This is a genomic window from Microvirga sp. HBU67558 (assembly GCF_018069605.1).
Classification (GTDB): Bacteria; Pseudomonadota; Alphaproteobacteria; order Rhizobiales; family Beijerinckiaceae; genus Microvirga; species Microvirga terrae.
In genome coordinates this window covers 56,341-107,388 of the sequence record NZ_JAGPUP010000556.1, presented here as the reverse complement: position 1 = coordinate 107,388, position 51,048 = coordinate 56,341, and the positions used below count along the sequence as shown (strand labels likewise).

Here is a 51,048-nt window from a genome sequence, read left to right as displayed (position 1 = left end):
GCGACGCTCCTGCGTCCCGCCACCCTCCGCCCGTCATGGCCGGCCCTGTGCCGGCCATCCCGATCAGAAAAGCGCCGCACCTCAAGCAAGCGGGATCACCGGGACAAGCCCGGTGATGACGTCGAGGGTAGACCTCACACCGTCACGCCTACCGTCTTGTGGGGCACCACGACCTGGATGCCCTTGCCGTCCAGGGCCACCACGAAGCGGTCCGCGTCGGGGACGAGCGGCGGGAAGGAGGCGTAATGGCAGGGGATGGCCGCCTTGGCGCCGCTGAAATAGCGCTCGACCGCGAGCGCCGCGACCTCCGGCCCCATGGTGAAGCGGTCGCCGATGGGCACGATCACAACGTCCGGCCTATGAATCTCGGCGATCAGGGCCATGTCGCCGAAGATGTCGGTATCACCCATGTGATAGACGGTCGGCTCACCGGGCGCCTTCACGATGATCCCGTTGGCGCTGCCGAGCGGGAAATTCACGTCCATTTCCACCAAGCCCGAGGAGTGGTCCGCCCGCACGAGGGTGACGGTAAAGCCGCCCTGGTCAGTCGTACCGCCCGTGTTCATGGGATCGAAGCTCTCGACGCCCTGCTTGGCGAGATACATGCAGAGCTCGAAATTGGTCACCACTTTAGCGCCGGTCGCCTTCGCGATATCGGCCGTATCTCCCACATGGTCTCCATGGCCGTGGGTGAGCAGGATGTGAGAGACGCCGTCGGTGATCTTCGCCCTGTCGCCTTCGAATGCCGGATTGCCGGTGAAGAACGGATCGATGAGCAGGGCCTTGCCGGCAAAGTCGAGACGGAAGGCGGAATGACCGAACCATGTGATTTTCATGAGAACACCCTCGTTTTCGGCAACATCAGATGGAGCGGAAGCGCTCCCTTGACCACGTTCGATAGGAACAAATCGGCCAGTGGGGCTTTAAGAAGCTAAGCAATAAACCTCAAGCCTGCAGGAGGATAGCCATGTCGCGCCTCATCGCCAGCCTCGCAGCCGCCGCAGGGCTTCTCGCCACTACCAGCGCCTGGGGGGTCGAGATCTCGATCTCATGCAGCGCGCTGGGCAAGGAATACGAGATCTGCAAGCAGGGCGTCGATGCCTGGGCGGCCAAGACCGGTAACACGGTCAAGATCGTCTCGACGCCCAACTCCGCGACGGAGCGTCTGGCACTCTTCCAGCAGCTCCTTGCGGCCGGCGCCGGCGACATCGACGTGTTCCAGATCGACGTGGTCTGGACGGGCACCCTGGGCAACCACCTGCTCGACCTGACCTCCAAGGGACAAGCCATCATCGGCGACCATCTTCCCGCCATGGTCGAGACGAGCCGCGTCGAGGGCAAGCTCATGGCCATACCCTGGTTTGCCGATGCCGGCCTGCTCTACTACCGCAAGGACCTTCTGGACAAATACAAGCGGCCCGTGCCGGAGACCTGGGCCGATCTCGGCGAGACGGCGCGCCTCATCCAGGAAGGCGAGCGCAAGGAGGGAAAAGCCGACTTCTGGGGCTACACCTGGCAGGGCCGCGCCTACGAGGGGCTGACGACCAATGCGCTGGAATGGGTCGCCTCCCATAACGGCGGAACCATCGTGGACGAGAAGGGCGAGGTCACCATTGAGAACCCGAAGGCCGCCGAGGCGCTGAAGGCGGCGGCGGGCTGGGTCGGAACGATTACGCCCGAAGGCGTTCTCAACTACACGGAGGAGGAAGCCCGCGGCATCTTCCAGGCCGGCAATGCAGCGTTCATGCGCAACTGGCCCTATGCTTGGGCACTGGCGCAGGGCGGCGACAGCACCATCAAGGACAAGGTCGGAATCGCACCCCTGCCGAAAGGGGGAGCCGACGGGCGCCACGCGGGTACTCTTGGCGGCCAACTTCTCGCCGTCTCGAAATACTCCAAGAACACGGATGCCGCGACGGATCTCGTGATGTATCTGACGAGCGAGGCTGAGCAGAAGCGCCGGGCGGTTGCAGGCTCCTTCAACCCGACCATCGTGTCGCTCTACAGTGACACGGACATCTCTAGGGCCAATCCGTTCATCGGCGACCTCGTGGACGTGTTCAGCAATGCGGTCGCGCGCCCCGCGACCGTGACGGGACAGAACTACAACAAGGTTTCAACCGAGTTCTTCAACGCCGTCCACCAGGTGCTGTCCAAGAAATCTGACCCCTCGCAGGCGCTCAACCGCCTCGACCGGGACCTCAAGCGGATCAAGCGCAACGGCTGGCAATGATCATGAGCGGTGCCGTCGCCGAGGCCAGCGCTCCCGGGCAGGTGATTGTCAAGGGACGCCGCTCCTCCCTCACGCGCTCGCGCATCAGGGCGGCCTGGCTCTTCGTCGCGCCGAGCCTGGTCGTGGTTGCGCTCATCGCGGGTTGGCCCCTGGCGCGGACGATCTGGTTCAGCTTCACAGATGCCAGCCTCAATTCGCTGAGCGAGTACGAGTTCATCGGCCTTGAGAACTACCTCGCCAACTACGACGGCGAGTGGTTCGGGATCCTGACCGAGCCTGACTGGTGGCATTCCGTCTGGAATACCCTCTGGTTCACACTGGTGTCCGTCTCCCTCGAAACAGTGCTCGGAATGGTGCTCGCGCTGATCCTGAACGCGGCCTTTCCGGGCCGCGGCCTCATGCGGGCCGTCATCCTCATTCCTTGGGCAATCCCGACCATCGTGTCGGCCAAGATGTGGAACTGGATGCTGCACGACCAGTTCGGCGTCATCAACGACCTCCTCCTGCGTATCGGCCTGATCGCCGCCCCGGTGCCATGGACGGCGAATGCCGACACGGCCTTGTGGGCCGCCGTCATGGTGGATGTCTGGAAGCACACCTCATTCATGGCCCTGCTCATTCTGGCCGCTCTTCAGATGTTGCCGCAGGACATCTACGAGGCCGCGAAAGTCGACGGCGTATCCCCCATCCGGGTCTTCTTCCGCGTGACCCTGCCGCTCATCAAGTCGGCGCTGCTCGTCGCGGTGATCTTCCGCTCTCTCGATGCCATGCGGGTGTTCGACCTGATCTACGTCCTGACGTCGAACGCCAAGGAAACGGCCTCCATGTCGGTCTATGCGCGCCAGCAGCTCGTGGACTTTCAGGAGGTGGGACTCGGCTCCGCCGCCGCGACCCTGATTTTCCTCATCATCGCCCTCGTCGTCGTGATCACGCTCGCGGCCGGGCGCGTGCGTCTCGGAGAGGATCCGCGATGAAGCTTCTCGCCCGGGCGGGCTTTTGGCTGCTCGTGATCGTCATCGCGCTTTTCGCGCTGTTCCCCTTCTATTACGCGATCATCTCGTCGTTTCGCTCTGGAAGCCAATTGTTCTCGGTGGCCTACTGGCCCGAGCGCCTCGACCTGACGAACTATGCGGCGGTGTTCGAGCGCCAGCCCTTCGGCCGCAACATCCTGAACTCCGTCATCGTGTCGGGCGCCGTTGTCGCCTTGTCGCTGGGTCTGGGGATCACGGCCGCCTATGCGTTCGGACGTATTGCGTTTCGCGGCCGCTCACTGCTGCTCATGACGATCCTCGCCGTCTCGATGTTCCCACAGGTGGCGGTGCTCGCCGGCATGTTCGAGCTGATCCGGGCTTTTGGCCTCTACAACACCTTGCCCGGCCTGATTCTGGCCAATCTCATGCTCACCCTGCCCTTCACGATCTGGGTGCTCACAACTTTCATGCGCGACCTGCCGAAGGAGATCGAGGAGGCGGCCTTCGTCGACGGCGCAACTCCGTGGATCGTCGTGCGGCGGGTGTTTCTGCCGCTCATGGCGCCGGCCGCCGTGACCACGGGTCTCCTCGCCTTCATCGTCTCGTGGAACGAGTTTCTCTTCGCCCTCACCTTCACGCTCACCAACGAGCGGCGCACGGTGCCGCCCGCCATCGCCCTCATGAGCGGATCGACGGCTTACGAGCTGCCCTGGGGCACCATCATGGCCGGGTCCGTGATCGTGACCATCCCGATCATCGCGCTCGTGCTCGTCTTCCAGCGCAAGATCGTGGCGGGACTGACGGCCGGTGCCGTGAAGGGTTAGTCCAAGGAAATACATGCAATGGCTGATGTCGTCCTCAAGAACGTGCAGAAATCCTTCGCCCGGGTGAAGGTCATCCACGGCATCGATCTCGACATCCGCGACGGCGAGTTCGTGGTCTTCGTCGGCCCGTCCGGCTGCGGGAAGTCGACCCTGCTCCGCCTCATCGCCGGTCTCGAGGACATCACGGCGGGCGAGCTCTTCATCGGAGGCGACCGCGTGAACGACCTCGTTCCGGCCAAGCGCGGGATCGCCATGGTGTTCCAATCCTACGCGCTCTATCCTCACATGACCGTCTACGACAACATGGCCTTCGGCCTGGAGCTGGCGAAATCCTCGAAAGCCGAGATCGACGCCAAGGTGCGCGAGGCCGCGCGCCTGCTCCAGATCGACTCGCTCCTCGACCGCAAACCGAGGCAGCTCTCCGGCGGTCAGCGCCAGCGTGTCGCCATCGGTCGCGCCATCGTGCGCGATCCGAAAGTGTTCCTCTTCGACGAGCCGCTCTCGAACCTCGACGCGGCGCTGCGCGTCCAGACCCGAATCGAGATCGCCAAGCTTCACACGGACACCCGTGCCACGATGATCTACGTGACGCACGACCAGGTGGAGGCCATGACTCTCGCCGATCGGATCGTGGTGCTCAATGCAGGCCGAATCGAGCAGGTGGGCACGCCGCTCGAGCTCTATCACCGCCCGGCCAACCTCTTCGTCGCCGGCTTCATCGGCTCGCCGCAGATGAACTTCATTCCCTGTCCGATCGCGGGCGTCGGACCGAACGAGGTGCTGGTCGCCCTGCCGAGCGGCGGCACTCTTGCGGTTCCGGCCGCACCGGAACGCGTCCAGCCGGGCGATAACGTCACGCTCGGGGTAAGGCCCGACCATGTGCGCGTGAGTGCTCAGGGTTCGTTCACGGGGCGGGTCGAGCTGGTGGAGCAACTGGGCGAGAACCATCTTCTCTATGTGGATGTCGGCCAGGGCCGCCGCCTGACATTGCGCGAGCCGGGCGACGCGCGTCACTCGGTCGGCGCGATGGTAGGTCTCGAACTTGACCGGGAATCCTGCCATCTGTTCACGAAATCGGGAGACGCCTTGCGGTCCGGCGCCGATACCGCAAGTCCTGCCCCATCATCTCCCGGTCCCGCAAGCCGCGCAGCCTGATCTCGACGCGGAGCGACTTCCCCTGTACTGGCTGGATCCGGCAGGTTCGACGAGGAGGCAACCCATGATCTCACGCGACGACGAACTGGTCGCCTTCATTGACGGACTGGCGCCACGGGCCCGCCTCATGGGCCTTGATCTGGGCACCAAGACTATCGGTCTCGCCCTCTCCGACGTGGAGCGGCGGATCGCGACGCCTCTCGAGACGATCAAGCGGGTGAAGTTCACCCCAGATGTGGGGCGCATCAAGGATCTCGCCGCGCGCTATGAGGTTGGTGGCCTCGTCTTCGGCCTGCCGCTCAACATGGACGGCACGGAGGGCCCCCGCTCCCAGGCCACCCGCGCCTTCGTTCGCAACCTGAAGCCCCTCCTGCCCCTGCCGGTCCTGTTCTGGGACGAGCGGATGTCCACCATGGTGGTGACCCGCACCCTCCTGGACGCAGACGCCTCCCGGGCCAAGCGGGCCGACGCGGTCGACAAGATGGCCGCCGCCTACATCCTTCAAGGGGCCCTGGACCGGTACGAGCGCATCGCCGCCGACGCCGAGGCGGCGGAGGACGAGGCCCGGCTCAGATCGGAGCTCGACCTGAACGCTCCGCCGGAAGGCGGGTCGCTGGACACATAGGGGGTTCGCGAGCGGGGCCCGATTTGAAGGCTTGACGACGCGTCAAAAGCCCCCTATCTCAGCGCCAACCGCGACGCCGGTTCCGGATCCCGCCTGACATGCTGAGACACGCTCCAGACAGGTCAAAGGATCCCCGTGGCTTCGATGGGGGATAGTTTAATGGTAGAACAGCGGACTCTGACTCCGTTAGTCTTGGTTCGAATCCAGGTCCCCCAGCCAGCTCTTCTTTCAAGCAATTAGCGGCTTTTGCTCCCATCCAGGTTTGAAGCTTGTGTCTCCGGCTCTCCGGCTGCTTTTCCACTAGGGTTCCAGGTTCGAACCCTCGCGGCGGGACGACGCGGGCCGGCGTATCCTCGACTAGATCGACCCGGCCACGGCCGTTCAGGACGCTGCCGAGAACGTCTCGTCCGAACGGAGCAAACGGCGATAGTGGCCTGCGAGAGCTTGGCGGGAAAGCTCCGCATCCGGCGAGCGGTGCTCCCTGCTGACAGTGGCCCCGGCTTCCAGGCGGCAACCTGCCACGTCAGAACCGATCCTTCGCCGACTCAACCGACGGTCCTGCGGATACGGTCGATCGGCTCGTGGACCTCGGTAGTTCCTGATCCCGCCTCAGGTTTTCCTAAAACCGCGCAGTTCCAGGATTATCCTCTACCGCTGGCTCGGCGAGGAACCATCCGCCCAAGTCATCGGCGTCGCCTCCGCCGCACCGGCGGAATGATACCAGCACGATCATGAAGAGCGACGGCCTTCGGGGGTAAGATCAACCTCGAGATCCTCGCTCGGTTTCAGCCGCACGAGAACCACGCTCCCGCAGTGGTTCATGGCCCCTCGCCCGACGGTCAACAGCAACGCGCAATACGTCGGGAACCCGCATCCCGGGATACAGGGTGGCCACCGCATATGATGGCGCGATCATCCTTCAACCTGTGTCGTGTCGCAACCGAGGAGCAACCTGACGCGCCCGGGAATGATCCCTGAATTTGCTTCGGGCATGTCGCCTACGGTTCGACGAGCTTGTTGCGGATCGCGTAGCGCACCAGGGTGGCGGTGGATTTGACATTGACTTTGCGCATGGCCGCAGCACGGTGGCTTTCCACCGTCTTGAGGTTGACCCCCAGAATCTGCGCCACCTCCTTGTTGCTGTGGCCCTCGGCGATCAGCTGGACCACGCTTCGTTCCCGCGTGGTCAGGGTGCTGTCGACCGCGTGGCCGTGCGCCAGATAGGCGTTCAGGAGCGTCTCTGAGATCTTTCCCGTAAAGAATGGTTTGTGATGGGAGAGCGACTCCACCGCTGCGATCAGGAACTTGCGGGCGTCGGACTTGAGCAGGTATCCCCGCGCGCCGGCCTGGAGCAGCTCCCTCAGCAGGGGCTCGCTCTCATGCATGGTGAAGATCAGCACCTCGGTCTGGCGCTGGAAAGCGCGGATCTCGCGCGTGGCGTCGACGCCGTTGAGAAGCGGGAGCTGATAATCGAGGATGGCCACGTCCGGCTGCGTCTCGGCAGCAAGCTGTACGGCCTGCCGCCCGTTCTCGGCCTCGGCCACCACCTCCCAGCCCGGTTGAGCGCTCAGGATCGTGTGGAGCCCGGAACGGACCACGTCATGGTCGTCGGCGATCAGGATACGCACCATGGCTCCGCTCTCCTCCGCACATTCCCCCATAGCGCGAAACCACGACTGCGGCACTCGGGAAAAACCCCGAACGGCGTGCGGGAAAGTACCCTATTCTCCCGCCTGTCGTGCCGGGTGGGCCGGACCTGCCTCCTGCGAGGCGTTGCAGCCGATGTTCCAGCCCTCATGTGGGATGAAGGCCCGTACGATCGTACCCTGTCGGCTGCTCCGGATGCGCAGACTGCCGCCGAACTGGTGCAGCCGGATCCGCATGCCGGGAATGCCGACCCCGAGGGTCTGATGGCCGGAGGGCGACGGTCGGCGCATGCCACGCCCGTCGTCGCCGATGCACAGGATCACGCCACCGGACGTCAGGCGCAGCGCGACGACGACCCGGCTGGCCCCGGCATGGCGATGCACATTGGTCAGAGCCTCCTGGGCGATGCGCAGCAGGGTCCGTTGGAGGTCGAGCGGAAGGCCGTCGATCCGCTCGGCAATCCGCACCGAGACGGGAAGCGCCGTTCGGTCGGAGAAGCCGTCCGTGAACGAGCGCACGGCGCCCGCCAATCCCTCGGTCTCCAGCTCGCGGGGATGCAGCAGGTACGTGAAGACCCGGAGCTCCTTCAGAGCGGATTCGAGGGAGCGGTCGATCTCGTCGATGATCCGCTTGCCGGCCGAGCGCTCGATGAAGGGGTCGACCCGCATGAGGTGCAGGCCCGCGGCCACCAGGTGTTGCGCCGTGGAATCGTGCAGCTCGGCCGCGATGCGCTGGCGCTCCTCCTCCTGGAGCGTGAGCAGCCGCTCCGACATCTCACCCATGGCCACCCGCGCATCGATCACGTCGGTGATGTCTTCGTGAGCCACGATGATCCGGACCTTCCCACCTGCCAAGAAGCGGTTCGCCCAGAGTTGAAACCAGCGTTGGCCATCGGGAGAATTGCAGCGGTAAACGGTGTGGAACCGGCTTTCGGCGCCCGCGACCAGAGCTTCCATGCCCCTGAGGATCGGCTCCTCGGCTGCACAGGCGGCGAGATAGCTCGCTCCGATCCCGTGCGCCGGGTCGCCGAACCCGTTGTCGCGGGCGAACCGCCGCCAAGCTGCGTTGACCGCGATGATCGTGCCCCCCTCGTCAAGGAAGGCGACGTGCGCCGAGAGCGCATCGAGCGACGATTGCAGGAGTTCGCGCTCCTCTCGGATGGTCAGAAGGGCCGCGTTGCGCTCCGTCACGTCGCTGAAGAAGACGCTGGCACCCTCGGGCGAAGGATAGACTCTGTAATCGATGGTGCGGCCCGGATGATAGACGGACGGCAGCTCGCCTCGGAATTCCCGTCGGTGCTCAATGGCCTGCTCCAAGGCGGCATCGATCGCCGGATCGTGCCCCACGAGTGCGAAGTAGGACCATCCCGCTGCCGTACTCCGCGGGAGCCCCCACCAACGCATGGCTGCCGCGTTCACTTTGGTGATCCGATAGCTGCGGTCGAGGGTGAAATGGCAGTCGCTCACGCTTTCAAGGATCGCATTGAGGCGAGCGTTCGCCGCAGCAAGCTCGCCTCGCGTCGCCGCAGCATCAGCCCAGAGAGCATCGACCGGGCCGACACGGCGCATCAGCATGGTAGCCGAAGCGATTCCGAACAGGAGCAGCACGGACCCGGCCAGTGCGATTCGGTGAAGGGCCTGCCGAACCGGACCCTCTGCAAGGCCGGCCGGGGCGAGCGCCAGAGCGGTATAGCCGGACACGCCCGACCGGGAAAAGGCCCCGATCATCCGATGGTCGCCGGTGCCGGCCGTGAAATGTCCGTCATGCTCCTGGTCCGACAGCCGGTCGATGAAGTCCGGCGGCAGCGCCGGCCCCGCCAGTGGCTGGAGCCTGCGGTCCAGAATGAGCGTTCGCCAGCCGTCGGCAACGACTGCATCCTGCGCAGCCGCGGCGAGATGCTCTTCGGGCACCACCAGCGTGAGCGCGCGTTCGGGGCGACCTTGGGGATGGTCGAGCCACAGGCTCACGGCGACCATCCACCGCCCGTCGAGTGGGCTCCGGAGCCGCTCTGACAGGACGAGCCCGGCCTGCCTCAGCCGAGCCATTCGCTCCTCAGCCCTCGGCATGTCGGGTAGGGAGGGCAGCGCCCCGCCGATGGGAACCACCGTATTGATCAGTTGGCCCCGTGCCGTCCAGAGGACGAAGCGGGAGCCCTCCGGGCGCGGCGTCGCGACCAGTTGGCGTCGGAAGGACGCGAGATCGTCCGCCTCGAGCAGCGGTGATCGCGACAGCCCCCTGAGCGTATTGCCGAGGGCTTGGGTCTCGCGGTCCACCATGACGGCGGCTGCGGCTGCGGCCGTGAGCCCCCGGTGGATCAGGTCATGCCGCTCATGCTGGGCCTGCCAGAGCAGGACGGCGGCGGCGATCAGGAATGACAGCAGCGCCGTCCCAGTGACGGCTCCGTTCACCCAATGCGCGATCCGCTGCGACCGCGGCACGAGCTGCGCATGCAGTCCGATGGGGCTCACGTCATGCATGACACGCCTCCCGGCCGAATCGACGACGAGGCCCTCAGCCCGATCCGCCGCCGCATTCGGCCGGAACGTTAACATGGGTTAAACCCGGAATGAACTCCCAGCTAGTTTGATACGGAACCCGGGACATACCCTGAGCCTCGGAACAGCAAGCGCCGCACTCGGACTGATCGTCCGAGGGTTGCATCGGGCGGCACTGTGGCAGCACCGGTCACGATCGGCCAGACCGGAGTGGCATCGTCCGTCCCTCCACGCCGCCGGAAACCGAACGGCGTTGGCATGCGCGAAATAACGTAACCGTCATCCTGTGAGGCATGAGCGGCGGTGCACATCGGCCTCATGAGGAGGAACTCCACGAGCTTGGCACTCGGAACTGTCGCCGTGATCGCACATTGAGAAGCTACGCGCTTACAACACTGGAGAAGAACCTTGATCCGTCTCGGCTTCGCAACACTCGCCGTCCTGTCGGCCCTGGCCACGGGTGCCGTTGCCCAATCCACGAACTCTCAAAGCTCTGGATCCTCGGCCGCGCAGCCGATGAACAGCAACGACTCCTCCAATCCCGCCGTAACCCACAAGCCCGCCGACAGCCCGCAGACCACCGGCGCCGTCGAGCCGGGTGCCAACAGCTTCACGGAAGCACAGGCGCGCTCCCGTCTTGAGGCGCAAGGCTTCAGCAACGTCACCGAGCTGCGCAAGGACGATCAGGGCATCTGGCGCGGCAAGGCGCAACGTGACGGCAAGTCCGCGAGTGTCGCCATCGACTACAAGGGCACCGTGCAGGCGCAGTAAGCGCGTGCCCATCCGACTTTTGTGACGCCACCCGGCCGGCTGCTGGCTGACGGGATCCTTTCTGAAGAAGTGGAACAGACATGACCAATAAGACCATCACGGCGTTTTTTGACAGCTACGAGGATGCCTCCGAGGCCGTCCGCCGCCTGGAAGCGGCAGGCGTTTCGCACCGCGATATCAGCCTCGTCGCCAGCAACGACGGTGATCGTTATTCATCGCACGCCAGCCGGACCTTCGACGGCACGAACCATCATGACGACGACGTCAGCGACGGTGCTGGTACGGGCGCTACCGTGGGTACGCTCGCGGGCGGCGGCGCAGGGCTTCTCGCCGGCCTCGGCATGCTGGCCATTCCGGGGCTCGGCCCCGTGGTGGCCGCCGGATGGCTGGTCTCCACGCTGGTGGGCGCCGGAGCCGGGGCAGCCGTGGGCGGCATCGCGGGTGCGCTGGTCGATGCCGGTGTCGACGAGAACGACGCTCATGCCTATGCCGAGGGCATCCGGCGCGGCGGCGCCCTGGTGACGGTGCGCGCCTCTGAGGCCGAGGTGGAGCGGATCGTCGACATTCTCGACGATGAGGGCACGGTGGATTTCGACGAGCGCGAGACCACTTGGCGCTCTGAAGGCTGGACCGGAGCCGGCGCCTCGACGACGGGCACGACCTCTGCGGTATCCACCACCGGGCTGACGGACCGCGCCGCGTCCGCCGGGCGGGAGATGGACGAGGTGATCCCGGTTGCCGAGGAGGAGTTGCACGTCGGCAAGCGTGAGGTGAACCGCGGCCGCGTCCGCCTGCACTCGCGCGTGATCGAGCGGCCCGTGCAGGAGCAGGTCACCCTGCGCGAGGAGCGCGTCGACGTGGAGCGCCGCCCGGTCTCGGGCACGACTCAGGCCGGAGCCAGCGGTGGCGACCTGTTCCAGGAGCGCACGATCGAGGTCGAGGAACGCGGGGAAGAGGCCGTCGTCTCGAAGGAGGCGCGCGTGGTCGAGGAGGTCGTCGTGCGCAAGGAGGCAGAGCAGCGCACCGAGACGGTTTCCGACACCGTGCGCAAGACCGAGGTCGACGTAGAGGACGACCGCAACATCCGTGGCACCGGCACCACCGGCCTGCCCGGCGACCGCAAGCTCTGACGAGACATGCAGAAGCCCGGCCTTCAGGCCGGGCTTCTCCTGCCGATCCTCTCAACCGGCGCTGATCCGCAGTCGGGATGAGAAGGGACCACCACCATGGCCGGTGCCCTCTCCGTCCCGCTGGTTAGAACGTGGCCGCGTCACGTCACCGGTGGCTGGGGGTCGTTGATAGCCTTTTCCGCTTGGACCAGCACATCAAGGCCACGCCACGGCTTGGGCATGAAGGTCACACAATCCGGCAGATCATTCTCCTGTGCATCCGGATCACCGGAGGTGAGCACGATCCGGATCGTCGGCCAGAGCTTGCATGTGGCCCTGGCGAGTTGAACGCCGTCCATCTCTCCCGGCAGGCGCACATCGGCGAACATCATCGCCACCTCGCCGCCACGCTCCTGGAGGCATTGCAGGGCTGCCTCTGCGCTTTCGACCTCTACAACATCAAGGGGTGTCTCATCCAGCAGCACGGCCGCGAGAGCCCGGACGTCAGGATCATCCTCGACAATCAATGCGAGATGAGGTTCAGGCTGTAGAGCGGTCATGATCAGCCTCGCTGGTTTCCATCTGGCGCAGGATTGAGACGAGCGCGTCCGGGATCGGGGCATCGAGCACATCCCGGTAGGTCTCGGTGTAGCCCCGCCCGATGATCAAGGCGGCGACGTGTGGATGAAGGTCGTTGACATGGGGCAGACGCGCGTCGCCTTCAGCGTCGTGGGACATCGGCTCACTCCTCGGGTTCTGATATCTTGGTGTCGTTTCCGGGCACGAATTGCTCCCGAGTAACATGTGTTAATGAGGTGAACCGCTGATCCAGCGATGGGTTTCAGCGTGGCTGCAAGAGCTACGTTAAATAGTCCCCTCCCCGGCTCTCCCGACTGTAAGGCGTTGGTTCTCCGCTGTGCGACGGAAACCATGTGCAGACGAAGATCGTCGACTTTAAACAAGATGAAGAAATCATGCTGCGCTCTGCATTGTTGACCAGTCGGGCATCGTAGAGCGCGAACGGATTTCTGCGATGTTGCTCCGCAACATTGATCGCTACACGGGAATTCCAGAAAAGTTCCATGTTAAGCCATGTCATTATTCTATGGCTGGGTTACCAACAGCAGTGACGCTGAGACGCTCCCGATCTGATCGGATGATCCCCGCGGGGCCTGATTTGCCTGCCCCATCCGAAGACTCGGGAGGATTTCATGAAGCATCGTTTGCTACCCAGTGTCTTGCTCACGGCCCTTCTCACGACAGCAGCGCCCGTCATGGCCCAAACGGCGGGGCCGAGCGCCGCTGTCGTCGAACGTATCGCAGAGTTGAAGAAGCAGGCGATCCAAGGCGTCGAGTCACGAGCCAAGCTCGCTCAGGAGATGAACGATTCCATCTTCAGCTTCGGTGAACTCGCGTTCCAAGAGTTCGAAACCTCTAAGTACATCACGGAGATACTCGAGAAGAACGGCTTCACCATCAAACGAGATGTGGCGGGCCTTCCCACCGGCTGGGTCGCGACATGGGGCTCGGGAGGTCCCGTGATCGCGCTCGGCAGCGATATCGACTGTATTCCGAAGGCGTCTCAGAAACCGGGCGTCGCATACCGCGAGCCCATGATCGAAGGAGCGCCGGGGCACGGCGAGGGTCACAATTCCGGCCAGGCGCTCAACGTGGTCGCGGCGCTCGCGCTGAAGGACATCATGGAGCGGGAGAAGATCCCTGGAACGATCATGCTCTGGCCGGGCGTCGCCGAGGAGCTTCTCGGCGGCAAGGCCTACATGGTTCGCGACGGCGTGTTCAACGGGGTCGATGCGGTGCTCTTCACCCATGTCGGCAACAACCTTCAGACCGCCTGGGGACAGGCGAACGGCACCGGAATGGTGTCGGTCGAGTACAAGTTCAGCGGCGAGTCGGCCCACTCGGCACAGGCGCCATGGCGCGGTCGCAGCGCTCTCGACGGGGTCGAGCTCATGAATGTCGCGTGGAACATGCGCCGGGAGCATTTGCGGCCAGAGCAGAGGTCCCACTACGTGATTCCCGACGGTGGCGATCAGCCGAATGTCGTCCCGTCGGTGGCCAGCGTCTGGTACTTCATCCGCGAGCAGGACTTCGAGAACATCCGCAAGAACTTCGAGATCGCCAACACCATTTCGGAAGCCGCGGCGAAAATGACGGACACCACCGTGACGCGGCAGGTCATCGGCACGGCCGCGCCCCGCCACTTCAACAAGCCGATCGCGGAGGCCGCCTACGCCAACATCCAGCAGGTCGGCATGCCCCAATGGACGGAGGACGAGCAGGCCTTCGCCAGGGCGGTGCAGCGCACGGTCAAGGGCAAGGAGGAAGGGCTCGCCACCACGGTGAAGAAGTTCGAGCCCCCGGCCGACAAGCCGGAGAGCGGCGGTTCGGACGATATCGGCGACATCTCCTGGACCGTGCCGACGATCACGCTGAATTATCCGGCGAACATCCCGAACCTGCCGGGACATCACTGGTCGAACGCCATGTCCATGGCAACCCCGATCGCCCATAAGGGGGTCGTCGCCGGTGCGAAGGTGATTGCCATGACGGGCATCGACCTGCTGTCGCGGCCGGAGCTTCTGGTGCAGGCCAAGGACTACTTCACCAGCGAGCAGCAGAAGAACCAGAAATACGTCTCGATGATCTCAGCGGAGGACAAGCCTCAGGTGCAGATCAACGCGGACGTCATGGCGCGCTACCGGCCCGAGATGAAGAAGTACTACTACGACCCGTCCAAGCACGCGACGTATCTCGATCAGCTGGGGATCAAGTTCCCGGTGCTGGAGAAGCCGAAGAACTGAGGCACCTCCTGGCTCCGCAAGTCTCTTACGCGAGTTCATGATGCAGCGGGCGGCGGCTCCTGGACGCCGCCCTCCCTGTTGACCCACGCTGATCATGATGGAGGCGTCTGCGTAAATCGCGGCTCATACGAAAGAGGAACGTTTCACGTATGCCATGTCGAGAGCAACCTATCCAACCTTACGGTCGGAACGCTGACCGGAGTTCCTGTCCTGGCGCAGGACGTTGCTCCCGCCAACGCCGAAACCGTCAAGTGCGTCATGCGGCTGATCACGGCATCGTTCGCGGCGGAAGGCAGCAAGCGGACCTACGAACGCGGATCGACGGATTCCAACATGCCGATGAGCCTCGGCATCCCGTCCCTGACGATCCCTCGGGTCGGCGCGTCAGCGCGCGCGCACTCACTCGACGAACGGATCGACACGGAGCCGGAAAGCAATCACGGCGTGAAGAAGACGGTTCTGGCTGTTGCAGGAGCGCAGTGACGGCGATCGGGCCGGTCGCATGCCGTCCGGTCATCGATCCCGGGCTTGCGGGTCGGCCGAGGGTGGGGCAAGGGTTCCGGCCTCCAGGCCGATCCGCGTGCAGTTCCGTCCTTCCGCCTTTGCGGCATAAACGGCCCGGTCAGCCCGATAGAGGATCGTGCTTCTATCGTCGTGCGGCAGGGCCTCGGTTAGGCCGGCGCTGAAGGCGACGGGCCGGCGTGTCGCCTGATCGGGCAGCATGGCCGGCGCGAAGCCCGACCTGATCCCGTCGAGAAGCCGGGCGGCATCGTTGAGGCGGGCGTCCGACACCAGCAGCAGGAATTCCTCGCCGCCGATCCGTCCGAGATAATCTCCGGGCCGAAGCTTCTCGCGGAAGACCTGCGCGAAGTGGCGGAGAACGGCGTCGCCGGCTTCGTGGCCATAGGTGTCGTTGACTTGCTTGAACTGATCGATGTCGATGATCGCGGCGCACAGGCCGGCGCCGGAGAGCCTGCCGGCCGAAAGCGCCTCGTCAAGAAGTTCGAGAATGTAGCGCCGGTTCGGCAGGCCGGTGAGCAGATCCGTCCTGGAGGCCAGGAGAGCCGCCTCGTGGGCTTGGCGCAGGGACTTCTCGCTATGTTTCAGGGCGGACACATCGGTCCCCACCGTCATGACCCACCCGTTCGGAAGCACCGTGTGCTCGATCCAGAACCAGCGGCCGTCGAGGAGATCCGTCTCGAACGACTTCCGGCGCGAGGACCTGCGTCGGGGCAACGTCCTGGCGATCAGAGCCTCCACGTCGCCATCGTCGATCCTGACGCCAAGTCCGTTCACGGCACCGTACCGGAGGATGTCGGTGAAGGTGAAAGGACCCTCGTAGCCCTTCAGGAACATGCCCCGGTAAGTCGCGTTGGCATAGCGGAGGTTGTCCTCGTCATCGTAGATGGACACGGCCTGGCCGGCGTCCGCAAGCGCCTCCATAATACTCCGCAGCGTTTCGTCGTCGGGATCTGAAGGGAACGAGGGCATCCGAAGAGCGGGAGTTCCGGGCTGATTTTCGGTCTTCTACTTGGATTTTCCGGTCCAAGTCACTCCGCGACCATAAGGGAGCCCTACGTGCCTGGCAAGTTGGGCCCGAATGGGCGTGATTTCTCTGGGAGCCCGCCTGATCCTGTCTCACGGTCGGAATTCGCCGCGCCTGCTGCGTGGGACGGCGTTCGAATGGAGGCTGCCGCAGTCCATTCAACAGGCGCGCCCCTGCCCCCCGTCCCGAACCAGCCCAAGTCGTTCAGGTAATCGCAGGACACGATCAGCAGGATGAACGTTCCTCCGAGCTTGATCAGGTTGAGGGAACGCTCAAGACCATTGAGCTTGTCCTCCAGCATGTTCATTCTGATCTGAAGCTGAAGGAGCTGGACGAAGGGCGTCGTGTCCAATCGTCCCACGCCAAGCCCGACGTCCCCAGTGCCGCCCTCGTCCATCGTGTGTCTCCCGATGTTGTTGTGGGAGGCGGTCTCGCCCGCCCCTGATCAAGCGGCATCGTCATCGATGCCGCCCGACCGTCTCGGCAGATCCCGGCGGCCTTGAGCGCGAGGCGTCGGGTTGCCCCGACGCCGGAACGGAGTCTTCCGAGCCGTGCCTTCGAGGATCACTCCTCCCGGAAGGCTCGTTGGAGATTATCGGCCAGGGGTTTGGTGAGATAGGAGAAGACCGTGCGGTAGCCCGTCTGGATGAATCCTTCGACAGGCATGCCCGGCAGGAGCTTCGCCGTTCCGAGGCGCTCGTACTCGGTGTCCGGGATCGCGATCCTGACCGGGTAGTGGGAGATCCCACTGCGCTCGTCCGTCACCAGGTCGGCGGCAATCCTCGTGACATGCCCCTTGATCTCCGGCGTCGTGCGCTGGTTGAAGGCCGACAGCCGGAGCACCGTGTCGAGCCCCTGCCGGAGCTGATCGATGTCCTGCGGGGCGACCTTGACCTCGATCGACAGTTCGTCGCCCTCCGGCATCACGAGCATCAGGGTGTCGCCAGGGCCGATCACGCCGCCCACCGTGTGCACGGCCAGTTGGTGCACGATGCCGTTCTGAGGTGCGCGGATGTCGATGCGCTTCAGCTGATCCTCGGCCGCAACCTTGCGCTCCACGAACTCGGCGATCTTGGCCTGCACCTCCCGCAGTTCCGTGGAGACCTCGCTGCGCAGGTCCTGGTCGATCTGCAGGATCTGGAGCTCGGTCTCGCTGATCTTTCCCTTGGCCTGCGCCACCGTCGAGATCAACTGCCCGCGCTCGCCACGCAGCCGCGTCTCCTCACGCTTGAGTGAGGTCACGCGGGTGATCGGCACCAAGTTCTTCTTCCACAATTCCTGGACGCCGGTCAGCTCGGATGCGATCAGGTCGATCTCGTCCGCCTTGGCCGAAGCCTGCAGCTTGGTGCCGTCGATCTGTTCGGCCAGCTGCGCGACCCGCTCCCGCAGCTGCGACCTCTGGCCTGCGCGCGCCTCGCGCCGGCTGTCGAACAGCCGTCGTTCACCGCTCATCAGGTCGGCCACGTCTGGCTGATGGGCGCGCGAGACGAGATCCTCCGAGAAGCGGACCGCCTCGGCCCCGTCCCGCTCGGCCTCGAGCCGGGCCTTGCGGGCGACCATCTCGTCGATGCTCTTGGCGACCATCGCGAGGTTCGCGCGCGCCACCGTTTCGTCGAGACGGATGACCACGTCCCCGGCCCGGACCCGGTCTCCATCGCGAGCCAGAATCTCGCCGACCACACCGCCGGTCGGGTGCTGGACCTTCTTCACATGGCTGTCCACGACCACGGTGCCGGGGGCCACGACGGCTCCGGACAGTTCGGTCGTCCAGGCCCAGCCGCCCAGACCGCCGACCAGGAGGGCGACACCTCCCAGTGCGAGCCTGGTATGATGACGGATGGACCGGCGGGCCGTCGAATTCATGGTGCTGCTCATGACGCTGCTCCCAGGGTTCACGCGGACCTGGCCGCGTTGGGTTGGTGGACGGCGCCGGTCGGAACCGGACGCAGGACGCTGCTGAGAACCTCCTCCTTGGGGCCGAACTTTCGCACCATGCCCTCATCGAGCACGAGGATGTGGTCGACGCCAGCAAGGGCGCTGGGGCGGTGCGCGATGACCACGACGATCCCGCCCCGTTCGCGCACCCCCTGGATCGCCCGGGTCAGAGCGTGCTCGCCGTCATTGTCGAGATTGGAGTTCGGCTCGTCGAGGACCACGAGGAACGGGTCGCCGTAGAGCGCCCGGGCCAGGCCGATGCGCTGGCGCTGCCCGCCGGAGAGCGCGGCTCCGCCCTCCCCGACCTGTGTCTCATATCCTTGCGGCAGGCGCAGGATCATCTCGTGCACATTGGCATCCTGGGCCGCGCGCACCACGTCCTCCGGCTTCGGGTCGGCCTGGAAGCGCGCGATGTTCTGGGCTACCGTTCCGGCGAACAGCTCGACGTCCTGCGGCAGGTAGCCGATGTGCTGGCCGAGGTCCTCCGCCAGCCACTGCTCGAGCGCGGCCCCGTCGAGGCGCACCTTCCCGCGCCAGGCCGGCCACACGCCAACCAGCATGCGGGCGAGCGAGGACTTGCCGGAGGCGCTCGGACCGATGATCCCAAGGCCCATGCCGGCCTTCAATTCGAACGAAACATCCTGCACGGCGAAGCGCTGCCCCTTGGGCGCACCCGATCCCGCGTTCTCCACTGACAGCGAGGCGCGGGGCGCCGGGAGCGCGAGCGGCCGCGTCTGCGTGCGGTCGTCCGCAAGGGCGACGCGCAGCCGCGACCAGCCCTGGCGGGCCGACACGAAGCCCTTCCAGTTCGCGATCGCGAGTTCGACCGGTGCCAGCGCACGCGAGACCAGGATCGACGAGGCGATCATGATGCCGCCCGTCGCTTGGTTGTTGATGACGAGATAGGCGCCGACACCGAGCACGCCCGATTGCAGGGCCATGCGCATCACCTTCGAGAAGGCCCCGAACCCGCCGGAGACGTCCGAGGCGGTCTGCTGGTGGGCCAGATACTGGGCGTTCGCCTGCCCCCACATCAGTCCGAGCCGACCGGCCATGCCCATCGCCTGCACCACCTCGGCGTTGCGGCGCGCACCGTCCCCGATGCCGTTGCGCAAGGAGGCCGCGCCGACAGCTGCCTTCGTGGCCTTGCGGGTCAGCACATCCGTCATGACCGTGATCGCCACCAGAACAGACGCACCTCCCACCGTGACCCAGCCGAGCAGCGGATGGAACGCGAAGCAGATGAAGAGGTAGAGCGGGATCCACGGCAGGTCGAACAGGGCCGAGGGACCGCCTCCAGCAAGGAAAGCGCGAATCTGATCGAGGTCACGCAGCGGCTGCTGGACATCCCCTTCACCCTTGTCCCGCAGGGGGGCCAAGACCTGACCGCGAAAGACGCGCTGGCTTAGATCCTCGTCAACGGCTGCGCCGAGGCGGGCGAAGATGCGGCCGCGGAGCATGTCGAACAGTCCCTGGAACAGGAACAGGGCCAGGATGATGGCCGACAGCCCGAGCAGCGTCGGGATGCTTCGGCTCGGCAGGACCCGGTCGTAGACCTCCATCATGTAGAGGGACCCGGAGAGATAGAGAATGTTGATCAGGCCGCTGAGAAGGGCGATCCCCAGCAGGGCGCCACGGCAGGAAGCCATCAGGTTGATGCGGCTTTTGGCGGATGAAAGGGACATGGCCGTTTCCTCAGAAGAGAAGAAGGATGAAACCGGATGCCGCCAGGGGGTCGGCGACATCCGGGTTCAGGTTCCCGCCGGGAGGATTGGGGGAAATTCTCCCGGCGGGGCCATCGCGATCTCAGGTCAACCTCATCAGAAGATGAAGTCGCTGTTGTCGAGATCGGATGCGGTGACGCCTTTCAGGACCAGGATGTCGGAGCCGTGGTCGATCACGGTGTCATGGCCGACCTGGGTCAGGTGCAGGTCCGACAGTTTGTCCACCCCGGAGAGCCGGCTCGCGTCGATCCTGTCGTGGTCAGCGCGGAAGTCGGTGACCACGTCGCGGCCGCCGCCCCGCTCGAACACGAAGGTGTCCTGGCCCGAGCCGCCGGTCAGCCTGTCGTCGCCCGACCCGCCCCGGAGCACGTCGTTTCCGGCGCCTCCGGAGAGCTTGTCGCGGCCCGAGCCGCCGAGGAGCATGTCGTCGCCCGTCATGCCCCTGAGCACGTCGTGGCCTGCTCCGCCCTTCAGGACGTTGTCGCCGGCATTGCCCGTCAGGGTGTTGTCGAGACGATTGCCCGTGCCGTTGACGTCGGCCGTTCCGGTCAGGACCAGCTTCTCCACGTGGGTGCCGTTGAGCGAGTAGGACACGCTGCTCCTGACGGTATCGACACCCTGACCGCTGCGCTCGATCACCCGGTCGCCGCCATGGTCGACGACGTAGACGTCGTTGCCTCTGCCGCCTTCCATCCGGTCGATGCCGGCGCCGCCGTCGAGACGGTCATTGCCGTCGCCGCCGTGGAGCTTGTCGCGACCGTCACCGCCGTAGAGCCTGTCGTGGCCGCGACCACCCTCCACCCGGTCGTCGCCTTCGCCGCCCCGGAGTGTCTCGCTGCGCGAGCCGCCCTTGAGGACGAGGTTGGCAGGCGCCTCGGGTTGAGCAGGAGAGGCCGGGATCGGGTCGCTCGGGATGACCGGATCCACCGGCGGCTGAGGCTGGGTCGGAGCCTCGGGCTGCGTCGGGTTTTCCGGGTTGGCCGGCGTCTCGGGCTGCACCGGAGTTCCCGGGTCCGCCGTCACCGAGGTCTCGGCCAGGGTGGGCTTACGTCCCGCCTCGCACCGGAAAGTCACCCGGTGGACGCCCGACGTGATCGTGGTCGTCCCGTCCTCGTGCTCCTCCCACTCGTACTCGTCCGCCTTGCGGCCGGGTTCGAGCTCGATCACATCCTGCTCCCGCAGCGTGCCCACGATGGTGTCGTTGCCGCCGTGGGAGCGGAACACGATCCGGTGCGCCGAGGTGAGCTGCGAGATGTCGATGGTGTCGTCATCGCCCGTTCCGTTCACCGTAATGGTGTTGAGCGCCAGGCTGGTTCCCGTGAAGTTGCCGATGATCTGGACCGTGTCGTTTCCGCCGGCATTGCCGCCGACCGGACCGCCCGGCACCGTAACCTCGCGGGTCCCGATGATGATCTCCTCGATATTGTCGAGTTCCGCCATGACCGAGGTGTTGCCGTTCACCGTGCGGGTGATCACGATCTCCGTCGTCGCCTTGAGGTCGAGGATGTTCGCCGCGACCGCAGCATCGCGGGAATAGACCCGGAACGTCTCGGACAGGGCGTTCCCGTTCACGTCGAAGGTGTCGACACCATCACCGCCGTCGACGAAGTCGCGCCCGTCCTGCGACGTCTCGAATGTGACGCCGAAGATCGTGGTGGACGTCGCGTTCCACACGATGGTGTCGTTGCCGCCACCCGCCAGGATCGTGTCGTTGCCCGTACCGCCGTCGAAGATGCTGGCGGTGCCGTCCCCGATCAGGATGTTGTTTCCTGCCGTGCCCTCGATCGGGCTCGCGTCGCGGGTGACCGTGACGTTGGCCGTATCGGTGCGGACCGGGCTGCCGCCGTCGCTGACCGTGTAGGTGAATGATCCACCCGCGTTACCGGTGTCCGTGAAGGTCACGGAACCGGGATTGGTCGTCAGCGACAGGCTGCCGAGGCCGTTCGCATTGCTCAGACCCGTGATATCCAGAGCCGGACCGTCCGGATCGGTGTCGTTCGACAGGAGGACCCATTCCGGAACCACGATCGGACCGTTCACGATGTTCGTAATAATGGTGTCGTTGTTCGCGTTGACCGGATCGTTGACCGCAACCACGTTGACCGTGGTCGTGGCGACGTTGCTGTCTAAGAGACCGTCGTTCACCGTCACCTGGATCACGCGGCTGCCCGCCACGGGATTGTTCGAGTTGTTGTCGAATGTCACCGCCTGGATGGCCCGCTGGTAGGCAGCCAGCGAGGCTGTGCCCGTCAGGTTCACGGTGATCCTGCCGGCCACCGATGTGTCCACGTTCGCCGAAATCCCCGCAGGCAGCGTGCCGACGTCGAGGTCGTCCCCGGTCTGGGCGTTGGTGAGCACGATCCGGGCCGACACCATCTGGGCAGCGTCGTCGACGATGCCCGGATTGTTCGCGATCGCCACGGCCGCGCCGCCTTCGGTGAAGGACGCCGCATGATTAACGGTCGGAGTGGCCGCCGGGAGCATGACGCTGACCGACAGGTTGTCGATGTTGACGAACTCGTTGTTCGCGTTGATGTCCGACGCCACGAACCGGATGGCCGCGCCGGCCGTGAATGGACCGGTGATGTCGAAGCCCCGATTCCCGCCGTTGGTGTTCCCGGTGATGGTTTCGACCAACGTCCAGGTCGAGCCATCCTTCGAGAAATAGACCTCGACCTGCTCGCCGTTGTCCAGACCCTGCTCGGCGACCGAGTAGGTCAGCCGGGCCGAGGCGACACCCGCAAGGTTGAGACCGCGCTGGATGCTGGCACCGTCACCCTGGTCGAGCCGCAGGGCGCCGTTGTTGATCTGGATTTGCCCGTTGGTCGAGGTCGCGCTGCCGTCATCACTGGTCTCGACCCAGTTGCCTGTCCAAGCGCGGCTACCATCGTTCCGGGCATAGGATCCGGAATTGAAGGTATCGGCGAAGTTGCCGCCGGGATCGAAGGCGTGGAGAGTCAGCTTCGGCGGGGTCACGCTCACCTCGCCGTCGGCGAAGCGCAGCTTCTCGATGTTGAACAGGCGGTCCGTCCCGTCCGAGGCCCGGTTGTTGCCCGTGGTCGGATCGGTCTCGACCGTCACGGTCACGTGCTGAACGGTGATGCTGCCATCGGCATTGCTCGTGATGGTGTAGTTGGCCCGCAGGTCGCCGTACACCGCCACGTCGGTCGCCGTGTTGTTCAGATCGCCGTCGACGATCTCGCGGACGATGCTGAGCTGACCCGGGTTCAGGGTCGCGCTGAGCATCAGGGCGTCCAGGGTCTTGCCGCCGAACTGGGCCGCGGCATTGGCCACAGGAGCGCCGTAGGCGTACTGGGATTCCAGGTAGACCTTGCCGGTCATGCCGTCCGCCGTGTAGGCCACGCCGTCCTTGACGATCCGGATCCGTACGTTGAGCCACTTGTCACCGTCGATGATGTCGTCCCCGGCGAAGCCCTTGATGGTGTCGCTGCCGCCGCCGCCGAGGATGATGTCCGCGGCCTGCGAGGTGTCGAGCACGATCAGCTCGGGGTTTCCATCCTTATCGAGGACCGGGTTGCCCTGGGCGTCCACCACCGGGATGCGGGTGCGGTGCGCCACCAGTTCGGCAAGACCATTGATGAGCGAGACGTTCTTCTGCAGCAGGTCGTTCGAGAACGATTCGAGCGGAGAGTTCGGACCCGGGATGGCGGCCGTACCCGTGGCCTCCGCTCTGGTATTCACCGCCGCAACGCGACCGGTCAGGATGTCATTGTGCTTCCATCCGGACAGACCCTCGACGAGGTCGAAACGGTCGCGGAGGATGAATGCCTCCTGGTTGTCGAAGAGCGGGATGCCGAGGTCGGAATTCGCCGCGACGTTATCGCCCTTGTGAATGGCCCAGTCGAAGCCGGCCATGCCATTGTTGCGCTGGATACCCTCTGCCTGGAACATGATGTCATCGCCGGACTCGCCATCGTAGTCGGTATCGCTGGCGCCGCCGTTGAGAACATCGTGTCCGATAATGGTGGAGTTGAAGAACAGCTCCGAGTTCTCACCCGACAGGCTGTCGAAGCGCGGTCCGCCCTCGAGCCAGTCGTCACCCTCGTTGCCGAGCAGGGCATCGCCGCCGTCGCCGCCGAGGATGAAGTCGTTGCCTGTGCCTCCGAAGGCCTCCTTTCCGTCAGGCCCGGTGATGATGAAGTCCTGGCCCTGGTTGCCGAAGATCAGCGCGAGCCCGCTGCCGCCCTGGATAACGTCGTTGCCGCCCTCGCCATGCAGGAAGTCGGTCGCGCCGATGTCGGTGCCGGCGTTGGTGATGATGTCGTCGCCGTCGCCGCCATGGATGATGTCGACCCCGTAGCCGGCCTCGATGGTGTCGTTGCCTTCATAGCCCCAGACCGTGTCGTCACCTTCGCCGGCCACGATCAGATCGGCTTCGGACGAGCCGCCCATGACCACGTGGTCGCCGCCGTGGTAGATCAGAACGTCGTCGTCGCCGTCACCGTCGAGATCCTTGCGCACCACCAGCGGCGAGAGTGCCTGGAGAACCGGGTCGTCCCAGATTGGGTCCGCTCCGATCTGCTTCGACTTGATGATCTCGAGCGTGTGGTCGGGCGTGGAGAAGATGTTGCCCGGGAGCGCGGTCCGGCCCTCGTCGCCGAGGTCGGTGTTGCGCATGATGATGTCGGTCATCGAGTTGTTCTCGAGCTCGTTCAGGAGGTTGAGGCCCTGAACACGCGACAGGTAGTAGAACCGGTCGGCATCCTGGAGAGCCTCCAGCTGCGCCTCGAAGACGAACGCGAAGGTGGAGCCCAGCATGCCGCCGAAGTCCATCTTCTTCTCGGCGAGACCGCCCATCCAGAGATCGATGTCGTTGAGGCCCGAGTTCTCGGCGTTCCATGCCCCCGTGCCGTTGAGGAACGCGAGCCGATCGGCCGGTTCGCCGGTTCCGCCGAACACCAGCAGGGTCGCGGCGGCCCGCTTCGCCTCCATGGTGGTCGCCGCCTCGATCAGCGGGTGCTTGCCGTAGGCCGCGATGAAGTTGACGATCGACAGGGAGTTCTGGAGGTTGAGGGCGAAGTCGGTCCAGCTCACGTAAGGCTTGAGCTGGGAGTCCTGGCCGGCCATCTGGTAGAACTGCGCGCGCGCCTCGTTGAGGGTCGGCAGGCCGAGGTCACGGCCACGGGCGATGTTGAGCGCCGCGAGATCGAGCGGGATGCCGACGAGCTGGTTGCGCAGCACGTGGGTGATGAACTCGTCGATCTCATTGCCATGCTGGCGGGACATGCCGCGGATGATCGCGCCGGCGGCCTGCTCATGGTCCACCACCACGTTGCCGCTCGAGTCGGTCGCCCCGAAGGCGAGCGGGTTGAGGAAGCCGTCGAACAGCTTCATCGACACCTGCTGGCCGTTGACCGAGATCGTGTCGATGGTCTCATTGAGCATCGAGTGACCGAAGCGGTACACGGCCTGGGCGAACTCCGCGAAGATTGCCGGGTTGATGTCGACCGACGGCTCGAACACGAAGGCGTCCACATCGGGCTGCATCTTGCGGGCGAATTCCTCGAAGACGAGGTGCTGGTACTCCATCTCGTTGGTGAAGCGGGCGGCCTGGAACAGGCGCTCGCCGTCCCATTTCAGCGCAGCCTTGCCAGCCTCGGTGGTCGGGACCGTCGTGACCGGAACGAGCAGCCACTCGTTCAGGAAGGTGAGATCGCCGCTCGAGAGCGCCAGGGATTTGACCTGGTCGACGAGGTGGTTGTGCTCCGAGTGGAAGACGTGGTGGATCGTGGTCAGGCCGACGTTCTCGTTGCCGCGGCCGTCACCCGTGATGTAGTGGGCGTCGAGCAACTCGTTGTCGTAGGCGGTGTTCGAACCGCGCGAGTTGACGAGGTTGGTCGTGGAGCCATCGGCATTGGCGTAGCCGACGCCGGCGTCACCGTCCTTCTGGAGGGCCCCGCCGACAAGGACAGGCACCGCCGCGTGGGCGATGTCGTCGAGGAAGGCATGGCCGGTGAGAACCGCGTTCGCGAGGCTCACCGGAGAACCCGGCGTGCCCGAGACCACGATGTCGTCGGAGGTGTTCGGGACTCCGTCTGCACCGATCCCGACGATCACCTGCGCGAAGCCGGTCTGCGGATGCGGGATGAAGTTGCCGTAGGGGTCCGTGCGCAGCAGCGGGACGTTGGTGACATTGGCGTCGGTCAGGTCGATGCCGAGCATGATTCGGGCCTGCTCCTTGACGTCCGCCCAGGTGGCGAGGCCCCGGTCGCCGTCGAGCAGCTTGCCGGTGGCGACCGTCTTGCCGTCGGGACCCGTGGTGTACTCGCGCAGGAAGACCTGATGCGAGGCATGCGACGTGTAGGTCTGGTTCTGGTCGACCCACGGGGTGGTCAGGTTCGTGTTCTCGCCGTCCGGCGTGGCCGCGCGGGTCAGCACCATGAAGTTCGTGTGAGGCGTCGCCGGGTTGTAGAGCGGATCATCCGGAGACAAGGGGATATAGACCGTTCCGCTGCCGCCCTTGGCGATCAGGTCGAGGCCGTGATCGAAGAACTGGCCGAACAGGGTGAACAGCGAGTTGTAGGGGGCCGAGTCGCCGATGTCGGGCGAGACGTTCGGGATCAGAACGGTGGTGCCGTCCATCTGTATGCCCAGCTGGGACAGGAGATTGGACAGCGCCGTCTGCGCCACCGTGACGCCCTGAGCGGCTCCCTGCGCGTCGGCAAGGGCGGCCTCGGCCGTGGTCAGTGCCGTCGTGGCCGTCGCCACGCCGGTCTGCGCGGTGCTGACCGCCGCAACCGATTCGTCCGCGGCCGCGCGGGCCTCGGCCTCGGCGGCCTGGCTCGCCGTCAGGGCCTGCTGGGCGGCCGCGTAGTCGGCATTCGCTTCCACGAGCTGCGCGCTCATGAAGTCGTACACCGCCTGCGCGTCATTCAGAGCGTCCTCCGCGTTGGCGAGCGCCGCAACCGCGGCTTGGTGCGCCTGCTGGTGGGCGGTCAGCTGCTGCTGCGCCGCTGTGACGGCAGCCTCGGCGTTCGCCAGGGTGGCGGTTGCCGCTGCCACGTCGCCCTCGGCAGTCTCGACCGCCGCGGTGGAGAGGCCGACCTGCGCGAAGGCTGCATCGACCGCAGCCTGGCTGTCGTCGAGAATCTGCTGGGCGGCAGCAACGTCGGCGAGTGCTTGAGCGTAGGCGTCGCTCTGCTCGTTGAGGCCATCCAGCACGGCCTGTGCCTCCTGCAGCGCTGTCTGGGCGAGATCGCGTGCGTTCACGGCCAGCTGATAGGCGGATTCGTCGGCCGCCAGCTGCGCCTGGGCTGAGGTCAAGGCCGTGTTGGCGCCGGTCAGGGTGGTGTTTGCGGCGTCGACGATCGCCTGGGCTGCATCGGCAGCATCAGCGGAGGCATCAGCCGTCGTTCGAGCGGCAACTTCCGCATCCTGTTTCAGCTGCAGGTCTTCCTGTGCGGCGAGGTAGGCGACATTCGCGTCGTTGAAGGCCTGCATTTCCGTCGGAAGCACACCCCCCTGAATGATCGCGTTGTAGTGAGCCAGGGCCGCGTCGTGCGCCTCCTGGGCAGATTCGAGATCGGCCAGAGCCGTCTCGTGCAGCGCCTGATCGGCATCGGCCTTCGCTTGGAGCGGCGCAAGCGCGGCCTCCGCATCCGCGAGCGCGGTCGTCGCGTTCGCCACGGCGGTCTCCGCCGCGTCGATCGCCGCATTGGCGACCTCGATCTTTGCGAGCGCTGCGTCCACGGCCGTCTGGCTGTCCACCAGGATCTGCGCGGCAGCCGCGACATCGGCCTCGGCCTCGGCGATGGCCGGACCGAGATTGTCAGCGCCGCTCGCGATCAGACCGTCAAGAACCTCCTGCGCGGCATCCAGTGCCTGCTGGGCGGCATCGCGCACGTTCACGGCGGTTGCGTAGGCCGCGTTGTCCGCAATCAGGTCGGCCTGCGCATCGGCAAGCGTAGCCTCAGCGGCAGCCTTCGCCGTCGTGGCGAGGGTCACGGCGCTTTCAGCGGCGGCGAGCGCGGCAGTCGAGAGCACCACCTGGGCTTGCGCCGCATCAGCGGCAGCCTGCCCCTGGTTCATGACCTGCTGGGCGGCGATGAGGTTGAGGCTGGCGATTCCGAGCGTATCGCCCATGGCCTCGTAGACGGCCTTCGCGTTGTTGAACGAGGCCTGGGCGGCGGCGAGGTTCGCCACAGCCGAGGCATGCGCGGCCTGATGCGTCGTAGCCTGCGCCTGCGCCTGGCCGAGGGTAGCCTGGGCCTGTGCCAGGGCGGCCTCCGCCGTGCCGACGGCAGCCTGAAGCCCGGGGATGGCGCCCGGTGCGCTTCCGGCTTCCGCCTGCGCCTGTGTGATCGCCGCGCGGGCCGCCTGGATCTGCTGGATGGCAGTGAGCTGGGCGGCGCCCGTGATCCCGGCATAGGTCAACGCCGCGCTGATGGCGGCGGGATTGTTCAGCGTCTGGTCGGCGATGAGGTTCGAGATCAGACGCGGGTCGGCGTCGACGACGGTGCCCGGCGGCAGCATCGGCGATCCCGTCGACGATCCGGGCGCATAGTTGTTGTTCGTCAGCCACACCGGATTGGCCGGGGTGCCGAACATCATGCGGTCGTCGCCCTCGTTCACGTACTGGGGCGGAGCCATCACCGGAAACGGCTGATCGGCGGCGCCCCAGGTCTCGCGTCCCTCGACGAGGTTGTTGTAGCTGCCGTCGACCGTGCGCAGCCCGTACGGAAGCAGGAAGGCCTGGGTCGGCGTGGTGGCCGCGTTCGGATCGAGGCCTCCGGCCTCGGCCACGAGATCGCGCAGGTCCTCGCCGGCGGCATGGCGCTCGGCGATCTTGATCTGCTTCAGGATGAATTCGAGGTCGTGCTTGACGAGATTGACCATGACGCTTCCCCTTGCGTGGGCCCTGCCCACATTGCTGTTCCTCTGTGCATTGCCGCGACCGGGGCCCTTGGCCACAGGTCCGCAACTTGACTGAGAGTGTCGAGCAAGGCCTGGAACGCCGCATCGGATGAAGGGGCAACGAATCTTGAGTCATTGGTCCGAGGTCATGACCGACTTGGGTCCAGTCGCCATGGTCCAATGGCCAGGGACCGCACTGGTCTAAGGTCTGACCCACCCTCGAAGGGAGCGTTACTGCGTTATCCTGATGGGTAGGATGAGGGATCGTTGGGATGGGACCCCACCCGAGAGGAAAAAACTCTGATTAGAGTTGCGCGCTCACTCACGGGACGCGTCGACAACATGCATGAGAACGGCTTCTTTCCGATCAAACATTTCAGCCAGCGCGTCCAGGAGAGCATCTTGGAGGCGTTCGATGGCCGCTGCCCGTCGATGTCCGAGCTCGCGCAGCTGCCTGATCTCTTCCTGCTGACGCTTCCCGGGTTCGGGCCGAAGACGCTTCGGAAGATTCGGGCGCTGACCGTTGAGATCCACACGTCCGAGATCCACACATCGCCGGGCAACGCACGGAACGGTCCTGGTCGGCCCCTGAGAGCCGAGCTCGATCGGATCCGACGAGAGCTGGGAGACCTCCGGGACGAGTTTGAGCATCGGCAGTACGATCTACGACGCCGGCTTGACCTGATCTCGACCGAGCTGATGGTTCAGGGGCCTGCACTCGAACGCAAGGCCTGAATCGATCGTGCACGCCTCGTGGCGCCTGCCAGGCGCTTCAGGCCTCGCCCCATTCCTGCTTTGCGAGAAGCGCCGCCTCGACACGATTTCTGACGTTGAGTTTCTTCAGGATGTTGCCCACGTGGAACTTGACCGTCTTTTCCGTCACGGCCAGCCTGTCACTGATTTCGCGGTTCGTGAGGCCTGCAGCGATGAGGCGCAGCGTGCGCTCTTCGCTCTCGGAGAGGGTCGAAAACGGCCTTGCTTCGGCCCGGATCCTGTTCGACAGCAGCCGGAGGGCGAGATTCGGAGAGATGAAGGACCCGTCCGTCTTCACGGTTTTCACGGCGTTGATCAGATCCGGTGCGTTGATCCCCTTGAGAAGATAGCCGACGGCGCCCGCCTCGAGGGCACGGGTGACGGCATCGTCATTCTCTGATGCCGTCAGCATGACGATCTGGGGTGAAGCGGGAAGGTCGCTGATGGTTCGGGCAGCTTCGATACCATCTCCGGGCATCGAGATGTCGAGCAGGATCAAATCAGGCCTGTGCACTCGTGCCAGCTCGATCGCGTCCGCCGCGGAAGCGCCCTCTCCCACGACCTCGATCATGTCGTCAAGCATGAGCGCCCGGATCACCCCTGCCCGCAACATCGAATGGTCGTCCACTACCGCGACCCGCAATCGCTCAATCATCGTGCCCCTCGCCCGCAATCGTGACGTTCATTTCAATTCGGGTTCCGCCAACCGTGCGGCGTGTGATTTGGAAGACGCCGCCGAGGCTCTCGACCCGGTCGCGCAGGCCGACCAGTCCCAGGCCGGGCTCAGGAATCGCTAGGCTGCTTCCGAGGTCGCGCCCATCGTCCTGCACGGCCAGGATCAATTCAGCTCCATCCAGCCGGCAGGAGACGGCCTGACCATTGCCGCCAGCATGCCGGAATGCATTGTTGAGGCCCTCCTGCAGGAAACGATAGGCGCAGATCTTGAGCGCGTGCGTGAGCGGACGCGAAACGTCATCGCAGTCAACCGTCACGCTGGTGCCGGTGCGCAACTCGTGATGCGACACCACCCGCTTCACGATCTCCGGAAGCGGGAGGCGTTCGATCTCAGGCAGCATCAGACCCTTGGACGTCGTCCGAACCTCCCGAAGAGCATCCGAGAGCACCGCTTCCAGAGCTTGAAGCTCCTCCTCGCGCCTCTCCGGCGTCTTGGCTCTCCGGACATGCTCGACCGCGAGCGCCGCCAGACCGATCAGCTGAGCGGGGCCGTCGTGCAGTTCGGCGCCGATCCTGCGCAGGTAGTTCTCCGTCAGCTCCGCAACCCGGCCCGAGGCGCGCTCGGCGCGCTCCTTGAGGATCTGGTTATGCCGCGAGGATTGCTCGATTTCGATCAGGCGCGCGCCCAGTTGACGTTGCTGCGAGAGGATGAGCCTGTTGCCTCGATACACGATCCCGAACAGACCAAGCATGATGAGCGCGGTAGCGCAGGCAACCGCAACCCAGCTCTTGAGCCGCAGCCACCGCAGCTCATGGTCGAGACCGACGGGGTTTTCATGGATCTCCGCGACGGCAATGACGCGGCCGGAATGGTGCTCGCGGATCGGAACGTAGATTTCTAGATATTTGGTGTTCCATCCCCGAACCGTGTGCTCGCTGGCATCCAGATTCGCGTACTGGGCGGAGATTTCACCCTTCAATGCGGTCGTCAGCCCGTCGGGGGGTGCGAATTGTCGCCCGATCAGATCCGGTGTGGTCGAATAGGCCACGACACCGCCATTCTTCCAGATCTCGAGATGCGGGAACCGCTGCCTGAAGAGATCTCCTCCGAGCAGGCGATCCAGTTCGCTTCTCGTGGAATCTGGCAGAACCTCCTCGGCCGCCAGCGGCTGGGCGAGCGGCGAGATGAAGCTGTCCATCAGGAGAGCAGTGGCCGAAGCGGTATTCTCGATCGTCGTTCTCGTGGCATGCTCCGACACGAACAAGCCGGCCGCAATCATGGCCACGAACATGATGACCCCGCCCGTCACCACGAACTGGCGCGTCAAGCTCAACGTCGACGGGGTCACGCTCCCCCGCCTGATCCACGCTGTCGGTGCCAACTCGGACACGATCGCCCCAAACTCAAGCAGTAAGAGATTACCAGGGACGGCAATACTTACAATCGACCTCATACCAGCAATAATCAATACTTTAGTCCAGACCTGTCCGCCTCCTTTCGAGATCTCCGGCAGATAAAACTCCAATAAGATTAATATCGCGGCCGTCTATATGCATCGAAGAGACCGCTCTCTCATACAGTTACTTCATAACAAAAGCGTTCCTAGGCGGCCGCGTCCACTATCGAGCGCTCCTGCCCCGGTTACCTCTATGGGATTACGTCTTTCTGAACCCTCCCTAGCCCGTTCGGCCCTGGGACTCGCCTTTCGCCGGTCGCTACTTTTCAAGGGTGCGCATCCAGGACGGTCCGTCCCATCCGATAGTCCAAGCTGCGCGGGGGGTTTTCGATGTCATTCGTTTCGCTCGCCTTGGTCGATGATCATCCGATCATCATCGAAGGTCTTACGCATGTGCTCGGATCACAGGGTCTTTTCGACGTCGTGGCTACCGGCTGCACGTCCCGCGACGCGCTCAGCATCGCGCAAATCCATCGGCCCGCCGTGATGATCCTGGATCTGTCGAAGCAAGGAAGCACTGCCGCCACGATCGCCGAGATCAGATTGAAGCATCCGAGCATCAAGACTCTCGTCTTCACGGCAGAACTCAGTGTGCAACGGGCCATCGACGCTTTCGCCGCCGGGGCAACAGGTTACGCCTCGAAATCCTGCTCTTTAGAGGAGCTTTCCCGTGCGGTCAGGATCGTGGCCAACGGCGAGGCCTATGTGTCCCCGACACTCGCGGCATCGGTCAACTCCGCGCTCCGGAGCGCCTCCGTGGCCAGGACTGCCGTGCCAGCCCCCACGCTGAATGCCCGCGAACACCAGATCGTCCGGCTTCTTCTCGACGGCAAGACCAACAGGGAGATCGCCTCCGGCCTGGGCATCACCGAGCGAACCGTCAAGCATTACATGACCGTGCTGATGCACAAGCTCAACGTCCGAAACCGCGTCGAGGCAGTGATTGCAGCCCAGAACCTCAGCCGCGACGCGGCCGAGCGTTCGGTCTCCAGAGCAAGCGACGTCCGCGCCAGGCCCCCCCGGTCCGTGGCTGCCCCCCGGTCAGGCCTTCCTGACGCTTTGGTTCAGGGGCGCTTCTCCTAGACCTGCACGCCCGGTCACACCCGTGATCCCCGGGTCGGCGCCGTCGAAGGACAAGGACGTCGCGCTGTCAGCGGGCTTGATCCAACCGGGTCCGGATCAGGTCCAGCAGCTCGTCGTCGGAGGCTCTCCGCTCCCAGTCGCCGGACAGTTCGAGCCTGACGGATTGTGCGCCGCCCGAAGGGGTGCAGACCACCTGAAAGGCGTCGGCTTTCCCGTCGACCCGAGCAGCCTCCTGCTTCTCCGGATCCTTGCCGAGACCTGAGAAGGCCTGGATGCAGGTCCACATGATGCCGTCGGGATCGGTGACTTCGCGAGGCATGGCGCCGTCCGCTCCTGATTCGCTGTCGAGCCTCGACAACGGCGGATGTGCGGTAACGTTCCGACCGGCCGCTCGCGCAGCGGCGCCGTTGCGGCCCGTTAACCTTTGCTTAACTTTAGCCTTGAGCGCCGCCGGCGCGCCGTGTCAGGTTTGATGAACAAATCCTTAACGGCATTTCGGTGGGGGCAATGCGGCGATCTCTCTTCGAGCTTCTGGGCATTCGGCCATTTTCCAGGCTCACGATCCGGTTCGCCGCTGTCTGCGCCGCTCTGACCGTCCCGGCCGCAGCAGCCCAGGCGCAGACGCAGACCGGAAGCATCCTGCCGACCATCACACAACCTGTCGCCAAAGTAGGAGCCGCCAAGCCGATCATGGGCTGGGTCCGCTTCTGCGAGCAGAATCCGTCCGAATGCACGGTCGATCTCTCCGAGCCAGCCATCATCGAGCTGACCGCGAAGAATTGGCAGGTTCTCAACCGGGTCAACCAGCAGGTCAACGCCGCCATCAAGGCCAAGTCCGATTTCGACCATTGGGGCATTGAGGACATCTGGGACTTCGCCGAGGACGGCTACGGCGATTGCGAGGACTACCAGCTCCTCAAGCGCAAACGCCTCGTCGAGGCCGGCTTCCCGCACCGGGCCCTGCGGATGACAGTCGTGATCGACGAAGACGGTGCCGGCCACGCGGTCATGATGGTGCGCACCAATCGCGGCGACTTCATCCTCGACAACAAGCGCAATGCCGTCCTGCCGTGGCACAAGACCGACTACACCTACATCAAGCGCGAAGGCGACGAGGGCTTGGCCTGGGCGTCTCTCGGTGGCCGGACCTCACCGACCATGACGGCGAACCAGTAGAAGGAACGGGCTCGCACCCGTCGCAAAGGCGGCCGCGGCATTGCATGGGAGGATCGCGCAGCCTTCTGCGGCGGCGTTCCATTGACTTGCCGCTGGCAGAGTTCCAGAGTCGCGGCCCGGCGCTACGTCCGTGCTGGTCGCCCGTGCGATCCGCCAGTCGATGGAGATTCCGTTGATCACTGGGCGCCCTTGGTACGATCTGCCCATCGTCATCATCCTTGGGCTGGTGATCGGGCTCGCGTTCGGTGAGTTCGCGAAGTTCCTTTCGGCCCAGCCGCCCTCCACGGCCGCCCCGGCCCCGCACAAGAGAGAGCGCCCTCCTGGGACGCCTTAGGAGAGCGTCCTCGATCGCTACCCCTTTCGGGAGATAGGCAATACCGTTGCGGCGTGGTACTGACGCGGAGTCGGTTTGCGGGATGCGTCCATGTCCACGAAGCACAGCGAGAATGCCGGAACCAGCTGGCGCGAGATCAGGCTCATCATCGTCCTTGGAACGTTGATCGGGATCACGTTCGGCTTCGTGACGTACGTGCTCACGCCGGAACCCTTGATCGTCGTGGCGAAATCGAAATCACGTCCCTGACGCCTTTGCCGTCTCGGCCCGCTCCACACATGAAAAATTCCGTGAACGGACAGCTTTTGTTCGGAACTGTCGCGTACCCGACAGACACGGGAGCAAGAGGCGGCTAAAGCAAGGCAACCGGCCTTGATTTGCCCCTACGGGTCGGAACTTGGAGCGCCCTGGAAGACGGGCGCTCTCCTTTTACCGGCCCTTTGCAGGCTTCCCTGCCGGCCCCGCCAAGCATCTCCATCACGACGAATGGCCCGCGCGCGACTGCGCGCCGGGGTTGCCGGTCACCATGACCGCCACGACGGCGAAAGAGGTCACGGCGCCTGCAACCTCGTCACCCAGGCGGAATACACACCGACCTGTTCCGTACGGGCGCTGATGCAGCCGATCTCGTTCGCCCCAGAATGAAAAGCCAGTGCGCAGCCAAGTCGCGGGCGGCTGACAATATGCGTACGGCCTAGTTGCCCTGATGAGCAATGCAGACGCTACTGCTAAGCAACAGTTTGATGATTTTTGCACTGCGATAATACTTTTTGTCTAGGAACAAAGGATTACGCGAATAATTCATAGCTGATGGAAGCGATAAGAATGAGCCTGTTCTTAGAATAGCCAACCACGGGATGACATAACCTTGGCCTTGGACAGGCTCGCCCTTATCCATCGTTTTCTTGTTCGTTATGCGTTTCCATATAACCTTCACAGCAGGACCATGACCGATGCCCATTTTCGACGGAACGGCAGGAAACGACAGAATTGGCGGCACCAGCAACTCTGACACAATCAATGGATTGGCAGGCGATGACATTCTCCTTGGCCTGCTGGGTCGGGACAACATCTTCGGAGGCGATGGCTTCGACCGCATCGATGGACAGGACGGAAATGACTTTCTCAGCGGCGGAAGCGGGATCGATTTCATCGCAGGCGGCGACGGCAGAGACCGGATCTTCGGCGATGACGGCGCCGATCAATTGATTGGTGAGTTCGGCAACGACACGATCTTCGGCGGCTTGGGAGACGATTATGCGGCCGGCAATCCGGGCAATGACCAACTCTTCGGCGAAGACGGCAACGACTTCTTGGTCGGCGAGAGTGGACGGGACTTGGTCTACGGACAAGCCGGCGATGACTTCGTCGCCGGGGGTGACGACAACGATACCGTCAGCGGAGGCGACGGCGAGGATCTCGTCGACGGCGATCGTGGCAACGACGCCCTCTCGGGCAACGCCGGATCCGATGTGCTCTTCGGCGATCGCGGCGATGATGTGCTCAATGGTGGATCCGGCACCGACGCCCTCTGGGGTGGCCTTGGAGCTGACAGGTTCGTTCTCCGCAACCTGACCGACACGGGCACCACTGGGGCCGATGCCGACTACATCGGAGACTTTTCGTACGGCGGAGGCGATCGCCTCGACCTGCGAAGCATCGATGCCGATGAGGGACAATCCGGGAACCAAGCTTTCACCTTCATCGGCACGGACGCTTTCACGGAGGCGGGGCAACTTCGATTCAGCGTCAGTGGCGGCGACACGTACATCGCGCTGAATACCGATGCGGACGCGGATGCGGAAGCTGTGATCCACATCGAGCAGTTGGGTGCGACTGCGAAATGGTTCCTGCTCTGAACGGGCGAACGCTGTCGCTCAGCGGTCACCTCCGGTCGGGGCGATGTCCGGCCGGCGGCTGAAACGATCCCTCTCATCAGGAGCGCCTCCTCGATAGGCGCTCCTGCCTCAGGAACGGCGTCACGGCAGAATTCTGCCGTCTGGCCCGACGCCGGGGCGCCGAAACGCAGGCACCTGCGACATCGCACGCCGGAGCGGCAGCCCGGCCTCTTCTCGAATTGCGTCACCCCTTTCGGGACCGATTGCCCAAAAATCCGGAAGTTCGCCTGTCTCCTGCGTCGCGGCGCGGCTTGTCGGGCCCCGCTCGTTACAGGGAGGGCTTCACAGAATCGTCCCACAAAGTCCGAAGCGAAGCCGCATTCCGGTCAAGGTTAATTTTTAGTTAACAGGCTCCCGTAGGGGCAAATACGGGCCGGGGCCGCGCCTGAATCTACGCAAAGGGACCAGGCGCGGCTACTTTTCCTCGTCGTCGATCGCCCATTCACCCAAACGCCGACAGGATCTGCGCAGGATCTTCGTCCCATCGGCCTCAGGAAGAATGGCGCGCGTGAGAGGTGGAACCTTTGCGGTAGCTGCGATATGAAAGCCTCTCTCGGTTTCTCCCCTCGTTGCCGGACTGGAACTCCAACGTGTTTGCCGTGCCTCCCCGGCCCTCCAATGAAGCAGAGCGGCTCGACTTTCTCTATTCCTGCGGAATCCTCGACACGCCGCGCGAGGATCGGTTCGACCGGATCACGCGGCTGGCGGCCCAGTTCTATGGAGCCGATGTTGCATTCCTCGGATTCATGGACGACCGGTACCAGTGGATGAAATCCATCCGCGGGGATGGCGTCGCGCCCTGGATCGAGCGAGACCGATCCATCTGCCAGCTCGTGATCGCCTCCGGCGAACCCTTGGTGATCGGCGACCTTGCGACGGATCCGCGCGTTGCCGGCCATCCGGTCGTTCCGCAGCTCCCCTTCCGGTTCTACGCCGGGGTTCCTCTCACGACCGAGGAGGGCGCCGCCGTCGCATCGCTCTGCATCCTCAAGCGCGAACCCGAGGCGGCGGAGGCCTTCGACCTGGCGCCCCTGGGAGATCTCGGCTCCATCGCCATGGACGAGCTCGAGCTTTGGCGGCGCAACCAGGAGCTGGAGCGGCTGGCGGAAACGGATGGCCTGACGGGGCTGGCCAACCGCCGCGCCTTCGATGCTGCCCTCGATCGCGCCTGGCGGCGGCGTCAGCGGACCGGACGCCCGGTGTCGCTGCTGATGCTCGATCTCGACCATTTCAAGCTGCTGAATGACCGCCGGGGACATCAGGCTGGAGACGAGACGCTCCGGCGCTTCGCCAGCCTCCTGGCGGAGGCGGCCCGGCGGCCGGACGACCTGGCGGCCCGTTACGGCGGTGAGGAATTCGCGCTGATCCTGCCCGACACGGACGAGGCCGGGGCCCTGCAGGTGGCGCGGCTGGTCCGGGAAACGCTCGCCTCGGCCGCACTCCCGCACCCGGGCGGGATCAACGGTCTCGTGACCGCCAGCATCGGAGTCGCGTCGGCAGGATCGGACAGTCCCGACAGCGCCGAAACCCTCGTGACGCGGGCCGATGCAGCGCTTTACCGGGCCAAGCAGACGGGACGCGACCGGGCGGTGAGTTAGCGACCGGCCCGACGGATCCGCTGTTGGGCGCTCGTGCAAGAGGCGGCACCTGCGGGGCGGCGTCGAGGCAGTGCCTCCGACGGGGTAGTACCTATCCCTTTTTTCTCTTGCGTCGCCTGAACGCACGGGGCTGTGGGCCGTTTGCTCACCAAGTCATCGTTGTTCAACTGCGTGAGTTCGGAATGCGTTTGTTGTCGCTTGCAGTGTTCACAGTCACCGCCCTCGTGTCTCTCGATGCCTCATCCGAGCCGGGAAACTGGGCCTCCAGCCCACAAGGCAAGGCGCGATGGGATGCTTGCTATCGGGAAACGAGGCTCAACTACAAGACCTACAATTTCTCGCTCGCCGATTATCGGCAGTCGATCAAGGCGGCGCGCCGGTCCCACATGAGGGAGTGCATGACCCGGGCGACTCCCCCGGCTCCCGTGCAGCTGGCCGTACCGACCGATCGGAACCCGGAGACGGCTCTGTCCAGTTGGGCGCGCAACCCATAGCCATCGACGGGCCGAGGCATCGCGCCGCCCGGACTGTCGGGTCGCGGCGATCCACCCCTCGGCCCATCAACGGGACCGGATGAGTATCAGGGTCGTTCCCGCGTCCCGGTAACCATCTCGGACGGAAGGACAGGCTGGAGACATCCTGATGCCGTAAGCTGCGGGCTTTCGGTATCGGTATCCTCTCCATGGCTCTCAACCCATCAGCTGCGCCAGGCAGCAATTTCGACCTGTCCGACTGGAAGATCGGCCTGCCTGTCGACAGCGCCGGCAGTTTCAAGGGCACATCGCGGGAGGTGAAGGCCCTCTCGGCTTACGAGCATCCGACCTATTTCCACACCGCTGCCGACGGAGCGATGACGTTCATGGCGCCCGTCGAGGGCGCCACCACGAAAGGCTCCAAGTTCGCCCGATCCGAACTGCGCGAGATGAACGGGTCGGAGCGCGCCGCATGGAGCCTTTCGAAAGGCGGCGTCATGACCGCAACGCTGAAGATCGATCACGCCCCGATCAAGTTCAACGGGACGCCCGGACGGATCGTCGTGGGACAGATCCACGGCCAGGACGAAGAACTGGTGCGTCTCAACTGGGAGAACGGCCGGCTCTATTTCGTCAATGATCAGGCAGGCCCTAACAACAGCGAAACCAAATTCTACTTCTACAATGCCGCGGGCAAGCAGCCGCAGGTGTCGCTGAACGAACGCTTTTCCTATACGATCAGCGCGAAGGCCGATCAGCTCGTCGTGACCGTCAAGGCCGACGGCCAGACCTACAAGTCGGTCAGCAAGATCAACAGCGTGTGGCAGTCGGACACGTTCTACTTCAAGGCCGGCGCCTATCTGGGCGTGAACGAAACGCAAGGGACCGGATACGGACAGACCTCGTTCTACGCCCTGTCGGTCTCGCACAAGGTCTCCGCGAAGGCGAACCTGCAGAAAACCGCCGCGGTGACGATCAAGGGCGGTTCGGGGAACGACACGCTGCACGGAAAAGCCGGCCACGACACCCTGTCCGGCGGATTGGGCAACGACGTTCTCTCCGGCGGCGCCGGAAAGGACGTGTTCGTGTTCGACTCGAAACCCGGGACAGCCGCAACGGGTCGCGGGGTCAATGTCGACACGATCACGGACTTCAAGCCCGGTCAGGACAGGATCTGGCTCGACAACAAAATCTTCAGCAAGCTCGGCAACGGCACGCTCTCGCAGCCCGTTCCACTGAAGGAAGCCTTTTTCACCCTCGGCTCCCAGGCGAAAGACAGGAACGACTACGTTCTGTACGACAGGACCTCAGGCGTCCTGTCGTACGATGCCGACGCATTCGGGTCCAAGGCGCCGGTCGAATTCGCGCGGCTGAAGCCGGGAACGGTTCTGACCCATCAGGATCTGTTCGTTGTCTGAAGCCGGCGAGGCTGCCATCATCGGACAGGTCCGCCGAATCAATCGCGAGTGGCGGCCATCTCCTTCGTGCGCGCCCCCCCTTCGAGACGAAGCCTGCGCTCCAGATCCTCGACCTGCCTGGCGATGGCATTGAGGTTCGACCGGACGACGAACAGGTCCGACGCGGTGACTCCGGCCGAGCCGATCGGTTTGACCGGATCGGCTACGGGCTCCTGCTTCTGAGCCTTTTTGGCTGACCGCGTGTCTCCCATCATCCAGCGCCAGACGGCTCGAACAAGCCATATGAGCAGCAGGACCAGCACTACGCCGACAGCCAAAACGATGCCGAGCGTCACGGCAGAGCCGAGTTGATCGCTCCCGTCCATCATAACCCCCCAACCCCAGTTACAGGCCATCCCTAGAGCATCGGCCCCGAAAGTGGAATGCACTTTTGGAGCTGTCCAATGCCCCCGTCGAAAACTCTCGCAACGTCAGGAGAAAACTCGACCACGATGCTCTCCGGGATGGATCGCGACCGCGCGGCGGGAGCCGTTTCCGGACGTTCCGCGCGAGCCTATACTTTTGACGTACGTAGAAGCCGCAGAATTCGGCTTGCCGGAAGCGGGGAGCGTGAATAACCTCCCCCATCAAGAAAAAGGGCCGCAAGAATGCGGCCCGAAGTTTAGGGAGGAAACGCCCAAGAAGGGCGCGCAGGACGGTAACGCCAATCACCGTGCTGCATTGCAATAAAGTACTTTGTGCATCAAAAAGCAGCAAGCACAAATGGGCAGCTACGCTGCCTTTCTCTTTTTTGTGTAGCGCTCCTGCAACAGTGGCGATCCGCCGTCGCGACGGCCCCATCCGGACCGGGAGAACAAAGCACTGGCGGGATGGCCGACCCGGCTTCATAATCCAGGGCATGCGACCATGACGGGTCGAGGGCTCTCGATGACCGCCTTGCCTTCCGTGTCGACGCACCGCACGCACCCTGCCCTCGCCTTGCCTGCCCGTCTCCTGTGGGACCGGCTGAGGCGCAGCCGGTCATGACCAGGCATCGCCTCAGGTTCAGCGGGCTGTTCCAGAAATACTTCCTCGTGCTGTATCTCGCCGTGGTCATCCCCCTGGCGACCAATGGCGTCAGCGAAGCCTGGTTCAGCTATCGCGACCAACGGACGACGCTCGACCAGTTGCTGGAGGTCGAGGCGCGATCGGCAGCCGTCAAGATCCAAGGTTTCCTCGAGGGCATCACCAATCAGCTCGGCGGCCTCGTCCAGCTTTCCTGGACGGAGGAGCCCGACGAGCGCCGGCGGATCGATGCTCTGCGCCTGATGCGGCAGGTGCCGGCCATCGTCAGCCTCACCCTGGTCGACGGCGCCGGGCGCGAGCGGCTGTATGTTTCGCGCATCGGATTGAACCGGACAGAGAGCCGCGCGAATCGCTCGGAGAACGAGGCCGTCGCCGGAGCCCGTTCCGCCCCCCTGTGGTACGGAGAGGTCCGCTACTACCGCGACTCCGAGCCGTACCTGACGATCGCGCTGTCCGGCAACCGCCCCTCCGTGGGAGTGGTCGTCGCCGAGGTGAACCTGAAGCTGATCTGGGATGTGATCTCGGCCATCAAGATCGGCGAGACGGGCTCCGCGTTCCTGCTCGATGGGCCCGGCCGGCTCATCGCCCATCCGGACATCAGTCTGGTGCTGCGCGGAGCGGACGAGACCACCCTGGCGCCGTTCCGGGCGCTCAGGGAGTTGATCAGGCAGGCCGGCACGGACGTCGTCACAGGCACGGACGATCAGGGAAAGGCGATCGCCGCCGCAGCCGCTCCCGTGCCCGGGCCCGACTGGACGATCGTCGTCGAGCAGCCGCTGTCGGAGGCGTTCGGACCCATCTATGCCGCCCTGTGGCGGACCGGCGGCCTCCTGCTGGCAGGCGCCGCCTTCGCGGGCCTGCTGGCCTATGTTCTGGCCAGCCGGATGACCGATCCGATCCGGCGGCTCGAGGAGGGCACCGAACGGATCGGCGCCGGACATTTCGAGCATCGCATCCATATCGGGACGGGCGACGAGCTCCAGCGCCTGGCGGACAGCTTCAACATCATGGCGGCGGAGCTCGCCGTCTCCCAGGAGCGGCAGGAGCGGATCGCCAAACTGAAGCGGTTCCTGGCGCCTCAGGTCGCCGAGCTCGTCGACCGCAAGGGCGACGACAGCGTGCTCGAGGGGCGGCGCACCGAGGTGGTGGTGGTGTTCTGCGATCTGCGCGGGTTCACGGCGTTCTCAGCGAAGGCGACGCCCGACGAGGTGATGAACGTGCTGTCCGAATATTACGATGCTCTCGGTCACATCATCACGAGGAACGCCGCGACGCTCACGAGCTTTTCGGGGGACGGCCTGATGCTGCTTCTGAACGCTCCCGTCGCGATCGACGACCCTGCCCTCAGGGCCGTGGACATGGCGGCGGACATGCAGCGAAGCGTCCAGGAGCTTATCGTCGGCTGGACTGGGCGCGGCCACCGGATCGGGTTCGGAATCGGGTTGGCCATGGGGCCCGCGACCGTCGGGCGGATCGGGTACGAAAGCCGGTTCGACTACACGGCCATCGGCAGTGTCGTGAACCTCGCCGCGCGCCTGTGCGCATCGGCGGCTGACGGGGAGATCCTCGCGGATGTCACTGTTGCCGAGGCCGTGATGCACAAGCGCGCCATCGCGTCGCTAGGGCTGCGCTCGATCAAGGGTTACGACGAGAGGATGCCCGTCTATGGGGTGCCTTTCGCAGAGCCGCCCGCGTGTCCCGAAGCGGTTGCAGGCAGCCCGGATGCCGCCACGCAGCTCTGACTGCGCGACACGATAGGCGGAAATTCCCTCTGGTTTCGGGACGCAAACAATGCGTCTATCATGCCGCTGGGTTGTGGGGCCCCGTAGACACGTCGAGGCAGCAGGCGATGAGTGTTGAACGCAGTGCCCCCATGAACGTCCGAAACGTTGCGCCCGCGCGGACGCAGACCCGATGAGGCGCCGCGACTTCATCTCCGCGCTCGGTGCGGCAACGCTGGCACTTCCGGCGCGCGCTCAGCCTCTCACGGTTCCTCTGATCGGATATCTCGGCCCCGAATCGCCCGAACCCTTCGCCAGCCGGCTCAAAGCCTTCCGCGACGGCCTCGGCGAGAGCGGGTTTTCCGAGAGTCGCAACGTCGCCATCGAGTATCGTTGGGCGCAAGGGCAGTACAAACTCCTGCCGGCTCTCGCCGCCGAGCTGGCGGCGCGCAAACCCGCCGTCATCGTGGCGGCCGGCGGCGCTCCCGCGGCCCTGGCGGCGAAAGCGGCCACAAGCACGATCACGATCGTGTTCGAGATGGGTGGAGACCCCGTCGCGCTGGGAGTCGTGGACAGCCTGTCCCGACCCGGAGGCAATCTCACCGGGGTGTCGAGCCTGAGCGTGGAAGTCTCGCGCAAGCGGCTCGAATTCATGCATGAGCTGCTGCCCGACGCGACCGAGTTCGCCGTTGCGGTCAATCCCACCAGCCCGACGGCCGATTCACAGCTTAAGAACCTCCATGCGGCGGCCGATGCTCTCAGCGTGCGGCTTCACGTTCTGAGCACCAGCGACGAACGGGAATTCGAAAACCTGTTCTCATCGGTTGCCGGGCTCAAGGTCGGCGGCCTGGTGTTCACGTCCGATCCCTATTTCGCGTTCCGCAGCCAGCGCCTCTCAGCGCTGGCGACCCGCTACCGCGTGCCGGCCATCACGCAGTCACGCGACTTCCCGAACGCGGGCGGGCTCATGAGCTATGGCGGAGATTTCACGCAATCGCACCGACGCACCGGCGTCTATGCGGGGAGAATCCTCAACGGGGAGAAGCCTGCCGATCTTCCTGTTCAGCTCGTCACGAAAGTGGAGCTGTTCGTGAACCTGAAGGCGGCCGCCGCTCTCGGCATCACCGTGCCGCCCTCGCTGCTCAGCAGCGCCGACGTGGTGATCGAATGACCCGGGTCGCCCCGTGCGGGCGGCATCGCCCGCGCCGTTCGTGCATCGCGGCCGATGATGGAGCCATCCGGGCGGCGAGTGCCGTTCGCCGGCCTCCGATCCGTGTCCGATGCAGCATTTTGCACATCCTCAGGCGGCCCGTTGTGATAGAATGATCCCTGTTCAGAACAGGACCGTTCGCCGTGGCGCAGGTTCGGATGAACAGCCCCCATCGATCCAATCGGCTCCTGGCCGCGCTGGATGAAGAGGACTTCGCGTTCCTTGAGCCGCATTTCGAACTGGTCGAGTTCGAACGGGGTCATGTGGTCTACGAGGCCGGGCAGACGATCCAGCATACCTACTTCCCCCATAGTGCGGTCGTCTCTCTCGTGACCGTCATGATCGACGGCAAATCGGCCGAGATGGCCACGTTCGGATGTGAATCCCTGTTCGGTTTCGTCAGCGCCTTCGTGTCCCGCAACTCGTTCGGACGCTATATCGTCCAGATCCCCGGAATCGCATCGCGCATCGCATTGGACCTGATGCACGACGCCTTCAAAACTCGTCCCAATGTTCAGCAGCTCATCCTGCGTTTCACCGAAGCCCTGCTGGCGCAGACGCTCCAGAGCGTCGCCTGCAACGCCACCCACGGCGTCGAGGCGCGATGCTGCCGCTGGATCCTCAGCACGCGCGACCGCTGGGGCTCGGACGAACTGCCCCTGACGCATGAATTTCTCGCGGAGATGCTGGGAGTCCAGCGCTCGACGGTGAGCGCCGTCACGCGGACCCTTCACGAGGCCGGGCTCATCAACCAGAGTAGAGGCATCATCACCATCGTGGATCGCCGCGGCCTCGAAGAGACGGCCTGCGAGTGCTACGAGATCATCCGGAGCAAGTTTTCTCAACTCCTGCCCGTGTGGGAATCGGAGGAAGCCAATGGTGTTGACATGCCGGGCGCCCGCCACAGGTAAGACAGCCTGTGACGTCCCAGCAACCGAGCCTTGATGTGGTTAAGCGAACGCTCCCCCGCACTGCCCTGCCGGCCCATCTGATCGACAAGGGCCTGATCGCTGCGGCCGTGACGGCAGCCGTGACGGCCCTCCTCCTCTGTTCTCAGCTTCCCTAGCGGGTTGTGGTCCCGGGCCGGGTTCATCCGCTGCGCGGGCCTCAAGGACGCTCGTCCCAGGCCCGGGCAATGGCCGCAAGGCCCATGGTCTCTCTGCCGAGAGAGATCTCTCTTTCAATGCGAGTGGCAGCTGGACGCCCCGTAGTGCCTTCCTCCCGAAAGCCATGGAGCAAAGGTGTGACCACCTTTGCCCCGTCCGTCTCGTGAGACACATGCGAGCGCAGTCGGCTATACTCTTCGTATGAGCCGATCCTCACCCCGTGAGCCTCGCCGATGCGCTATTTCGCTTTTGCCATACTGGCCTGCACCATCCTTGCTTCGGGCAGCGTCTCCGCGCAGGAACGGCGCTGGGCGCCGTCCCCTGAGGGAAAAGCCAGGTGGGCCGCCTGCTACAAGGAAACGCGGCTGATCTTCCGGACGCGGAACCTGTCGCTGCCCGATTACAGGGCCGAGATCAAAGATGCCCGCAAGGCTCACATGCAGCTCTGCATGACCCGGGCGACGCCTCCCGCTTCGGTCAACGTTGCGACGCCCCTGGGTCAGAACCCGGCGAGCGCGCTGGCGAGCTGGGCCAGCAGCCCCTGAGCCTGCACGACCGCCCGACCGTTAATTCCCATTAGGATCGAATTCTGAGCTCGTGCGTTAGCCTACGCCGCTTGGATTAATCCTAAAGGGGAACTGCATGAACATCGAGCTGGCTGCTCAGGACTCGGGAACAGCCTTGGTCAACATCGAAGGCCGCCTGGACGCCGCCGCGGCGCCAAACTTCAAGCAGCAGATCTCGTCGGCGATCGCAGGCGGCAACGTCAGGCTCGCCCTCCATCTCGCCCATGTCTCGTTCATGGACAGTACCGGTCTGGGCGCCCTGGTCGCCGCCCTGAAGGCGGCCCGGAAGGCCGACGGCGACATTGGCATCGTGGCACCGAGCAGCCAGGTTCAGAAACTGTTCCGGCTGACCGCCATGGACCGGGTGTTCAGGATCTTCGACACGCACGACGAGGCCCTGCGTCAGCTCAGGCCGGATTCGCGATGAGAGCCGGGGTTCACTCGTCGGACGTCGACGTCGCGTCGATGCAGGGGATGATCAGAACGGGGCGGAGATCCTCCCCGACGATCTCGATCATGATCTCGCTGCTGTAATTCGGCGACATGCCGCCCCAGCTCTTCAGAAGCCTTTCGGCCACTCTTGCGGCCTCGCTCCTGGCGGCCGCAATATCCGGCAACTCGACGCCACTCGGATCCTCATCGATGCCGAAATGGCTCCTGACATCAATGTAATAGCGGGGCATTACGCATCCCCTCGAAAACGCTGAAGGCCACGGGGCTGATCCACCATGACGTTCACCTATGTTAATTGACAATTTCCAGCGTTGAAATTCCCCCTGAATCCCCGCGCACTATTCCGGACAGGCCTAATTATTTATGAAGCCACCCGGCACCACTTCGATGGCATAGTCTTTCTTTGTCACGGCAGGCGAACCGAAGGCGAGCCGCACAGTTGCCAATAGTCTGCCACCCTTCAGGACCTCCGATGCTCTTACCCTGGATGAAACTTGCCACGGACACCACGATGCTGGCCTTCGAGGCTCAGATGGTGATCTGGACCCGTGTGTCCCGTGCCGCCATGGGCCAAGGCTCCCACGCGGAAAACCTCCTGATGGTGACCGAAAAAGTCACTGCGTTCGCGGAAGCGGCGGCGACGCTCGCGGCGGGGGGCTCGCCCCACAAGGTCGTGAAGGGGTACCGCCGGAAGGTCCGGGCCAACGTGAAGCGCCTGAAGCGGTAGATCCTGGCGCGCTCTTGCGGCTCGTTGCCGCAAGTCACCGACCTGCTCACCCTTGCTTGCACGATCTTAAGCCTATCTGCGGGATTTCTGTTCTGCGCCAGATGATCGGTGGTAGTTTTCGGCAGAAGCGCGTCGAAAGGTTCATTCATGCGAGATCGTCGCCAGAGCGAGCGTCTCCCCTCGATCCTGGAGGGCCGGATCGTCCTGGGCCGGGATGCGCCTCACCTTCAATGCACGTTGCGGGACATCTCCTCGACCGGAGCCCGGATTTGGCTTCCGGCTGCGATCGAACTGCCGCAGCAGTTCGAACTCCGGGTTCCTGCCCTCGAACAGACCATGCCGGTTCAGCTCATGTGGTCAAACGGCAAGACCCACGGGGTCATGTTCCAGGAGGAGCTTCAGGGGCTGCCGGACAACTCAGACGACGTGCCGGACGACATCCAGACACTTGAGCTCCAACCCGCCCTGGCGGGCGTCCCGAAAGGCCTGATCGCTTTGACCGAGGGTATTCTCGAGGACGCCCGTCGACAGCTGGCCGAAATTCTGGAGCTGCCGGCCGAGAAGATCCGGCTGCGCCTCGACATCGACCCGTAACCTCGCCCGTCAGCCCTCCGGCCTCACGACGCGGTTCCGGACCTCGGAAATCGCAGCCAGCAGCATGGCGCCGACGATCATCGCCGCGAAGAGCTCCCCGAAGATGTGAACGACGGCGCTCTGCTCCGGAAGGTTGTCGAGGATCACGTGATGGAGGTGATGCACCGTCGCGAGGCCGATCCCGAGAAACGCCCCGACCGAGGCCAGTCCAGGCGTGTTCCAAGCCCTCAGCATCTTCTTTTCGAAATGACCGCACGACATCGAACCGCAGCTCCTGCCGATCGTGATCAGGCTTGTGCAGTCTCGACCCCGCCGACAGGGGATACCGCCCGAAATCCGGGCATCACGGTCGGAGCGGCGAGAGCCAAAGCCAAGCCTGGAGGAACAATAACATTCCTTGGGTCAACTCGACAGGGGGGCAGAACTTGCATCCGAAAACTTGGCAATATCGGTCATGCAAGTAAGCTTGACCATTGGCGTTACGTATTTTCCACTATTTCTTTTTGGCCTCACTGCAGGCTATAGAATGAACCCATTGATGCGGGGCAATTCACAACAACAGTCACCAAAGATATATTTCAACACTACCGTGCCTGGGGGGCTAAGCACGGGCTCGAGCCGCGGTTTCGATCGAAAGATCGGACGCGGCTTTTTCTTTGTCACGGGATCAACTGGGATCCTCACCTGAAGCTGGTCAAAGCGACTTCGAGACGCCGCCAAGCCTCGTCGGAGCCTGGCAGGCCAAAGCGGAGAAGACGCGGGTCGAACTGGAAGCGTCGCACCCAGATGCCGTGCCGTCCGAGATGGGCGAACAGGTCCGGGGCACGGCTGCTGCCCATGAGGCGGTAGAGGATCGTTCCGGCGGTCGGCTGCTCGGAGCAGGGTTCAAGCAAATCATCGAGGCGGCGGGCATCCTGGCCCCGTGCCTCCTGCGCGGCCACCTGCCATGGGCGATCCCGCAGCGCCCGGCGTCCGACCTCCAGAGCCGGACCCGAGACGGCCCAGGGCCCCAGCACCCGTCGCAACATCCCGGCCGCATCACGGGCCGCGACCGCGAAGCCGAGCCTCACGCCGGCGAGCCCGTAGGTCTTGCCGAAGGAGCGCAGAACGACGGCGTTCTCCGGGAGCACCGGAACGAGCGTCTCGCCGGCGGCGAAATCCGCGAAGGCCTCGTCGACCACGAGCCAGCCGCCGCGTGCCCACAGGCGCTCCGCCTGGTCGAGCAAGACTTGGCGCCCGACGATGCGGCCGTCGGGGTTGTTGGGGTTCACCACGACGAGAACATCCGCCTCTCCCGCAGCGTCGAGCGAGCCGACCTCCACGACGTCGTGTCCCGTCCCGCGCCAGGCTCGGGCATGCTCGGCATAGGTCGGCCCGAGGATTGCGACCCGCGACCGGGGGCGCAGGGCCGGCAGCAGGCTGATGAGAACCTGCGTTCCAGGCGCGGCCACCACCACGGCGGCATCGGCCGCGCCATAGGCTTCGGCGGCGGCGGCCTCGAGATCCTCGTGGTCGGCTGGCGCAGGCAGCCGCTCGAACAGACAGGCTGGCAAGGGCGGCATCGGATAGGCTATGGGGTTGATCCCCGTCGACAGGTCGATCCATGGATCGGGCGCATCCGGAAAGAGCCGCCGGGCCACGTCAAGATCGCCGCCGTGCCAGATCCCCGCGTCACTCATCCGCTTCACCCACCGATCGACCCATGATCCTCTCCTGCAGCCTGATCACCCTGAGCCTCGCCCTCGCGGCCGAGGCGGCGTTCGGCTATCCCTCCCGCCTTTACACGTGGATCGGGCATCCCGTCACCTGGATCGGACGGCTGATCAAGGGGCTCGACCGGGGGCTGAACCGGGAGCGCTGGTCTTTCGGCCGGCGCCGCGCCGCGGGCGTTCTCGCCCTGCTGCTGCTTCTAGGCATCACGGGATCGGTCGCGTGGATGCTCCAAGAGGCGCTCCTGCCGGTCGGCCCCGCAGGCCTCGCGATCCTGGCCGTTCTTGCCGGCACGCTGATCGCCCAACGCAGCCTGCACGAGCATGTGGCGGCGGTGTCTCAGGGTCTTCGGGAGAGCGGCCTCGACGGCGGCCGCCGGGCGGTCTCGATGATCGTCGGACGCAATCCGCAGAGCCTGGACGAGGCGGGGGTCGCCCGCGCGGCCATCGAAAGCCTGGCCGAGAATTTCTCCGACGGGATCGTGGCGCCGGCCTTCTGGCTTGGCCTTGGTGGCCTCCCCGGGGCTGCCCTCTACAAGGCCACGAACACCGCCGACAGCATGATCGGCCACCGCACGCCCCGGCACGAGGCTTTCGGCTGGGCGGCCGCCCGGTTCGACGATCTCGTGAACCTGCCCGCCTCGCGCCTGACCGCCCTGCTCGTCATCGTGGCGGCCGCTCTCCATCGTGGCGCATCGGCCCGGAATGCCTGGCGGGCCGTCCGGCGCGACGCCAGGCAGCACCGCTCACCCAATGCCGGCTGGCCCGAGGCCGCCATGGCCGGGGCCCTGGGCCTGCGCCTTGCTGGCCCCCGGGTCTATGGCAACGTGCTGGTCGAGGATCGCTGGATGGGCGACGGCCGCGCCGAGGCGCGCGCACACGACATCGAGCGGGCGCTTGCCCTCTACCGGACCGCTTGCGCTCTCCTGTTCGGTCTCGCCACGGGATCGGCCCTCGTGGCCTGGCTCACCGCGCGCTGAGGGCGAGGAGCCGGTCGCAGTCGAGATGCCCCTCGAGGTGGTCGGCGAAGCGGTCGAGGATGTCGTCGACGAGGGCCTCGTAGGCGAGATCGCTCGTCTGCGCGCCGATCAGCCGCAGCCACCGCGCCCGCTGGCGGTCGTCCGCGAAGAGGCCGTGGACATAGGTGCCGGTCACGCGGCCATCGGCCGAGACGGCCCCGTCCGTCTGCCCGTCCGCCAGCCGGGCGAAGGCGCGCGACTCCGCATCCGGCCCGGACGTCTCGCCGATATGCATCTCGTAGCCGGAGAGCGGCGTGTCGTCGGCCAGCGTGGTCCCGGCGACCGCCTCCAGCCGCTTCGTCGCCGTGAGCGTGGTCGCCACGTCGAGCAGGCCCAGGCCCTCGACGGCGCGGCCCGCCTCGCCTTCGATGCCGAAGGGATCCTCGATGCGCCGGCCTAGCATCTGGTAGCCGCCGCACAGGCCCAGCACCCGCCCGCCCCGGCGCAGATGGGCCTTCAGGTCGATGTCCCAGCCCTGCGCACGGATGAAGAGCAGATCGTCGATGGTGGTCTTCGAGCCGGGCAAAAGGACGAGCGCGGCCTCGGCCGGAAGCGGCCGGCCGGGCTCGACCAGCACCACCTCGACCCCAGGCTCCTCGCGCAGGGGATCGAGATCGTCGAAGTTGGAGATCCACGGCGTCACCGGAACGGCGATCACCACCGCGCCCTTGCGCCCCTCGCGCCGCAGACCGAGGCCGTCCTCGGCCGGAAGGCGCGCGGCATCGGGAAAATGCGGCACGAGGCCGAGCGCCGGCCAGGCGGTGCGCTCCGCCACGAAGCGCATCCCGCTCTCGAACAGGGCTGGATCGCCCCGGAAGCGGTTGACGACGAAGCCCCGGATCATCGCGGCATCGGCCTCGTCGAGCACCGCCTTCGTGCCCACGAGGCTCGCGATCACGCCGCCCCGGTCGATGTCGCCCACGAGCACCACGGGCACGCCGGCCGCGCGGGCGAAGCCCATATTGGCGATGTCGCCCGCCCTCAGGTTCACCTCCGATGCCGAGCCCGCGCCCTCGACCAGGACGAGATCGGCCTCGCCCGACAGGCGCCCGAAGCTGTCGAGCACCGCCTCCATGAGGCGAGGCTTCCAGGACTGGTATTCGCGCGCCCTGGCGGTGCCGACCACCCGGCCCTGCACCACCACCTGCGAACCGGTCTCGCTCTGGGGTTTGAGCAGCACGGGGTTCATGTGGACGCTCGGCGCCACGCCGGCGGCCCGCGCCTGCAGCGCCTGGGCGCGGCCGATCTCGCCCCCGTCGGCCGTGACGGCGGCGTTGTTCGA

Annotated in this window: 44 protein-coding genes and 1 tRNA gene (1 of these 45 only partly in view); 27 read left to right on the top strand and 18 right to left on the bottom strand. The window is 64.9% G+C overall.

From position 1 onward, the window contains the following. Nucleotides 1-134: 134 nt before the first annotated feature. Entirely contained in the window at nt 135-836 is a 702-nt protein-coding gene (locus tag KBI52_RS27100) for a metal-dependent hydrolase (protein WP_210812321.1), read from the bottom strand. A 131-nt stretch (nt 837-967) separates the two neighbouring features. Here KBI52_RS27100 and KBI52_RS27095 point away from each other — a divergent pair, with 131 nt between their 5' ends. From KBI52_RS27095 to KBI52_RS27070, 6 genes are all read left to right on the top strand, one after another. Beyond that, nucleotides 968-2,233, top strand: a complete 1,266-nt coding sequence (locus KBI52_RS27095; protein ID WP_173949200.1) for an ABC transporter substrate-binding protein — start codon at nt 968-970, stop codon at nt 2,231-2,233. A gap of 2 nt (nt 2,234-2,235) precedes the next feature. After that, nucleotides 2,236-3,207, top strand: coding sequence for a carbohydrate ABC transporter permease (locus tag KBI52_RS27090; RefSeq protein WP_371823217.1), 972 nt, complete (start codon nt 2,236-2,238; stop codon nt 3,205-3,207). Next, a complete protein-coding gene (locus KBI52_RS27085; protein WP_173949198.1) occupies nt 3,204-4,028 on the top strand; it encodes a carbohydrate ABC transporter permease in 825 nt (274 codons plus the stop codon). Before KBI52_RS27090 ends, KBI52_RS27085 begins: the two co-directional genes overlap by 4 nt. Nucleotides 4,029-4,046: 18 nt before the next feature. After that, nucleotides 4,047-5,183 (top strand): ABC transporter ATP-binding protein, encoded by a 1,137-nt coding sequence (locus KBI52_RS27080; protein WP_210812319.1) that lies wholly within the window; start codon nt 4,047-4,049, stop codon nt 5,181-5,183. A 64-nt stretch (nt 5,184-5,247) separates the two neighbouring features. Next, on the top strand, nt 5,248-5,808 hold the full coding sequence (gene ruvX / locus KBI52_RS27075; RefSeq protein WP_173949196.1) for a Holliday junction resolvase RuvX: 561 nt from the start codon (nt 5,248-5,250) through the stop codon (nt 5,806-5,808). Nucleotides 5,809-5,953: 145 nt separating this feature from the next. Continuing rightward, nucleotides 5,954-6,027, top strand: a tRNA-Gln gene (locus KBI52_RS27070). Nucleotides 6,028-6,806: 779 nt separating this feature from the next. Here KBI52_RS27070 and KBI52_RS27065 read toward each other — a convergent pair. Next, nucleotides 6,807-7,439, bottom strand: a complete 633-nt coding sequence (locus tag KBI52_RS27065; RefSeq protein WP_173949195.1) for a response regulator transcription factor — start codon at nt 7,437-7,439, stop codon at nt 6,807-6,809. A 90-nt stretch (nt 7,440-7,529) separates the two neighbouring features. Continuing rightward, nucleotides 7,530-9,932, bottom strand: coding sequence for a PAS domain-containing protein (locus KBI52_RS27060; protein ID WP_210812318.1), 2,403 nt, complete (start codon nt 9,930-9,932; stop codon nt 7,530-7,532). Nucleotides 9,933-10,358: 426 nt separating this feature from the next. Between KBI52_RS27060 and KBI52_RS27055 the strand changes: the two genes are divergently transcribed. Together KBI52_RS27055 and KBI52_RS27050 are read left to right on the top strand one after the other, a co-directional pair. Further along, the gene (locus KBI52_RS27055; protein ID WP_173949193.1) at nt 10,359-10,721 is read left to right on the top strand and encodes a PepSY domain-containing protein; all 363 of its coding nucleotides are present in this window, start codon (nt 10,359-10,361) and stop codon (nt 10,719-10,721) included. An 80-nt stretch (nt 10,722-10,801) separates the two neighbouring features. Further along, the gene (locus KBI52_RS27050) at nt 10,802-11,851 is read left to right on the top strand and encodes a YsnF/AvaK domain-containing protein (protein ID WP_247654677.1); all 1,050 of its coding nucleotides are present in this window, start codon (nt 10,802-10,804) and stop codon (nt 11,849-11,851) included. Between the two features lie 140 nt (nt 11,852-11,991). Here KBI52_RS27050 and KBI52_RS27045 read toward each other — a convergent pair whose 3' ends face one another. Beyond that, nucleotides 11,992-12,390, bottom strand: coding sequence for a response regulator (locus tag KBI52_RS27045; protein WP_173949192.1), 399 nt, complete (start codon nt 12,388-12,390; stop codon nt 11,992-11,994). Continuing rightward, the gene (locus KBI52_RS27040) at nt 12,371-12,568 is read right to left on the bottom strand and encodes a hypothetical protein (protein WP_173949191.1); all 198 of its coding nucleotides are present in this window, start codon (nt 12,566-12,568) and stop codon (nt 12,371-12,373) included. The genes KBI52_RS27045 and KBI52_RS27040 overlap by 20 nt, the downstream gene beginning before the upstream one ends. Nucleotides 12,569-13,041: 473 nt before the next feature. On the opposite strand from KBI52_RS27040, the gene KBI52_RS27035 reads away from it, so the two are divergent. Together KBI52_RS27035 and KBI52_RS27030 are read left to right on the top strand one after the other, a co-directional pair. After that, the gene (locus KBI52_RS27035) at nt 13,042-14,652 is read left to right on the top strand and encodes an amidohydrolase (RefSeq protein WP_247654676.1); all 1,611 of its coding nucleotides are present in this window, start codon (nt 13,042-13,044) and stop codon (nt 14,650-14,652) included. Nucleotides 14,653-14,910: 258 nt separating this feature from the next. After that, nucleotides 14,911-15,135, top strand: a complete 225-nt coding sequence (locus tag KBI52_RS27030; protein WP_173949189.1) for a hypothetical protein — start codon at nt 14,911-14,913, stop codon at nt 15,133-15,135. Between the two features lie 30 nt (nt 15,136-15,165). Here the strand turns inward: KBI52_RS27030 and KBI52_RS27025 are convergent, their stop codons facing one another. The 5 genes from KBI52_RS27025 to KBI52_RS27005 form a co-directional block, all read right to left on the bottom strand. Beyond that, the gene (locus tag KBI52_RS27025; protein WP_210812317.1) at nt 15,166-16,095 is read right to left on the bottom strand and encodes a sensor domain-containing diguanylate cyclase; all 930 of its coding nucleotides are present in this window, start codon (nt 16,093-16,095) and stop codon (nt 15,166-15,168) included. A 131-nt stretch (nt 16,096-16,226) separates the two neighbouring features. Then, on the bottom strand, nt 16,227-16,595 hold the full coding sequence (locus tag KBI52_RS27020) for a hypothetical protein (RefSeq protein WP_210812316.1): 369 nt from the start codon (nt 16,593-16,595) through the stop codon (nt 16,227-16,229). A gap of 167 nt (nt 16,596-16,762) precedes the next feature. Beyond that, complete coding sequence (locus KBI52_RS27015; protein WP_173949186.1) at nt 16,763-18,073, bottom strand: HlyD family type I secretion periplasmic adaptor subunit; 1,311 nt, start codon at nt 18,071-18,073, stop codon at nt 16,763-16,765. 17 nt (nt 18,074-18,090) lie between these two features. Beyond that, nucleotides 18,091-19,818, bottom strand: coding sequence for a type I secretion system permease/ATPase (locus tag KBI52_RS27010; protein WP_210812315.1), 1,728 nt, complete (start codon nt 19,816-19,818; stop codon nt 18,091-18,093). Nucleotides 19,819-19,953: 135 nt separating this feature from the next. Next, nucleotides 19,954-28,713, bottom strand: a complete 8,760-nt coding sequence (locus KBI52_RS27005; protein WP_210812314.1) for a peroxidase family protein — start codon at nt 28,711-28,713, stop codon at nt 19,954-19,956. A gap of 420 nt (nt 28,714-29,133) precedes the next feature. Between KBI52_RS27005 and KBI52_RS27000 the strand changes: the two genes are divergently transcribed. Then, complete coding sequence (locus tag KBI52_RS27000) at nt 29,134-29,466, top strand: hypothetical protein (protein WP_210812313.1); 333 nt, start codon at nt 29,134-29,136, stop codon at nt 29,464-29,466. 37 nt (nt 29,467-29,503) lie between these two features. Here the strand turns inward: KBI52_RS27000 and KBI52_RS26995 are convergent, their stop codons facing one another. Together KBI52_RS26995 and KBI52_RS34305 are read right to left on the bottom strand one after the other, a co-directional pair. Next, a complete protein-coding gene (locus tag KBI52_RS26995) occupies nt 29,504-30,139 on the bottom strand; it encodes a response regulator transcription factor (protein WP_173949182.1) in 636 nt (211 codons plus the stop codon). Next, nucleotides 30,132-31,508, bottom strand: a complete 1,377-nt coding sequence (locus KBI52_RS34305; protein ID WP_210812312.1) for a sensor histidine kinase — start codon at nt 31,506-31,508, stop codon at nt 30,132-30,134. The genes KBI52_RS26995 and KBI52_RS34305 overlap by 8 nt, the downstream gene beginning before the upstream one ends. Nucleotides 31,509-31,946: 438 nt before the next feature. On the opposite strand from KBI52_RS34305, the gene KBI52_RS26985 reads away from it, so the two are divergent. Continuing rightward, nucleotides 31,947-32,699 carry a response regulator transcription factor gene (locus KBI52_RS26985; RefSeq protein WP_173949180.1) on the top strand — a complete coding sequence of 251 codons (753 nt, stop codon included), beginning with the start codon at nt 31,947-31,949 and terminating at the stop codon, nt 32,697-32,699. A 67-nt stretch (nt 32,700-32,766) separates the two neighbouring features. On the opposite strand, the gene KBI52_RS26980 is transcribed toward KBI52_RS26985, so the two are convergent. Continuing rightward, nucleotides 32,767-33,018, bottom strand: coding sequence for a hypothetical protein (locus KBI52_RS26980; protein WP_173949179.1), 252 nt, complete (start codon nt 33,016-33,018; stop codon nt 32,767-32,769). Between the two features lie 188 nt (nt 33,019-33,206). Between KBI52_RS26980 and KBI52_RS26975 the strand changes: the two genes are divergently transcribed. The 7 genes from KBI52_RS26975 to KBI52_RS26945 all read left to right on the top strand — a co-directional run bounded on the left by KBI52_RS26975 (nt 33,207) and on the right by KBI52_RS26945 (nt 39,596). Further along, the gene (locus KBI52_RS26975; RefSeq protein ID WP_210812311.1) at nt 33,207-33,875 is read left to right on the top strand and encodes a transglutaminase-like cysteine peptidase; all 669 of its coding nucleotides are present in this window, start codon (nt 33,207-33,209) and stop codon (nt 33,873-33,875) included. A 172-nt stretch (nt 33,876-34,047) separates the two neighbouring features. Beyond that, nucleotides 34,048-34,209 (top strand): hypothetical protein, encoded by a 162-nt coding sequence (locus KBI52_RS26970; RefSeq protein WP_173949177.1) that lies wholly within the window; start codon nt 34,048-34,050, stop codon nt 34,207-34,209. A 90-nt stretch (nt 34,210-34,299) separates the two neighbouring features. Then, nucleotides 34,300-34,458, top strand: coding sequence for a hypothetical protein (locus KBI52_RS26965; RefSeq protein ID WP_173949176.1), 159 nt, complete (start codon nt 34,300-34,302; stop codon nt 34,456-34,458). A 704-nt stretch (nt 34,459-35,162) separates the two neighbouring features. Continuing rightward, a complete protein-coding gene (locus tag KBI52_RS26960; protein ID WP_173949175.1) occupies nt 35,163-36,068 on the top strand; it encodes a calcium-binding protein in 906 nt (301 codons plus the stop codon). A gap of 629 nt (nt 36,069-36,697) precedes the next feature. Continuing rightward, nucleotides 36,698-37,705, top strand: a complete 1,008-nt coding sequence (locus tag KBI52_RS26955) for a sensor domain-containing diguanylate cyclase (protein ID WP_173949174.1) — start codon at nt 36,698-36,700, stop codon at nt 37,703-37,705. A gap of 182 nt (nt 37,706-37,887) precedes the next feature. After that, the gene (locus KBI52_RS26950) at nt 37,888-38,199 is read left to right on the top strand and encodes a hypothetical protein (RefSeq protein WP_173949173.1); all 312 of its coding nucleotides are present in this window, start codon (nt 37,888-37,890) and stop codon (nt 38,197-38,199) included. A 188-nt stretch (nt 38,200-38,387) separates the two neighbouring features. After that, nucleotides 38,388-39,596, top strand: coding sequence for a polysaccharide lyase family 7 protein (locus tag KBI52_RS26945; RefSeq protein ID WP_173949172.1), 1,209 nt, complete (start codon nt 38,388-38,390; stop codon nt 39,594-39,596). Between the two features lie 38 nt (nt 39,597-39,634). Here KBI52_RS26945 and KBI52_RS26940 read toward each other — a convergent pair whose 3' ends face one another. Further along, on the bottom strand, nt 39,635-39,961 hold the full coding sequence (locus tag KBI52_RS26940) for a hypothetical protein (RefSeq protein ID WP_173949171.1): 327 nt from the start codon (nt 39,959-39,961) through the stop codon (nt 39,635-39,637). A gap of 657 nt (nt 39,962-40,618) precedes the next feature. Between KBI52_RS26940 and KBI52_RS26935 the strand changes: the two genes are divergently transcribed. The 5 genes from KBI52_RS26935 to KBI52_RS26915 all read left to right on the top strand — a co-directional run bounded on the left by KBI52_RS26935 (nt 40,619) and on the right by KBI52_RS26915 (nt 45,691). Next, a complete protein-coding gene (locus tag KBI52_RS26935; RefSeq protein WP_210812310.1) occupies nt 40,619-42,403 on the top strand; it encodes a cache domain-containing protein in 1,785 nt (594 codons plus the stop codon). Between the two features lie 172 nt (nt 42,404-42,575). Then, complete coding sequence (locus KBI52_RS26930) at nt 42,576-43,553, top strand: ABC transporter substrate-binding protein (RefSeq protein WP_210812309.1); 978 nt, start codon at nt 42,576-42,578, stop codon at nt 43,551-43,553. Between the two features lie 197 nt (nt 43,554-43,750). Beyond that, nucleotides 43,751-44,503, top strand: a complete 753-nt coding sequence (locus tag KBI52_RS26925) for a Crp/Fnr family transcriptional regulator (RefSeq protein WP_173949168.1) — start codon at nt 43,751-43,753, stop codon at nt 44,501-44,503. A gap of 428 nt (nt 44,504-44,931) precedes the next feature. Continuing rightward, nucleotides 44,932-45,243 carry a hypothetical protein gene (locus KBI52_RS26920; RefSeq protein WP_210812308.1) on the top strand — a complete coding sequence of 104 codons (312 nt, stop codon included), beginning with the start codon at nt 44,932-44,934 and terminating at the stop codon, nt 45,241-45,243. Nucleotides 45,244-45,340: 97 nt separating this feature from the next. Then, a complete protein-coding gene (locus tag KBI52_RS26915; protein ID WP_173949166.1) occupies nt 45,341-45,691 on the top strand; it encodes an STAS domain-containing protein in 351 nt (116 codons plus the stop codon). Between the two features lie 10 nt (nt 45,692-45,701). On the opposite strand, the gene KBI52_RS26910 is transcribed toward KBI52_RS26915, so the two are convergent. Beyond that, the gene (locus tag KBI52_RS26910) at nt 45,702-45,947 is read right to left on the bottom strand and encodes a hypothetical protein (RefSeq protein WP_210812307.1); all 246 of its coding nucleotides are present in this window, start codon (nt 45,945-45,947) and stop codon (nt 45,702-45,704) included. 242 nt (nt 45,948-46,189) lie between these two features. Here KBI52_RS26910 and KBI52_RS26905 point away from each other — a divergent pair, with 242 nt between their 5' ends. Next, the gene (locus KBI52_RS26905) at nt 46,190-46,444 is read left to right on the top strand and encodes a hypothetical protein (RefSeq protein ID WP_173949164.1); all 255 of its coding nucleotides are present in this window, start codon (nt 46,190-46,192) and stop codon (nt 46,442-46,444) included. Between the two features lie 147 nt (nt 46,445-46,591). Next, nucleotides 46,592-47,038, top strand: a complete 447-nt coding sequence (locus tag KBI52_RS26900; RefSeq protein WP_210812306.1) for a PilZ domain-containing protein — start codon at nt 46,592-46,594, stop codon at nt 47,036-47,038. A 9-nt stretch (nt 47,039-47,047) separates the two neighbouring features. Here the strand turns inward: KBI52_RS26900 and KBI52_RS26895 are convergent, their stop codons facing one another. Together KBI52_RS26895 and cobD are read right to left on the bottom strand one after the other, a co-directional pair. Continuing rightward, entirely contained in the window at nt 47,048-47,272 is a 225-nt protein-coding gene (locus tag KBI52_RS26895; protein ID WP_210812305.1) for a hypothetical protein, read from the bottom strand. A 446-nt stretch (nt 47,273-47,718) separates the two neighbouring features. Continuing rightward, complete coding sequence (cobD, locus tag KBI52_RS26890; RefSeq protein WP_210812304.1) at nt 47,719-48,717, bottom strand: threonine-phosphate decarboxylase CobD; 999 nt, start codon at nt 48,715-48,717, stop codon at nt 47,719-47,721. Nucleotides 48,718-48,740: 23 nt separating this feature from the next. Here cobD and cbiB point away from each other — a divergent pair, with 23 nt between their 5' ends. Continuing rightward, nucleotides 48,741-49,727 carry an adenosylcobinamide-phosphate synthase CbiB gene (gene cbiB, locus KBI52_RS26885; protein WP_210812303.1) on the top strand — a complete coding sequence of 329 codons (987 nt, stop codon included), beginning with the start codon at nt 48,741-48,743 and terminating at the stop codon, nt 49,725-49,727. Here the strand turns inward: cbiB and KBI52_RS26880 are convergent. Then, nucleotides 49,714-51,048, bottom strand: partial view of a cobyric acid synthase gene (locus tag KBI52_RS26880; protein ID WP_210812323.1) — the 3' portion only. 111 nt of this gene lie beyond the right edge of the window; only the last 1,335 of its 1,446 coding nucleotides appear in the window; its start codon lies beyond the right edge, outside the window; the stop codon is at nt 49,714-49,716. The genes cbiB and KBI52_RS26880 overlap by 14 nt on opposite strands.

What these genes read in the sequence shown, in the direction of transcription:
- KBI52_RS26985 (WP_173949180.1), top strand. Translation starts at nt 31,947, where the DNA reads ATGTCATTCGTTTCGCTCGCCTTGGTCGATGATCATCCGATCATCATC.
- KBI52_RS26995 (WP_173949182.1), bottom strand. Translation starts at nt 30,139, where the DNA reads ATGATTGAGCGATTGCGGGTCGCGGTAGTGGACGACCATTCGATGTTG.
- KBI52_RS27085 (WP_173949198.1), top strand. Translation starts at nt 3,204, where the DNA reads ATGAAGCTTCTCGCCCGGGCGGGCTTTTGGCTGCTCGTGATCGTCATC.
- KBI52_RS26900 (WP_210812306.1), top strand. Translation starts at nt 46,592, where the DNA reads ATGCGAGATCGTCGCCAGAGCGAGCGTCTCCCCTCGATCCTGGAGGGC.
- KBI52_RS27025 (WP_210812317.1), bottom strand. Translation starts at nt 16,095, where the DNA reads ATGGAGGCGCTTGCGGACGCCGGCCAGGCCGTGTCCATCTACGATGAC.
- KBI52_RS27005 (WP_210812314.1), bottom strand. Translation starts at nt 28,713, where the DNA reads ATGGTCAATCTCGTCAAGCACGACCTCGAATTCATCCTGAAGCAGATC.
- KBI52_RS27020 (WP_210812316.1), bottom strand. Translation starts at nt 16,595, where the DNA reads ATGGACGAGGGCGGCACTGGGGACGTCGGGCTTGGCGTGGGACGATTG.
- KBI52_RS27095 (WP_173949200.1), top strand. Translation starts at nt 968, where the DNA reads ATGTCGCGCCTCATCGCCAGCCTCGCAGCCGCCGCAGGGCTTCTCGCC.
- KBI52_RS27090 (WP_371823217.1), top strand. Translation starts at nt 2,236, where the DNA reads ATGAGCGGTGCCGTCGCCGAGGCCAGCGCTCCCGGGCAGGTGATTGTC.
- KBI52_RS26945 (WP_173949172.1), top strand. Translation starts at nt 38,388, where the DNA reads ATGGCTCTCAACCCATCAGCTGCGCCAGGCAGCAATTTCGACCTGTCC.
- KBI52_RS27040 (WP_173949191.1), bottom strand. Translation starts at nt 12,568, where the DNA reads ATGTCCCACGACGCTGAAGGCGACGCGCGTCTGCCCCATGTCAACGAC.
- KBI52_RS26940 (WP_173949171.1), bottom strand. Translation starts at nt 39,961, where the DNA reads ATGGACGGGAGCGATCAACTCGGCTCTGCCGTGACGCTCGGCATCGTT.
- KBI52_RS27045 (WP_173949192.1), bottom strand. Translation starts at nt 12,390, where the DNA reads ATGACCGCTCTACAGCCTGAACCTCATCTCGCATTGATTGTCGAGGAT.
- KBI52_RS26950 (WP_173949173.1), top strand. Translation starts at nt 37,888, where the DNA reads ATGCGTTTGTTGTCGCTTGCAGTGTTCACAGTCACCGCCCTCGTGTCT.
- KBI52_RS26905 (WP_173949164.1), top strand. Translation starts at nt 46,190, where the DNA reads ATGCTCTTACCCTGGATGAAACTTGCCACGGACACCACGATGCTGGCC.
- KBI52_RS26925 (WP_173949168.1), top strand. Translation starts at nt 43,751, where the DNA reads ATGAACAGCCCCCATCGATCCAATCGGCTCCTGGCCGCGCTGGATGAA.
- KBI52_RS27035 (WP_247654676.1), top strand. Translation starts at nt 13,042, where the DNA reads ATGAAGCATCGTTTGCTACCCAGTGTCTTGCTCACGGCCCTTCTCACG.
- KBI52_RS27010 (WP_210812315.1), bottom strand. Translation starts at nt 19,818, where the DNA reads ATGTCCCTTTCATCCGCCAAAAGCCGCATCAACCTGATGGCTTCCTGC.
- KBI52_RS27060 (WP_210812318.1), bottom strand. Translation starts at nt 9,932, where the DNA reads ATGCATGACGTGAGCCCCATCGGACTGCATGCGCAGCTCGTGCCGCGG.
- KBI52_RS27100 (WP_210812321.1), bottom strand. Translation starts at nt 836, where the DNA reads ATGAAAATCACATGGTTCGGTCATTCCGCCTTCCGTCTCGACTTTGCC.
- KBI52_RS26910 (WP_210812307.1), bottom strand. Translation starts at nt 45,947, where the DNA reads ATGCCCCGCTATTACATTGATGTCAGGAGCCATTTCGGCATCGATGAG.
- KBI52_RS27030 (WP_173949189.1), top strand. Translation starts at nt 14,911, where the DNA reads ATGCGGCTGATCACGGCATCGTTCGCGGCGGAAGGCAGCAAGCGGACC.
- ruvX (WP_173949196.1), top strand. Translation starts at nt 5,248, where the DNA reads ATGATCTCACGCGACGACGAACTGGTCGCCTTCATTGACGGACTGGCG.
- cobD (WP_210812304.1), bottom strand. Translation starts at nt 48,717, where the DNA reads ATGAGTGACGCGGGGATCTGGCACGGCGGCGATCTTGACGTGGCCCGG.
- KBI52_RS26930 (WP_210812309.1), top strand. Translation starts at nt 42,576, where the DNA reads ATGAGGCGCCGCGACTTCATCTCCGCGCTCGGTGCGGCAACGCTGGCA.
- KBI52_RS27065 (WP_173949195.1), bottom strand. Translation starts at nt 7,439, where the DNA reads ATGGTGCGTATCCTGATCGCCGACGACCATGACGTGGTCCGTTCCGGG.
- KBI52_RS27015 (WP_173949186.1), bottom strand. Translation starts at nt 18,073, where the DNA reads ATGAGCAGCACCATGAATTCGACGGCCCGCCGGTCCATCCGTCATCAT.
- KBI52_RS27050 (WP_247654677.1), top strand. Translation starts at nt 10,802, where the DNA reads ATGACCAATAAGACCATCACGGCGTTTTTTGACAGCTACGAGGATGCC.
- cbiB (WP_210812303.1), top strand. Translation starts at nt 48,741, where the DNA reads ATGATCCTCTCCTGCAGCCTGATCACCCTGAGCCTCGCCCTCGCGGCC.
- KBI52_RS26895 (WP_210812305.1), bottom strand. Translation starts at nt 47,272, where the DNA reads ATGCTGAGGGCTTGGAACACGCCTGGACTGGCCTCGGTCGGGGCGTTT.
- KBI52_RS27080 (WP_210812319.1), top strand. Translation starts at nt 4,047, where the DNA reads ATGGCTGATGTCGTCCTCAAGAACGTGCAGAAATCCTTCGCCCGGGTG.
- KBI52_RS26965 (WP_173949176.1), top strand. Translation starts at nt 34,300, where the DNA reads ATGTCCACGAAGCACAGCGAGAATGCCGGAACCAGCTGGCGCGAGATC.
- KBI52_RS26980 (WP_173949179.1), bottom strand. Translation starts at nt 33,018, where the DNA reads ATGCCTCGCGAAGTCACCGATCCCGACGGCATCATGTGGACCTGCATC.
- KBI52_RS26960 (WP_173949175.1), top strand. Translation starts at nt 35,163, where the DNA reads ATGCCCATTTTCGACGGAACGGCAGGAAACGACAGAATTGGCGGCACC.
- KBI52_RS26935 (WP_210812310.1), top strand. Translation starts at nt 40,619, where the DNA reads ATGACCAGGCATCGCCTCAGGTTCAGCGGGCTGTTCCAGAAATACTTC.
- KBI52_RS26920 (WP_210812308.1), top strand. Translation starts at nt 44,932, where the DNA reads ATGCGCTATTTCGCTTTTGCCATACTGGCCTGCACCATCCTTGCTTCG.
- KBI52_RS26975 (WP_210812311.1), top strand. Translation starts at nt 33,207, where the DNA reads ATGCGGCGATCTCTCTTCGAGCTTCTGGGCATTCGGCCATTTTCCAGG.
- KBI52_RS26915 (WP_173949166.1), top strand. Translation starts at nt 45,341, where the DNA reads ATGAACATCGAGCTGGCTGCTCAGGACTCGGGAACAGCCTTGGTCAAC.